Origin of the sequence: Plantibacter sp. MMLR14_011 (genome assembly GCF_001865025.1) — a bacterium.
Taxonomy (GTDB): Bacteria; Actinomycetota; Actinomycetes; order Actinomycetales; family Microbacteriaceae; genus Plantibacter; species Plantibacter flavus_A.
The window spans coordinates 149,336-207,006 of record NZ_MJGW01000002.1 but is presented as its reverse complement, the minus strand read 5'-3'; the positions used below and the strand labels follow the sequence as shown (position 1 = coordinate 207,006).

Genomic DNA, 57,671 nt, shown 5'->3' with positions numbered 1-57,671 from the left:
CGGCCGTCCTCCTCCTCGCGGGGTGTACCTCCGCGGGTTCGGGCTCGGGAGGTGACGGACCGTCCAGCACCCCGGTGAAGGGCGGCACCGTCGACGTCCTCTTGAACGCGGACTTCTCGCACCTCGACCCTGTCCAGGGCTTCGACGGCGGCGTGAACAACTTCTACCGTCTGATCTACCGCACGTTGACGACGCAGTCCACGGGCGAGGGCGCCAAGGGCACCGAGATGGTCCCCGACCTCGCGACCGACCTCGGCACGGTGAGCGACGACGGCCTCCAGTGGACGTTCACGCTCAAGGACGACCTGAAGTTCGAGGACGGCACGCCGATCACGAGCAAGGACGTGAAGTTCGGCGTCGAGCGCTCCTTCGACCCGGCCATCGCCGTCGGATCGCCCTACGCCCGCCTCACGATCGCCGGCACGGACTCGTATGAGGGCCCGTACATCACGGGTGACCTGCCGTCCATCCAGACGCCGGACGACCAGACCATCGTCTTCACGCTCAAGGAGCCGTTCGCCGACTTCGCGAGCGTCGTCGGGCAGAACAGCTTCACACCCTTCCCCGCCGACACCGAGCGGGTGACGACGACGAGCCTCGACAAGATGCCGATCGCCTCCGGCCCCTACAAGGTCGACAGCTACGAGCGCGGTTCGCAGCTGAAGCTCGTCCGCAACGACTCGTGGGACCCGAAGACGGACGACGTCCGCAAGGCCTACCCGGACGGCTTCGACTTCACCTTCGGTCTCGACGCCTCGACCATCGACGAGCGCATGATCGCCGGCCAGGGTGACGACGCGAACGCGATCGCCGGGTCCGTCCAGGCGGCCTCCATCTCCCGCATCCAGACGCCGGCCCTCAAGGCACGCACCATCGCCGGTCTCCAGGGCTGCACCACGTACATGGGTCTGAACACGACCAAGCCGAACATGGACAACCCGCTGGTCCGCCAGGCCATCGCGTACGCCATCGACCGCGAGTCGGTGAAGGACGCCTCGGGCGGGTCGCAGCTCGCGGACGTCGCGACCACCATGCTGCCGCCCACCGTCGCCGGTCACACCGAGTTCGACCTCTACCCGAGCAAGGACAACGCCGGCGACCCGGAGAAGGCCAAGGAACTCCTCGCCGAGGCGGGCCTGCCCGACGGCTTCTCCTTCACGCTCGACATCCGCAGCCAGCCCAAGATGCAGGCGCAGGCCGAGGCGGTGCAGCAGGCGCTCGCGAAGGCCGGCATCACGGTGAACTTCAACCTCATCGACACCTCCACCTACTACGAGGTCATCGGCACGACGTCACAGCAGAACGACGCCGCCATCACCGGCTGGTGCCCGGACTGGGCCTCAGGCTCGACCTTCCTGCCGCCGCTCTTCGACGGTTCGCAGATCTTCCCGAAGGGCAACTCGAACATCGCGCAGCTGAACGACCCCGCCGTCAACGAGCGCATCGCCGAGATCCGCGCGATGACCGACACCGACGAGGCCAACGCCGCCTGGGGCGCGCTCGACGAGCAGATCCAGAAGCTCGTACCGACGGTGCCGCTGCTGTTCGAGAAGACGGTCATGGTCGTCGGAGCCAACGTCGCGGGTGCGTACTCGCACGCCGGGTACTCCGGTGGCATCGACTACGTGTCCGTCGGCCTGTCCTCGGCCGGCAAGTAGTCGGAAAGCCGGTAGCCGCAGATGTCGTCGTCCGTTCCCAGTGAGCTGACCACCGTCGCCGAGGAGGTGGGTGCGCCGGTCGGTGCGCCCACCCCCGCGCGGCGGGTGATCGCCACCCTCCGTTCCAGCCCACCGGTGCTGCTCAGCGTCGCGTTCATCGTGCTCGTCGTGCTGCTCGCGATCCTCGCCCCACTGATCACCGCGATCAGCGGCTGGGGTCCGTACACCTTCGACAAGTCGGCGGTGGACTCCGACCTCGGCGGCGTGCCGATCGGCAACCTCGGCGGGATCTCCGCCGAGCACTGGTTCGGGGTCGAACCCGGGAACGGACGCGACATCTTCGCGCGCATCGCCTTCGGTGCGCAGGTGTCGCTGTCGATCGCCGTCTCGGCGACCATCGTCACCACCGTGCTCGGCGTGGTGCTCGGCATGCTCGCCGGCTTCTACGGCGGGTGGGTCGACCAGGTCGTCTCCCGCGTCATGGACTTCCTCATGGCGTTCCCGTCGCTCATCTTCATGATCGCGCTCCTGTCGGCCCTGCCCGCCGGCAACCGACCGGTCCTGCTCGTCGTGGTGCTGAGCCTCTTCGGCTGGCCGTACACCGCCCGGGTGGTGCGCGGTCAGGCGATGTCGCTGCGGACGAGCGAGTTCGTCGAATCGGCGCGTGCGTCGGGCGCCGGGGGCATCCGCATCGTCTTCCGCGAGATCCTGCCGAACCTGCGCGGCACCATCATCGTCCTGGCCACCCTCGCCGTTCCCGGTTACATCGGCACGGAGGCTGGCCTCTCCTTCCTCGGCGTCGGCGTCACCCCGCCCACGCCGAGCTGGGGCCAGATGATCGCGACCGCGGTCGGCTGGTACGCGGTCGACCCGATGTACTTCCTGATCCCCGGCACCTTCCTGTTCCTCACGGTGCTGTCCTTCACCGTGCTCGGCGACCGCCTGCGCAAGGCCCTCGACTCGGGAGACGCCGCCTCATGACCCTCTACCTCCTGCGCCGCATCGCGTCGGCGATCGGCATCCTGCTGCTCATCAGCCTCTTCACCTACGCCATCTTCTTCCTGCTGTCGCCCGACCCGGCGGTGCAGATCTGCGGCAAGACCTGCACCCCCGACCGCATCGACCAGATCCGGGCGCAGCTCGGGCTCGACCAGCCGTTCTGGCAGCAGTACCTCGAGTTCATCCGGGGGATCGTCATGGGCCGGAGCTACGGGGAGGGTGCCTCGGCGGTCTCCTGCGCGGCGCCGTGCCTCGGCTTCAGCTTCCAGACGAACGAGTCCGTCATGGACATGATCACCGCGCGCTTCCCCGTGACCGCGACGGTCGCGATCGGTGCGGCGGTCCTCTGGCTGCTCGTCGGCGTCAGCGGTGGCCTGCTCAGCGCCGTCAAGCAGGGGACCGGCTGGGACCGTGGGGCGATGATGGTCGCGCTCGCCGGCATCAGCCTGCCGAACTACTTCCTCGCGCTCCTCCTGCAGTACGTCCTCGTGGTGCAACTGCAGATCCTGCCGTTCCCGCAGGCCGTACCGTTCGCCGAGGACCCGGTCCGGTGGTTCCAGAACTACCTCATGCCGTGGATCGTGCTCGCCCTCGGCTACGCGTCGATGTACGCGAGGCTCGTCCGGTCGAACGTCATCGACACCCTCGGTGAGAACTTCATGCGGACCGCCCGGGCGAAGGGCCTGCCCGCGCCGCTCATCCTGCGCCGCCACGCGCTGCGCCCGGCGCTCACCCCCGTCGTCACGCTCTTCGGCATGGACTTCGCGGGCCTCCTCGGTGGCGCCCTCATCACCGAGACGGTGTTCGGACTGAACGGCGTCGGCAAGCTCGCCGCCGACTCGATCGCGAAGAACGACCAGCCGGTCATCATGGGCGTCACCCTCCTGGCCGCGTTCTTCGTGGTCATCGGCAACGTCGTGGTCGACGTCGCGTACACGTTCCTCGACCCGAGAGTGAGAGTGAAGAGCGCATGAGCCCCACCGTCACCAGGACCATCTCCCTGCCCGTCCCCGGGGCGGCGCTGCTCGAGGTCGACGACCTCACGGTCACCTTCCCGACCACCTCCGGTGACGTCGACGTGGTGCGGAAGGCGTCGTTCGCGGTCCAGCACGGCCAGACCCTCGGCATCGTGGGCGAGTCCGGCTCCGGCAAGTCCATGACCTCGCTCGCGATCATGGGACTGCTCCCGAACGGCGGGCGCACGACCGGCAGCGTCCGACTGAGCGGACACGAGCTCGTCGGTCGCAGCGACCGCGAGATGCGCCGCGTGCGCGGCGACCGGATCGCGATGGTCTTCCAGGACCCGCTCTCCTCGCTCAACCCGTACTACACCGTCGGACTGCAGATCGAGGAGGCGTACCGCGCCCATCGCGGCGGTTCCCGGAAGGCCGCCAGGGCCGTCACGATCGAAGCCCTGGAGCGGGTCCGCATCGCCGACGCCGCTCGGCGCGTCGACCACTACCCGCACCAGTTCTCGGGCGGCATGCGGCAGCGCATCATGATCGCGATGGCGCTCTGCCTGGAACCCGACCTGCTCATCGCGGACGAACCGACGACGGCGCTCGACGTCACCGTCCAGGCGCAGATCCTCGACCTCCTCTCCGAACTGCAACGGGAGACCGGCACCGGCATGATCTTCATCACCCACGACCTCGCCGTGGTCAGTCAGGTCGCCGACGACGTGCTCGTCATGCGCGGCGGCGACCCCGTCGAGATGGGCGCCGCCGAGCAGATCTTCTCCCGGCCGCAGGCGCCGTACACCCGCGCACTGCTCGACGCCCTCCCGCGGATCGACGACCCGTTCACCGAGCGCCCGACGGCACCCGCGACGACCGGAGAGGGACGGGCATGAACGACGCACCAGTGCTCCTGCAGGCCACCGGGCTCACGAAGGACTTCACGACCAAGGGTGACGGGGCGTTCCGCGCACGCACCACCCGGTTCCGCGCCGTCGACGACGTCGGGTTCGCCGTCCGCTCGGGCGAGACGCTCGGCATCGTCGGGGAGTCGGGCAGCGGCAAGTCGACGACCGCGCGGATGATCGCGAAGCTCATCGAACCGACCGCCGGCACGATCACCTTCGACGGTGAGGACGTCACCGCCGCGCGTGGGCCGGCGCTCGCCGCGTTCCGGACGAAGGTGCAGGTCGTCTTCCAGGACCCGTTCTCCTCCCTCAACCCGCGGCACACCGTCGAGCGCATCGTGTCGGCGCCGCTCGACTACCAGGGCATCACCCCGAAGCAGGGCAAGCGCGCCCTCGTGCGCGACCTCCTCGACCGCGTCGGCCTGAACCCCGACCACCTCCAGCGATACCCGCGGCAGTTCTCCGGCGGCCAGGCCCAGCGCATCGGGATCGCCCGGGCGCTCGCCGTCTCCCCGAAGCTCGTCATCTGCGACGAGGCGGTGTCGGCGCTCGACGTGTCGGTGCAGGCACGCATCATCGACCTGTTGCGAGACCTGCAGGCCGAGCGCGGCCTGAGCTACCTGTTCATCGCGCACGACCTCGCCGTCGTGCGGCAGATCGCCCACGACGTCGCCGTCATGCACCGGGGCAAGGTGGTCGAGCAGGGTGACCGCGAGGCGATCTTCGACCACCCGCAGGACGAGTACACGAAGACCCTGCTCGCCGCCGTGCCCACGATCGACCCGAGCTGGGAGGCCGCGCGTGCCACCATGCTCGAACAGGAGCGGACGCACGGATCGGCCGCCGGAAGGACAGAGGCATGACCCACCGCACCACCACCTCCCTGCTGCCGGGGATCCACGTGACCGACCACACGGTCGACGTCCCGCTCGACTGGCGACGGCCCGACGACGGCCGCACGATCAGCGTGTTCGCCCGCGAACTCGTCGACCCCCTGCGTCGCGACGAGCAGCTCCCGGTCCTCGTGTTCCTCCAGGGCGGACCGGGCGGCAAAGGCCCGCGTCCGGTGTCCAGGGACGGCTGGGTCGCCGAGGCCCTCCGCACCTTCCGCCTCGTGCTGCTCGACCAACGCGGCACCGGCCGGAGCACCAGGATCGACGGGCGCTCCATCGCGGCCGTCGGTGACGCTGCCGCACAGGCCGAGTACCTGGAACGCTTCCGGGCCGACTCGATCGTCGACGACGCCGAGTACCTGCGCCGCACCGTCTTCGGTGGCCGTCGCTGGTCGACGCTCGGTCAGAGCTACGGCGGGTTCCTCACCCTCACCTACCTCTCGCGAGCCTCGGAGGGACTGGCCGCCTGCTACGTCACGGGCGGTCTTGCGGGCATCCACCCGTCGGCGGCTGAGGTCTACCGCCGCACCTATCCGCGCACGGAGCGCAAGAACCGGGCCTTCGCCGAGCGGTACCCCCAGGACGTCGACACCGTCGCGCGGATCGCCGACCGACTCGCCGCCGAGGAGGTGCTCCTGCCGGACGGCGACCGACTCACCGTGCGGCGCTTCCAGAACCTCGGGATCGACTTCGGGATGAAGCCCGGTTACGAGCGTCTCCACTGGCTGCTCGACGAGGCGTTCGACAGCGGCGACCGCTTGAGCGACACCTTTCTGGCGCAGGTCTGGGGGAGGACGTCCTACGTCGACAACCCCCTCTTCATCGCCCTGCAGGAGAGCATCTACGGTGCCGCCGGCGCGGGGGCGACCGCGTGGGCGGCGCAGGCCGAGCGCGATGCACGGCCGGCGTTCGCCGAGACGGCCAGGCCGCTGCTGTTCACGGGCGAGATGGTCTACCCCTGGATGTTCGAGGAGATCCGCTCGCTCCAACCCTTCCAGGGTGCAGTGGAGCGACTGGCGGCCAAGACCGACTGGGACCCGTTGTACGACCCCGCGGTCCTGGAGGCGAGCACGGTGCCGCTCGCCGCGGCCGTGTACTTCGACGACATGTATGTGGACGCGCAGCTGCAGTTGGAGACGGTCGACGCCGTCGGCGGGGCGACCGCCTGGGTCACGAACGAGTACGAGCACGACGGGATCCAGGACGCCGCCGTGGTGCGCCGCCTGTTCTCGATGGTGGACGAGCGCGGCGGCCGTCGCGCGGATGAGGAGCAGGCATGACCGACACGCAGCAGCAGGCACCCGAGCAGACGGCGGGCCTCGCGCCGGCCACCACGGAGGCACCCGCCACGTCCATGCCGCGCCCGGCGAACCCGGACCCGAAGCTGCCCCGCCTGGCCGAGGTGCCGGCGTTCCGCGAGTTCCTCGGCACCGGCTGGGGCACCCCCGACCGCACGCCGCCGGTCGAGCCCGGGATCCCCGCAGCCGCAGCCGAGCACCGTCGTCGGCTGAGCGAGGCCTTCGTCGGGCGGACACTCGTCGTCGCCGCCGGTCGCGCGCCCGTCCGTGCCAACGACTCGAACTACGACTTCCGCCCCGACAGCGACTTCTTCTGGCTCACCGGCTGCTCCGCCGAGGACGCGGTCCTCATGCTGCGTCCGAGTGGTGCCGGTCACGACGCGACGTTGTACATCCCGGCACCGGCGCACCCGGGCGAGACCGGCTTCTTCGCGGACGCCAACCACGGCGAGCTCTGGGTCGGTTCGGCGCCGGGGCCGGCCGACTGGTCGGCGGTCCTCGACCTCCGGGTCGAGGTGCTCGCCGCGCTGCCCGACGCGCTCCGAGGCGTCGAACGACCGCTCCTCGCGGGGACCCTGACCTCGCGGCATCGCGCGCTCGAGCCGCTGACGGTCGCGCCGGAACTCGGCCGCGTGCTCTCGGAACTGCGCATGATCAAGGACGCGTGGGAGATCGCGGAGCTGCGGCGAGCGGTCGACGCGACCGTCGGTGGGTTCTCCGCCGTGATCCGGGAGCTGCCGACAGCCGTCGCCGGCGGCGGTGAGCGCTGGCTGCAGGGGACCTTCGACCGACACGCCCGCACCACCGGGAACGGCCCCGGCTACTCGACCATCGTCGGGAGCGGCGCGCACGCACCCACGCTCCACTGGGTGCGCTGCGACGGCCCGGTCCGACCCGAGGACGCGATCCTGCTCGACATGGGCGTGGAGACGCGTGCGTTCTACACGGCGGACGTCACCCGGACCTTCCCCGTCTCGGGCACCTTCAGTCCGGAGCAGCGACGGGTCCACGACCTCGTCGAGGCGTCCCACCGCGCCGGGATGGCCGCCGTGCGGCCGGGCCGCGACTTCACCGATTTCCACCACGCGGCCATGGAGGTCATCGCACAGGGACTCCACGACTGGGACCTCCTGCCGGTCTCCGTCGACGAGGCGCTCAGCCCGATGGGGCAACAGCACCGGCGGTACCTCGTGTGCGGCATCGGTCACCACCTCGGCCTCGACGTCCACGACTGCGCGAAGTCCTCCTACGAGGCCTACCAGGGTGGCTCGATGGCCCCCGGTATGGTCCTCACGGTCGAGCCGGGGCTGTACTTCCACGCCTTCGACGAGACGGTTCCACCGGAACTGCGCGGCATCGGCGTCCGGCTCGAGGACGACCTCCTCGTGACGGCCGACGGCGCCGAGGTGTTGTCGGATGCGCTGCCCATCGACGCGTCGGGCATCGAAGCGTGGATGCGCGCCCAGTAACCTGAGCGGACCGTGGTGGGAGACGAAGGATGGGAGTCGCGATGAGCATGTCGGCGATCCGACCGGCCGAGGAACGGCTGAGCCTGCGGGCGCAGGTGGAGCGGGCGGTGTCCGCGGCGATCATCTCGGGCGAGCTCGCGCCGGGGACGATGATCTCGGTACCGACGCTGGCGGTGCAGTTCAACGTCTCGGCGACGCCCGTCCGTGAAGCGATGCTCGATCTCGAGAAGCGCGACTTCGTGGAGGCGGTCCGGAACAAGGGGTTCCGTGTCACGGTCGTCAGCGAGGCCTCGCTCCGCAACACGGCGCAGATCCGCCAGCTCCTCGAGCCGCCCGCGATGGCGGACCTGGCGGAGGTCTTCGACCACGGGTCGCTGCCCGAGCTCCGGCAGCAGGCTGACGACATCGTGGCCGGTGCCCGCGACGGCGACCTGACCCGGTACCTCGAAGCCGACCAGGCGTTCCACCTCGCACTCACCGCGAAACTCGGCAACCCGCTGCTCGTCGAGCTCGTCGCGGACCTCCGCGGACGTACCCGCCTCGTGGGGTTGGCCGCAATGCTCGATTCGCAGCAGCTCGACCGCTCGGCCGTGGAGCACCACGAGCTCCTCGACGCCCTCGAGCGGGGTGACGGGGCCGCCGCTCGCGAGCTCATGCACCGACACATCGGGCACACCACCGGCTGGTGGGCCGGCAAGCCGGAATCCGACGCCGAGTAGCCCCTGGCGTGCGTGCGCGGACCTCGACCAGGATCCGCGATCGCGCACGCTTGCCTGTTCAGTGAATGTGTGACACATTACTGAAAGCCCTTCCCCGCACCGACCGAGAGGACCGCCCATGACCCGCATCGTCATCGTCGGCGCCGGCATCGTCGGTGCGGCCTGCGCGCGGATCCTCGCCCGCCGTGGCGCCGAGGTCGTCGTATTGGACCGTTCGGCGGCCGCCGGCGGTACGAGCGGCTCGGGGGAGGGGAACCTCCTCGTCTCCGACAAGGGGCCCGGCCCCGAACTCGACCTCGCCCGGTACGCTTCACGCCTCTGGCCCGTCGTCACCGCCGAACTCAGTGCCGAACTCGGACCGACCTTCCCGAGCATCGAGTTCGAGCGCAAGGGCGGCATCGTGGTCGCCACCACCGAGGCCGGCGCGCAGCCGCTGCTCGACTTCGCCGCCGCCCAGCGCGCGGCCGGTGTCGACGCCCGGCCCCTCACCGAGGACGAGCTGCTCGCGGCGGAGCCGTCGATCACCCGCTCCTCCACGGCGTCCGTCCACTATCCCGAGGACGCACAGGTCCAGCCCGTCATCGCCACGGAGGCCCTGCTCGCCTCGGCCCGGCGGGCGGGCGCGATCGTGCGCACCGGCGTCACCGTGACGGGCGGCGTCCGGAGCGCGACCGGTCGCCTCACGGGTGTCCGGACCTCCGTGGGCGACGTCTCGGGCGATGCGGTCCTCGTCTGCGCCGGACCGTGGTCGGCCGAGCTCGGCGAGGTGCTCGGGGCACCCGTCCCGGTCCGTCCCCGTCGCGGCATGGTGCTCGTCACCACCCGCATGCCGCACCGCGTGCACCACAAGGTCTACGACGGCGACTACTTCGGGGCCACGCAGTCGAGCGACGCCTCGCTCCAGACCTCGAGCGTCGTCGAGTCGACGGCTGCGGGCACCGTCCTCATCGGATCGAGCCGGCAGCAGATCGGGTTCGACGCGCGCCTCGACGTCGACGTGCTCCGCGAGGTCGCGGCGAAGTCGCTGCGCCTCTTCCCGTTCCTCCGCGACGCCTCGGTCATGCGCAGTTACGGTGGCTTCCGGCCGTACATGCCCGACCATCTCCCGGTCATCGGCCCCGACCACCGCCTGGACGGCCTGTGGCACGCGACGGGCCACGAGGGCGCCGGCATCGGACTGGCCCTCGCGACGGCCGAGCTCATCGCCGCCCGCCTGCTCGGCGGATCGGCCGACCTCGACGACGTCCCGTTCCAACTCGACCGCCCGGGGCTCGCCCCGCACCTGCGCGTCGACCGGCCGGCGGAGGTGGCCTGATGGTCTCGAGACGACTGCCCGCGACGAGCGATCGGATCCTGCCCGGCACGGAGGACGCGCTGCGCATCGACCTCGACGGGACGCCCGTCGACGGACTCCGCGGCCAGACGATCGCCGGTGTCCTGTTGGGTTCCGGCGTCCTCGCCTGGCGCCGCACCAGCGGGGCCGGGAAGCCGCGCGGCGTCTTCTGCGGCATCGGGGTCTGCTTCGACTGCATCGTCACGGTGAACGGCCAGCGGGACGTCCGTGCCTGCCAGCGTCGCGCCGCGGACGGCGACCGCATCGAGACGCAGCACGACGCCCTCCCGGAACCCACGACGGAGAACGACCCGTTCGGGGACCGGACATGAGCGCCCGGCAGCGGGAGGTCGTCGTCGTCGGTGCAGGTCCCGCCGGCCTCCAGGCCGCGCTCGCCGCCCGGGCCCTCGGTGCGTCCGTCACCCTGCTCGACGCCTCGGACGAGCTCGGCGGTCAGTACTGGCGGCACCTGCCGGCCAGCCGGCCGTCTGCGGCCGAGGCCTCGCTGCATCACGGGTTCGAGCGCTTCGTCGCCATGCGCGCGGCGCTCGACGCCGACGACGGCTGCACGGTGATCACCGAGGCGCAGGTGTGGGCGATCGACGTCGACCGCGCCGCCGTCGACCACGGCTCCGACGACGTCTCCGGGGCGACCGGCCTGCGTCTGCACGTCCTGGTCGGACCGCCGGACGGCACCGACCGCACGGCGCTCACCCTCCGGCCGGACGCGCTCGTCCTCGCGACCGGCGCGCACGACCGCACGCTGCCGTTCCCCGGCTGGGACCTCCCCGGCGTCTTCTCGGCCGGTGCCGCCCAGGCCCTCGCGAAGGGCGAGCGCGTCGCCGTTGGTGCGCGGGTGGTCGTGGCCGGCGCCGGACCGTTCCTGCTGCCGGTCGCCGCCTCCTTGACCGCGACCGGATCACGCGTCCTCGGCGTCTACGAGGCCACGACCGTCGGCGGACTCGCCAGGGGCTGGCTCCCCAAGCCCTGGCAGCTGCTCGGCGTGACCGGGAAGGCCGGTGAGCTGCTCGGCTACGTCGGCGGCCACCTCCGTCACCGGATCCCGTACCGCGTCGGCCACGCGGTGGTCGCCGCGCACGGTACGGACCGGGTCGAGCGCGTGACCATCGCCGCCGTCGACGCCGACTGGTCGCCGATACCCGGGACCGAGCGCACGGTCGACGCGGACGCCGTCTGCGTCAGCCACGGGTTCACCCCACGGCTCGAGCTGCCCGTCGCGGTCGGCTGCGCGCTCACCGAAGCCCGGTTCGTCCAGGTCGACGACGAGCAGCGCACGAGCGTCCCGGCCGTCTTCGCGGCGGGGGAGATCACCGGCATCGGGGGCGTCGACGCCGCGCTCGCCGAGGGCGCGATCGCGGGGCACGCTGCCGCCGGCGGACTCCCCGGCGCCTCCGGGATCCGTGCCGCCGTGAGCCGACGCGACACGTTCCTCGCCTTCGCCGACCGGCTCGAACGCGCCCACGGCATCCGCGCCGGCTGGAGCGACTGGCTCGACGACGACACCACCATCTGCCGCTGCGAGGAGGTCGACTACGGCTCGTTGCGCACGACGGCGACCGCCACCTGCGCGACCGGCCTGCGCTCCCTCAAACTCAGCACGCGCGCCGGACTCGGGATCTGCCAGGGGCGCATGTGCGGTCGCACCGTCGAGGAGCTCCTCCACCGCGTCGCAGCCGAATCCGGCGGCAGCGGCCTCATCGACGGCGTCTCGAGCGACCGCCGGCCCATCGCCTCCCCGCTGCGCATAGGCGAACTCGCCGCGCAGGCACCGGGACACCCTCCCCACGAACCGCCGTCGACCCCGACGGCCGAACACCCAGGATGACCGACCGGTCTCCGCGCCACTCCCTCGGAAAGGAACCACCCATGGCCAAGCAGTTCGACCTCGGCGGCGTCATCGTCGCGACCACCCTCGCGTTCAAGGAGGACGCCTCGGCGCCCGCAGGCCTCGCCGTCGACTACGACCGCTTCGCCGAGCACTGCAACTGGCTCATCGAGAACGGTTGCCGCGGCGTCGGCCCGAACGGCTCGCTCGGTGAGTACTCGTCACTGACGGACGCCGAGCGTCGCAAGGTCATCCAGGTCGCGGTCGACACCGTCGGCGACCGCGGCCTCGTCGTCGCCGGGGTGCACGGCGTCGGCTGGCACCAGGCCCAGCAGTGGGCCGAGTACGCGAAGGAGGACGGCGCGGACGGCGTCCTGCTCCTGCCGCCCACCATCTACCGCGCGAACGACGACGAGGTCATCGAACACTACAGCCGCGTGGACGAGGTCGGCCTGCCGATCATGGCCTACAACAACCCCATCGACACCAAGGTCGACCTCACGCCCGACCTGCTCGTCGAACTCGCCAAGCTCGAGCACGTCGTCGCCGTGAAGGAGTTCTCGGCCGACATCCGTCGGGTGCTCGAGATCCAGGACAAGACCGACCTCGACGTCATCGCGGGAGCGGACGACCTCCTCTTCGAGTCCCTCGTCGCCGGTGCGGTCGGCTGGTTCGCCGGCTACCCGAACGCCTTCCCCCGCGAGGCCGTCGAGCTGTACACGCTCGTCACCTCCGGTCGCGTCGACGAGGCCCGCACCCTCTACCGCGAGCTCGTGCCCGTCTTCGGGTGGGACTCGAAGACGGAGTTCGTCCAGGCCATCAAGCTCTCGATCGACATCGCCGGCGAGAGCTACGGTGGTCCGACGCGTCCGCCGCGCGGTCCGCTGAACGCGCTCCAGACGGAGCAGGTCACGACGCAGACGCGTCGCGCGCTCGACTACCTCGCGGCACGCTGAGCCTGGTGGCCGACGCGACACCCCGACCACGACCACCAGTCCTGAGAGGCACACCATGAAGTCCTCCCGCATGATCAGTGCGGTCGATTCGCACACCGAGGGCATGCCGACCCGCGTCGTCACCGGCGGGGTCGGCGTGATCCCCGGCGCGACCATGAACGAGAAGCGCCTCCACTTCATGGAGCATCTCGACGACCTGCGGCTCTTCCTCATGAACGAGCCCCGCGGTCACGCGGCGATGAGCGGGGCGATCCTGCAGCCGTCCACGCGTGCGGACTGCGACTGGGGCGTCGTGTACATCGAGGTGTCCGGCTGCCTGCCGATGTGCGGGCACGGCACCATCGGGGTCGCGACGGTCCTCGTGGAGACCGGCATGGTGGAGGTGGTCGAGCCGGTCACGACGATCCGGCTCGACACCCCCGCCGGACTCGTGATCGCGCGGGTCGACGTCAGCGACGGGCACGCCGACCGCGTGACGATCGAGAACGTCCCGAGCTACGTCGACCGCCTCGACGCCACGATCGAGGTGCCGGGCCTCGGCACCGTGCCGTACAGCCTCGCGTTCGGCGGCAACTTCTACGCGATGGTCGACCTCGACGACGTGGGCCTGCCCTTCGACCGCGACCGTCAGCAGGACATCCTCGACACGGGCCTGCGGATCATGGCGGCGATCAACGAGCAGGCGCCGCCCGTGCACCCCGAGATCGCCGGCCTCGACCACTGCCACCACGTCGAGTTCATCGCGCCGGGATCCGACGCCGTGCTGTCCCGGCACGCGATGGCCATCTTCCCGGGGTGGTTCGACCGCTCGCCCTGCGGCACCGGAACCTCGGCCCGCATGGCCGAGCTCTGGGCCCGCGGTGAGCTGCCACTCGATCAGGACTTCGTCAACGAGTCCTTCATCGGCAGCCGGTTCACCGGCCGGCTGATCGCCGAGACGTCGGTGGCGGGCCGGCCGGCCGTCATCCCGACCATCTCCGGTCGGGCCTGGGTCACCGGTATCGGCTCCTACCTCCTCGACCCCGCCGATCCGTTCCCGACCGGCTTCCAGTTCTGAACCACACCACGATCCCGGAGGATCACATGACGACCACGCCAGCCCCCGACGCCCCCATCGCGGAGACCACCCCCGAGCAGCTCGAGGAGGTCCTCCGGGGAGCCGCCGCGGCTGCACCCGCGTGGGCCGCGACGCCGGCGGACGCCCGTGCGCGTGCGCTCGTCGCCGTCGCCGACGCCCTGCAGGCCCACGCGGACGAGCTCGTCCCGGTCGGCATGGTCGAGACGGGGCTCGCCGAGGCCCGGCTCCGCGGCGAGCTCCTCCGCACCGCCGTGCAGCTGCGGCTCTTCGCGGAGACGATCGTCGACGGCTCCTACCTCGACGTCCGGATCGACGAGGCCGACCCGGACTTCGCACTCGGCGCGCGCCCGGAGCTCCGCCGCGTCCTCGTGCCGCTCGGCCCGGTCGTGAACTTCGCTGCGAGCAACTTCCCGTTCGCCTTCTCCGTCGCCGGTGGTGACACCGCGTCGATCCTCGCGGCCGGATGCCCGGTGATCCTCAAGGTGCACGACGGGCACCCGCGGCTCTCGCTCGCGACGGCGGCCGTCCTCGAGGCCGCGCTCCGGGCGTCCGGGGCTCCTGACGGCGTCTTCCAGACGATCATCGGCCAGGAGGCCGGCGTCGTCGCGCTGCAGGACGAGCGCGTCCGGGCCGGCTCCTTCACGGGCTCCCTCCGGGCGGGTCGGATCCTCGCCGACCTCGCGGCGGCACGCCCCGTCCCGATCCCGTTCTTCGGCGAGCTCGGCAGCGTCAACCCCGTGTTCGTGACGCAGACGGCCCTCGACGAGTCCGCGGCGACCATCGCGACGGGGTTCGTCACGAGCGTCGCGGGGTCGGCCGGTCAGCTCTGTACGAAACCTGGTTTCGTCTACCTGCCGGAGGGTGCGGGGCTCGACGAGTCGATCCGTGAGGCTGCTGCCGCGGTCCCCGAGCACCGACTCCTGAACGACCGCATCACGGCCGGGTACCAGGCGAGGCGCGACACGATCCTCGGAACCGACGGCGTGCGGGTCATCGCCGAGGGTTCGCTCCGGGTCGACGAGGACGGCGAGGGCTGGGCGACCCCCACGATCGTCGCGGTCCCACTCGACGCGCTGCGGGCCGGTCGGGACGCCCTGCTCGACGAGGCCTTCGGTCCGTTGTCGATCCTCGTCGAGGTCCCGGCCGGTACGGCGCTCGCACCGCTCGTGTCGGAGTTCTGCGAGGGCAACCTGACGGCCACCCTGCACGCCGGTGCCGACGAGACGAGCGACGACCTCGTGGAACTCGTCCAGCAGCTCTCGGCGCACGCCGGACGGGTGCTGTTCGGCGGTTGGCCCACCGGCGTCGCGGTCACGCCCGCCATGCAGCACGGCGGACCGTGGCCGGCGACGACGAACGACTCGAGCACCTCGGTGGGGACGGCCGCGATCACCCGTTTCCTGCGGCCGGTCGCGTTCCAGAACATGCCGGACCGGTTCCTGCCCGAGGTGCTGCGATCGTCGGCCACCTGCGTCCCGCGGACGATCGCACCCGCGGGCGATTCGACGCACTGGGGCGAGGCGGCTCAGCGCTGACGCGCGGCCGGCCGGGCCTCCGGACGGCGAGGCGTCAGATGGCGCCCTCGACCGTGGCGCCGACCTCGTCGTCCTCCTCGTCGCCGGGGAGCGGCGGGTCGTAGGCCCAGCTCGGCGCGAGCGCCTTGATCCGCGCACCGCGCCACTGCCATGTCGCCCACAGCGGGTACCAGTAGAGCGGGGCGATCGCGCCGGTGATCACGAGTCGGTCGCGGTACAGGGTCTTCGTCGGATCCTGCTTGTCGCGGGCCACCGCCATCTGGTGGTCCCACCCGGCGAGCTTGCTGAGCGGCCCGCTGACCGGGTCGCCCTGGTCGTGGAGGATGCGGGTGCCGTCACGGCGCTCGATGAACTCGAGGTCGATGATCTGGTCGCCGACCGGGATCGCGCCGGCGGCCTTCACGCGCACGCGGTGCGCTCCCGGCTCCCAGATGGTGGGGAACCCGTCGGCGTCGAGCGCCTCGAGGCCCATGACGGGGCTGTAGAGCTCCCGTAGGACCGCCGGGGAGCGGAGTGCCCGCCAGGCGACGTCGACATCACAGTCCAGGACGAGTTTCAGCATCACGCGCATGCCTCAGTGTCGCATGTGCGGCTCGGCGGCTGCAGGGGGTGCGCCGGTAGGGAAGACTGTGCCTATGGCGATCCGGTACTGGCTGGGCGTGATCCAGCGGGATCACGTCGTCCTCGGCGTCCGGCAGGGCTTCGTGCAGATCAACCACGGGCAGCGCGGCGGTCTCGACCAGATGCGCGAGTCCGACGGCTTCGTGTACTACTCGCCGAGGGTCAGCACCCCGGACGGCGCGCCGCTCAAGGCGTTCACCGCGATCGGGCGGGTCTCCGACGACACCGTGTACCAGGCGGCCGTGCCGCGACCAGACGGAGCCGATTGGCGGCCCTGGCGGCGGAGTGTCGACTGGTACCCGGATGCGGTCGAGGCGCCCATCCGTCCGATGCTCGCGCTCCTCGACTTCACGAGCTTCACCCGGAACTGGGGTGTCCAGCTCCGTCGGGGGTTCCTCGAGCTGAGTCGTCACGACTTCGAGCTCATCCGTACCGAGATGCGTCCGCCCCACCCCGACGACCGTCGCTTCCCCACCGCCTCCCGCTGACCCCCTCCTGTCCTTGCGCCAGCGCGGTGCGCTGACGTCACCGCGGGTCCGGCGCGTGAGCGCGCCCTTCCGGAGGCCCGCGCTCACGTCCGATGGCCCGCGCTCGCGTCAGCGCACCGCGCTGGCCACCACCCCCACGGAGGTCTTCGGACGCAACAGTCGTGGGGCTGGTGGGTGCGCCTGGATACGATGAACGGGTGAGTACCGCAGCCGTCACCCCGCCGCCCGTCCACCCGCCGCTCGCCCAGACCAAGTACCAGGTCAGGTTCGACTGGGGCGTGGCAGGAGCCGGCCGGGTCGAGGCGGCGGACGTCGCGGTCGTCGTGGACGTGCTCCACGCGACGACCTCCGTCGAGCGACGCGTGAGCGGTGGGGAGACCGTAGCCGTCGCCGAACTGGACGACCGCGGGGAGACGGCTCAGATCGCGACCCTGCTCGCCGACGCGGGTGCGACGGTCGTCGCCGGGTGCCTGCGCAACCGGTCGGCGGTAGCGGACTGGATCATCGCGAAGCAGGCCGAGCTCGGTCGGCGCACGAGCATCGTCGTCATCGCGGTCGGCGAACTCGACGACACGGCCGAGACCCGGTTCGCCGTCGAGGACCTCTTCGGGGCGGGCGCCGTGATCGAGGCGCTGGGGCTCCGCGGCATCGACTTCACCTCACCGGAGGCCGCTGCCGCCGCCGCCGCGTACGAGGGCCTGCGCAACGGCGTCGGGCACCTGCTGTCCGCGTCCGCCACCGCCCAGCAGCTCGCGCAGGCGGGTGCCACGCAGCACGTCCAGGCGGCACGCGAGGTCGACGTGTCAAGCGTCGTCCCGGTCCTGGACGGAGCCCTGTTCCGGGCGTAGTCTCGGCGCATGCGCGCACTCCTCGGAACCACCGTCCTCGCCGAAGCCCCCGAGTCGGAGCTCATCAAGATCGAGGGCAACTGGTACTTCCCGCCGTCGAGCCTCAATCGCGAGCGCTTCGTCGAGACCGACACCCAGTACCACTGCCCGTGGAAGGGCGACGCCCAGTACTGGGGCGTCACCGACGGTGGCGAGGTCAAGCCCGATGTGGCCTGGTCGTACCCGACCCCGTATCCGACCGCGTTCGACCGCGTCGGCAAGGACTTCTCCGGCTACGTCGCCTTCGGGAACGAGGTCGAGGTCGTCGGCTGATGGCCGACTGGGGCGACCGCCCGCAGCCGCCTGAGCGCGGTGGCGAGCGCGAGACGATCGAGGGTTTCCTCGATCTGCAGCGCGCGAGCATCGTCTGGAAGGCACGCGGACTCACCGACGAGCTCGCGGCCAAGCGGCTGCTGCCGAGCATCACGACGGTCTCGGGCGTCATCCGACACCTCGCCGATGTCGAGCGCAGCTGGTTCCGCGAGGACATGGACGGGCAGTCGGACGTCCCGGCACGGTGGACCGACGATGACCCCGACGGCGAATGGCGCATCACGGCCGACGACAGTCTGGCCGAGATCATCGCCGACTACGAGGCGGCCTGTGCGGAGTCCCGCGAGGTGGCGTCGCGGTATCAGCTCGACGACGTCTGCCTCGGCAACGACCAGCGGTTCACACTGCGGTGGATCGAGCTCCACATGATCGAGGAGACGGCCCGGCATCTCGGGCACGTCGACGTCCTCCGCGAACAGCTCGACGGCCGCACGGGCGAGTAGCGCCGCGGCCGTCGAGCGAGCCGAGCGTCAGGCGCCCACGAGTGCTGCGCGGTCGCGTCCCCGTGAGACGCGGACGACCACGGTGACGACGGCCACCACGACCGCGACGATCAGCGCCGTGACCCCCGCTTCGGTCGACAGCAGTTCGCCGGTGAATCGACCCACGGCCACCCACGCCAGCCCCCAGCAGAGCGACAGCATGGGGGCGATGCGCCCACGTCCGACGACCGCGAGCAGGATCCCGACCGCCCCGGCGACCGCGAGGACGATGATCGCCCAGACACCGGCGGCCGGGCCGTCCGCGCTCCCGATCCCGGATCCGACGAATGCCGCGGTGATGTTCGCCGCCGTCGCGACGCACACCCACCCGAGGTAGAGCCCCAAGGTGCCGTCCGTGATGATCGTGTCGACCACGCCGGACGGCCTGGTCCGGAGCACGAGCACGAAGATGCGGGCCAGGACACCCAGGAGGGCGACGATCACGAACACGCTGAGGATCAGGAAGCCCGCTTGCACCACGAGGATCCACGCCGCGTTCAGCAACAGGCTCGCCACGACCCAGTAGCCGAGACGACGGTGGCGCTCGCGGGTCGTCTGCGAGGGCAGGAACTGCCAGACCGCGTAGGCGACGAGCCCGAGGTAGATGACGCTCCAGATGGAGAACGCGGGTCCGTCCGGTGCGATCGGCGTCGAGGAGGCGCTCAACGCGCCGTTCGCCGCGTTCTGGACCTGCGTGCCCCCGGCGGCTCCCGACCCGATGTAGGAGCCGATGATCGCGAGGACCGCGCTGACGGCGACGGCGATCTGCCGGACGCGGTCCGCGGTGGTGGGTGAATCGATGCCGGTCATGACGCGTGCCTCCAGAATTGTGCAGCTAGCTGATCAATTCAGCGTACGCCACCGTCGGGCACCTCGCGGGGGCTTGCGCCGACGCCGCGGATCCGCCTGTTCAGAGGAGCTTCCGCAGCGTCCGCAGGTTGCGCGTGGTGACGTGCGGTTTGAACCGGGCCTTCGAGGACTCCTTTGCGAAGGCGGTGTCGGTGCTCGACCCCTTCGGGACCTCCCAGTAGAGGACGCCGTCGCCGGGTGCGACGCGGTCGGGCTGCTCCCCGGCTGCCGCCGAGAACGCGAGCAGTGCGTCGAGCGAGCTCTGTTCGGAGGAGAACATGACGTACGGCTGGACCTCGTCGGCCTCCGTCCAGGGGTAGGCGTCGACGACGTCGGCGAGTGCGTGCTGATGTGTGAGCACGATCCACGCCTCGTAGCCGAAGGCCTCCGCGAGCGCCCGCTCGATTCGCCGTTTCAGCGCGCCGCGTGCATCGTCCGCCGTCTCGCCGGGCTCGTGCTCCGGGTCGTCGAAGACGACATTGCCGCTCGCCAGCACGGTACGGACTCCCGTGAACCCGGCCGATCGGAACACCTCGGCGAGGTCCGCGGAGCGGATCGTGACGCCGCCGACGTTGACCCCGCGCAGGAGTGCGATCCAGCTGTCGGCGGGAACCGCGCCGCCGGTCATGACCCGATGCCCGGCTCGGGCGGGGTGGAGCTGTCGAACGCCGCCGCCCGACGCCGCATGGCCGGCGTGACCTCCCGGTGCACCCAGCTGAGGAGGAAACGTTCGTCCCAGGAACGCGAGCACTTGCCACACGAGGTGGCCCGGCTCGGGCGCCGATGCCGGTAGAGGACGTGGCCCGAGGGGCAGGTGCCGACCCACGGGGCGAGTTCGTCGGCCGTCTGGCCCTCGTGGAGACGCGAGCCCTCGTAGCCGATCTCCTCGGCGACCTTGCGCCACTTGGGTCCGTGCCCGGCGCGCGCCCCGGCGAGGGCGTGCGCGACCTCGTGGAGGAGGATCTGGTGGATCTCGTCGTCGTCGTAGCGTGCCGCGAGATAGCGCGAGACGGTGATGCGCTTCGTCGTGAAGTTGCACAGGCCGGCGCGTCGCTTGGCGTTGTCGAAGCCGAAGGTCCAGACCGTCGGGTCGAGGTGCAGCACGATGAGCGCCTGTGCCCACGCCGTGACCCGACTGAGTTCTGCCATGCCTGGATGGTACTCCCGGCGACCGACACCGGACCGCAGGAGCGGGATGACCCACCGGTGTGGCGGTCGCCCTCAGCGGGCCGCGAGCGGGGCGAGGGGGAGTTCGACGATCCGGTCGTCCTGGGACCCGGGCGAACCGCGGCCGTCGGTGTTGTTCGTGAGGATCCAGGCGGTCCCCGGCGGGCCGGCCACGACGTCGCGGATCCGTCCGAACTCACCGACGAGGTAGGGCACCGCGTCGATCACGCCCACGAGCGCGCTGCTCCCCGCCGGGACGTGCACGCCGTCGGTGATGCCGTACAGGCGCTCGCCGCGGAGCGAGGCCATGAAGATCGTGTCGTCGATGATCGCGAGACCGCTCGGGCTCGCGTCCTCCGTGGCCCACTGCGCGACCGGGTCGATCATGCCCTGGGCTCCGGCGATGCCCTCGGCGACCGGCCAGCCGTAGTTCCCGCCGGGGGTGATCCGGTTGAGCTCGTCCCAGGTGTTCTGGCCGAATTCGCTCGCCCACAGGCCGCCGTCGCGATCCCACGCGATGCCCTGCGGGTTGCGATGGCCGAGGGAGTAGACGGGCGACCCCGGGAACGGGTTGTCGCCCGGTACCGCGCCGTCGGGAGTGAGCCGCAGGATCTTCCCGCCGAGGCTGCTCACGTCCTGGGCCAGGCTCCGGTCACCGGCGTCGCCCGTGGTGGCGTAGAGCATGCCGTCCGGTCCGAACGCGATGCGTCCGCCGTTGTGGTTCCCGGCCCGGGGGATGCCGACGAGGACCTCCTCGACGCCGCCGAGCGCGTACGACCCTGCCGCTCCCGTGAGCGGGAACCGCACGATCCGGTTGTCGGACGACGTCGTCAGGTAGGCGTAGAGCCAGGTTCCCGCGGTCTCCTCTCCCGTCGGCGTGAGGACGGCGAGTCCGAGCAGCCCGCCCTCGCCGCCCGCGGCCACCCCGGGGACCACGCCGACCTGCCGCACCGCGCCGCCGCTGACGACCTCGAGGACGTCGCCCGCGTCGCGCTGGCTCACCAGCGTGCTGCCCGAGGCGAGTCGGACCATCGACCAGGGCGCGTCGAGGCCGCCGACGACCGTGGTGGCCTCACCGGTCGGGGCGACCGGCCCGGTGGGAACCGCGGATGTGGGCGTCGATGCGGACGCACTCGGCGCGGGGGAGGGTGAAAGGGAGGCCGTACCCGGTGATCGTGGCTCCCCGTCGGTGCAGGCCACGAGCGCCAGGGCGGTGGCGGCGAGCAGGGCGGTGAGCGAGGCGGGCGCACGCAGGCCCCGTCGTCGCGGCGTCTGCGTGGTGGCCATGGTCAGCCCTTCGTCTGGAAGATGCCCTGGGCGGGGTTCGGGGAGGGGACGGCGGTCGTGTCCGTGACGACCTGTGCCCCCGCGATGAAGGCGCGCAGCTCGGCGCCAGCCACCGCCTTGGCGGGGTGGGGTCCGGCCGCGAGGAGCCTCGGCAGGAAGTCGAGTGGGAGCGCGGTGTTCGATCCGACGAGGACGACGTTCCCGAAGCGGCGGCCTTTGAGGATCTGCGTCTCCGCGAGGGCGGCGACGTGTGACACGGAGTCGGCGAGCGTCGCGGCCTGTCCGCGGGCGAAGGCGAGTCCGCGGCCGTCGGCGACGTTCACGACGATGACGCCGGTCGGCGACAGCAGCTCGACCGCCGAGGCGTAGAACTCCGTGCTCGTGACGTGGGCCGGCGTGTTGGCGCCGCTGAAGATGTCGACGACGACGAGGTCGACGGTGCCCCGGAGCCCCGGCGGCAGCTTCGCGACGATCTCGCGGGCGTCGCCGTAGCGGACGCGGATCTGGGCGCGCTTCGACCAGGGGAGGTGCTCGCGCACGAGATCGATGAGTTCGCGCTCGAGCTCGACGACCTGCTGCCGCGAGCCCGGCCTCGTCGCCTCGACGTAGCGGGGGAGGGTGAGCGCGCCGGCGCCGAGGTGCACCGCCGTGATCGGCTGACCGGGATCGGCGATCTCGTCGATGATGTGGCCGATGCGCTGGATGTACTCGAAGAAGAGCTCCTCGGGCTGATCGAGGTTGACGTGCGACTGCGGCGTGCCGTCGACCACCAGCTGATAGGTGCCCGGCACGAAGCGGTCGGCCTCGATCCTGGCCAGGTATCCGCTGACGCCGAGTCGTACCTGTGCCTCGTCCATACCCCCACCCTAGACTTTCCCGCAGGAGTGGGAGGCGGAGCGGAAGGGGTGCGGCCGTGGCGCAGGTGGACCTCAACAGCGACCTCGGCGAGGTCTGGCGCGGCGTGCCGACCGCCGATGACGACGCCATGTTCGCCCTCATCACGAGCGCGAACGTCGCCTGCGGCTTCCACGCCGGGGACGACGCGTCCATGCGCGACGCCGTCCGCCGCTCGACGGCCCACGGGGTGTCGTTGGGAGCCCACCCCTCCTACCGGGACGAGGCGGGCTTCGGGCGCCGCGACCAGGACCTACCCGCCGAGGTGCTCGAAGCGGAGGTCCTGGAGCAGCTCCGCGCCCTGCAGCGAGCGGTCGACGAGGTCGGCGAAGCCGACGGGACCGCCGTGGGGCTCGCCTACGTGAAGCCGCACGGCGCCCTCTACAACCGGATCGCGCACGACCGGGTCCAGGCGCGGGCGGTCGTCCGGGCGGTGGTCACGGCCTCCGAGGAGCTCGGGCGACCACTTCCCGTGCTCGGGATGCCCGGCTCCGTGATCGAACGCGAGACCCTCGTCGCCGGGCTCCGCTTCGTCGCTGAAGCCTTCGTCGACCGCGGCTACCGCTCCGACGGTTCGCTCGTCCCGCGTGATACCCCCGGGGCACTGGTCACCGATGAGACCGCCGCCGCCCGCCGCGCCGTCTCCCTCGTCCTCGACCGACGCATCACCAGTGTCGACGGTGCCGACGTCGAACTCGACGCGGTCTCGCTCTGCGTGCACGGCGACACCCCGGGAGCCGTGTCGCTCGCCACGGCGGTCAGGACCGCCCTGCTGGACGCCGGCGTCGCACTGGTCGCGCCGTGGTGAACACGGACACCTCATCGGGACCCGTGCTCCGAGCGATGGGGGAGGAGGCCGTACTCCTCGAACTCGGATCGCTCGAGGACGTGCTGCTCGTGCACCGGGCGCTCGCCGCGTCGCGCCCGGCGGGGCTGGTCGACCTCGTCCCGGCCGCCCGGACCGTGCTCGCCGTGACGGACGCGCGGGGTCCGGCGCTCGCCGCGGTGGGTACCTGGTTGCTCGCGACCGCTGAACGGGCGCTCGCACCCGGCGCGGGAGGCTCGACGGTCGCTGTCGAGGAGGAGCTGGCGCGGCCGGACGTCGTCATCCACGTCCGCTACGACGGACCGGACCTCCGCGAGACCGCGGAGCTGCTCGGCATGGAGGCAGCGGATCTCATCGCCTGGCACACCGCTCGCGCATGGACCGTCGCCTTCAGCGGCTTCGCGCCGGGATTCGCCTACCTCGTCCCGGAACGGGAGGACGAGACGATCGGCCGGCCACTCGAGATCCCGCGATTGAGCGTGCCGCGGACGACCGTCCCCGCGGGTTCGGTGGCGCTCGCCGGGACGTTCAGCGGCGTCTATCCGCGAGCCTCCCCGGGCGGGTGGCGCATCATCGGGACGACCGACGCCGTCCTGTGGGACGATGCAGCGGACCCGCCCGCCCTCCTCGTCCCCGGCGGCCGGGTGCGCTTCGTGCAGGTCGTCGCATGATGGGCGGGACGCTGCTCGTAGAGGCGGCGGGACCGGCGACCACCGTGCAGGACCTGGGTCGACCTGGGGCTGCGGCCCTCGGGGTCAGCCCGTCCGGCGCGCTCGACCGCGGCGCCCTGCGCCTCGCCAACCGTCTCGTCGGCAACCCGGAGGGCCGTGCGGCGCTCGAGGTCGTCCTGGGCCCGTTCGTGGCCGTCGCCGAGGTCGACCTCTGGATCGCCGTGACCGGTGCGTGGGGTCCGATCACCGTCGACGGCAGGCCGTCCGACGGGCACCGCGCCGTCCGCGTCCAGGCCGGCTCCCGGCTCGAACTCGGCGCGGCGACCCACGGGCTCCGGTACGTCCTCGCCGTCCGCGGCGGCTTGGACGGCCCGCAGCTCCTCGGCTCGCGGTCGACGGACACCCTGGCCGGCCTCGGCCCGGCACCGGTCGTCGCCGGCGATCGACTCCCCGTCCTCCCCACCCCGCGCCGCCGCGTCCCTCCGCTCGACATCGCCCCGTGGACGCGGCCCGACGCCGGGGAGCGTCTCGTGCGGATCTCGCCGGGGCCCCGCTGGGACTGGTTCGACGACGCCTCCCTGCGGTGCCTGGTCGAGCAGCCGTGGACCATGACGGCCGACGCCGATCGCATCGGGATGCGCCTCGACGGGCCGCCGCTCGAGCGACTCGATCCCGGTCGTGAGCTGCCGAGCGAGGGCATGGTCGCCGGGGCGGTCCAGGTGCCGCCGAGCGGTCTGCCGACGATCCTGTCGGCCGACCACCCGGTCACCGGCGGGTATCCGGTCGTCGCGGTCGTGCGTGCCGCGGACCGAGACCTCCTGGCGCAACTCCGGCCCGGTCAGCGTCTGCGGTTCAGCACGGGTTGACGGGAACACCGAGGGCGACGCGGCGGTTATACCGGAAAGTCGAAAACTCGTCAAGGAAACAGTAGACACGCCGAAGATTCCGGCATATAGTTGTTCTTTGCGCTCCCAGAATCTCTATGCCTTCATATTGCGGTCGGCTGGTGTGCGGGTCCAACCCGCCACATGTTCTCTTTCTGGTGAGTAACTCCACTGACGACCAGTAACTCGGCCCCCAACAGGCCTCCGGAGGTTATCCCCTTGGCTGCTGCGCGCAACGCAACCACCAACTCACCCAAGAACGGCCGCGGAGCATCCCGCCTCTCGTTCGCGAAGATCACCGACACGCTCACGGTTCCAGACCTCCTGGCTCTGCAGACCGAGAGCTTCGACTGGCTGGTCGGCAACGACGTGTGGAAGGCACGCGTCGCAGAAGCCACCCAGGCCGGCCGACAGGACCTGCCCACGAAGAGCGGCCTCGACGAGATCTTCGAGGAGATCTCGCCCATCGAGGACCTCGGCGAGACGATGCAGCTCTCCTTCGCCAACCCGTACCTCGAGCCCGAGAAGTACTCCATCGACGAGTGCAAGGAGCGCGGCAAGACGTACGCGGCCCCGCTCTACGTCGAGGCCGAGTTCATGAACCACCTCACCGGTGAGATCAAGACGCAGACGGTCTTCATGGGCGACTTCCCGCTCATGACCGAGCGCGGTACCTTCATCATCAACGGCACCGAGCGTGTCGTCGTCTCGCAGCTCGTCCGCAGCCCGGGCGTGTACTTCGAGTCGGCTCAGGAGAAGACCTCCGACAAGGACATCTTCTCCGCTCGCGTCATCCCGAGCCGTGGTGCCTGGCTCGAGTTCGAGATCGACAAGCGCGACCAGGTCGGCGTCCGCATCGACCGCAAGCGCAAGCAGTCCGTCACCGTGTTCCTCAAGGCGCTCGGCATGACGAGCGAGGAGATCCTCGAGGAGTTCAAGGGCTACGAGTCGATCGAGCTCACCCTCGAGAAGGACACGATCCTCACCAAGGAGGACGCGCTCCGCGACATCTACCGCAAGCTCCGTCCGGGCGAGCAGGTCGCAGCCGAGGCCGCGCGTGCGCTCCTCGACAACTTCTACTTCAACTCGAAGCGCTACGACCTCGCGAAGGTCGGCCGGTACAAGATCAACAACAAGCTCGGTCTCGACAAGCCGCTCAGCGACTCCGTCCTGACGACCGACGACATCGTCGCCACGATCAAGTACCTCGTCGCCCTGCACCGCGGAACGGCCACCCTCCCGGGTGTCCGCAACGGCAAGCCCGTCGACCTCCGTCTCGACACGGACGACATCGACAACTTCGGCAACCGTCGCATCCGCGCCGTCGGCGAGCTCATCCAGAACCAGGTCCGCACCGGTCTGTCCCGCATGGAGCGCGTCGTCCGCGAGCGCATGACCACGCAGGACATCGAGGCCATCACGCCGCAGACCCTGATCAACGTGCGCCCCGTCGTCGCCGCGATCAAGGAGTTCTTCGGGACCTCGCAGCTGTCGCAGTTCATGGACCAGAACAACCCGCTCGCGGGTCTGACCCACAAGCGTCGCCTCTCGGCGCTCGGCCCCGGTGGTCTGTCGCGTGAGCGTGCAGGCGTCGAGGTGCGAGACGTCCACCCGTCGCACTACGGCCGCATGTGCCCGATCGAGACCCCGGAAGGCCCGAACATCGGGCTCATCGGTTCGCTCGCATCGTTCGCGCGGATCAACTCGTTCGGTTTCATCGAGACCCCGTACCGTCGCGTCGTCGACGGCCGGGTCACCGAGGACATCGACTACCTGACCGCGATGGAAGAGGACAACTACATCGTCGCGCAGGCCAACGCTCCGCTGAAGAGCGACGGCCACTTCCAGGAGGACCGCGTCCTCGCCCGGAAGAAGGGCGGCGAGGTCGACCTCATCCCGTCCGAGGAGATCGGCTACATGGACGTCTCCCCGCGCCAGATGGTGTCGGTCGCGACCTCCCTCATCCCGTTCCTCGAGCACGACGACGCGAACCGCGCACTCATGGGTGCCAACATGCAGCGTCAGGCCGTCCCGCTCCTCATGTCGGACTCGCCGCTCGTCGGTACCGGTATGGAGGGCTACGCAGCCATCGACGCGGGTGACGTCGTCACCGCCGACAAGGCCGGCGTCGTCCAGGAGGTGTCGGCCGAGTCCGTCACCATCCAGCTCGACGAGGGTGGCACGCAGACCTACTACCTGCGCAAGTTCGACCGCTCCAACCAGGGCACGAGCTACAACAACCGCGTCATCGTCTCCGAGGGTGCACGCATCGAGGCCGGCGAGGTCATCGCCGACGGCCCCGCCACGGAGAACGGCGAGCTCGCGCTCGGCAAGAACCTCCTCGTCGCCTTCATGACGTGGGAGGGTCACAACTTCGAGGACGCGATCATCCTCAGCCAGAACCTGGTGAAGGACGACGTCCTCTCCTCGATCCACATCGAGGAGTACGAGGTCGACGCCCGCGACACCAAGCTCGGCAAGGAGGAGATCACCCGTGATCTCCCGAACGTCAGCCCGGAGCTGCTGAAGGACCTCGACGAGCGCGGCATCATCCGCATCGGTGCCGAGGTCCGCCCCGGCGACATCCTCGTCGGCAAGGTCACGCCGAAGGGTGAGACCGAGCTCTCCGCCGAGGAGCGCCTGCTCCGCGCCATCTTCAACGAGAAGAGCCGCGAAGTCCGCGACACCTCGCTGAAGGTCCCTCACGGTGAAGCCGGCACGATCATCGCCGTCAAGGTGTTCGACGCACAGGACGGCGACGACGAGCTCGGCTCGGGCGTCAACCAGCGTGTGGTCGTCTACATCGCCCAGAAGCGCAAGATCACCGAGGGCGACAAGCTCGCCGGCCGTCACGGCAACAAGGGTGTCATCGCGAAGATCCTGCCCGTCGAGGACATGCCGTTCCTCGAGGACGGCACGCCGGTCGACGTCATCCTCAACCCGCTCGGCATCCCCGGTCGAATGAACTTCGGTCAGGTCCTCGAGATCCACCTGGGGTGGATCGCGAAGCAGGGCTGGAACGTCGAGGGCAAGCCCAGCTGGGCCAAGAAGCTCCCGGCTGCCGCGCACTCGGCCGAGCCGAACACCAAGGTCGCGACCCCGGTGTTCGACGGCGCCTCCGAGGAGGAGATCGCCGGTCTGCTCGACTCGACCAACGTCACCCGCGACGGCGACCGCCTCATCGGTTCCTCCGGAAAGGCCCGTCTGTTCGACGGCCGCTCCGGCGAACCGTTCCCGGCACCGGTCTCGGTCGGCTACATGTACATCCTCAAGCTGCACCACCTCGTGGACGACAAGATCCACGCGCGTTCGACGGGTCCGTACTCGATGATCACGCAGCAGCCGCTCGGTGGTAAGGCTCAGTTCGGTGGACAGCGCTTCGGTGAGATGGAGGTCTGGGCCCTCGAGGCCTATGGAGCCGCGTACGCGCTCCAGGAGCTCCTGACCATCAAGTCCGACGACATCCTCGGCCGCGTCAAGGTGTACGAGGCCATCGTCAAGGGCGAGAACATCCAGGAGCCGGGTATCCCCGAGAGCTTCAAGGTGCTCATCAAGGAGATGCAGTCGCTGTGCTTGAACGTCGAGGTCCTCTCGGCCGACGGCACCGCGGTGAGCCTGCGCGACACCGACGACGACGCGTTCCGCGCCGCCGAGGAGCTCGGGATCAACATTTCCTCCAGGTTCGAGTCGTCGTCCATCGACGAGATCTAAGCCTGACCACTGTAGAGACTGACGAAACCTTTCATAGGAGATACATTGCTCGACGTCACAACTTTTGACGAGCTTCGCATTGGTCTGGCCACCGCAGACGACATCCGTGCCTGGTCGCACGGAGAGGTCAAGAAGCCCGAGACCATCAACTACCGCACCCTCAAGCCCGAGAAGGACGGTCTGTTCGGTGAGCAGATCTTCGGTCCTTCCCGCGACTGGGAGTGCGCCTGCGGCAAGTACAAGCGGGTCCGCTTCAAGGGCATCGTGTGCGAGCGCTGCGGTGTCGAGGTCACGAAGTCGTCGGTGCGCCGTGAGCGCATGGGCCACATCGAACTCGCCGCCCCGGTCACGCACATCTGGTACTTCAAGGGTGTCCCCTCGCGCCTCGGCTACCTGCTGGACATGGCGCCCAAGGACCTCGAGAAGGTCATCTACTTCGCGGCCTACATGGTCATCGATGTGGACGAGGACGCACGTCACCAGGACATGCCCGGCCTTGAGAACGAGCTCCGTCTCGAGATCAAGACCCTCGGCGACCAGCGCGACTCGCGCATCGCAGACCGCCTGAAGAAGCTCGAGGACGACCTCGTCGCCCTCGAGGAGGAAGGCGCCAAGAGCGAGCAGAAGCGCCGCACCAAGGACGCCGCCGAGAAGGAGATGAGCCAGACCCGCAAGTCCTACGACGAGCAGATCGCTCACCTCGAGCGCGTCTGGGAGGACTTCCGCAACCTCAAGGTCGGCGACCTCAAGCCCGAGGACTCCGTGTTCCACGAGCTTCAGGACCGCTTCGGCCTGTACTTCGAGGCCTACATGGGTGCCGAGGCGGTCAAGAAGCGCCTGCTGTCCTTCGACCTCGCGGCCAAGTCCGAGCTGCTCCACCACCAGATCGCGGAGGGCAAGGGTCAGAAGAAGATCCGCGCCATCAAGCGTCTGCGCGTGGTCAACTCGTTCCTCATCACCGGCAACTCGCCGGCGGCGATGGTCCTCGACGTGGTCCCGGTCATCCCGCCGGAGCTCCGCCCGATGGTGCAGCTCGACGGTGGCCGCTTCGCGACCTCCGACCTCAACGACCTCTACCGTCGTGTGATCAACCGCAACAACCGTCTGCGTCGTCTGCTCGACCTCGGGGCTCCCGAGATCATCGTCAACAACGAGAAGCGGATGCTGCAGGAGGCCGTCGACGCACTGTTCGACAACGGTCGTCGTGGTCGCCCCGTCACCGGTACCGGCAACCGTGCCCTGAAGTCCCTCAGCGACATGCTGAAGGGCAAGCAGGGTCGATTCCGCCAGAACCTGCTCGGCAAGCGCGTCGACTACTCGGGCCGTTCGGTCATCATCGTCGGCCCGCAGCTGAAGCTGCACCAGTGTGGTCTGCCCAAGCAGATGGCGCTGGAGCTCTTCAAGCCGTTCGTCATCAAGCGCCTGATCGACCTGAGCCACGCTCAGAACATCAAGGCCGCGAAGCGCATGGTCGAGCGCAGCCGTCCCGAGGTCTGGGACGTGCTGGAGGAGATCATCCGCGAGCGTCCCGTGCTGCTGAACCGTGCGCCAACGCTGCACCGTCTCGGCATCCAGGCGTTCGAGCCTCAGCTCGTCGAGGGCAAGGCCATCCAGCTGCACCCGCTCGTCTGCGCCGCGTTCAACGCGGACTTCGACGGCGACCAGATGGCTGTCCACCTCCCGCTCTCCGTCGAGGCCCAGGCCGAGGCGCGCATCCTGATGCTCGCGTCGAACAACATCCTGAAGCCGTCCGACGGCCGTCCGGTCACCCTGCCCACGCAGGACATGATCATCGGTCTCCACCACCTGACCACCCTCAAGGAGGGTGTCGAGGGTGAGGGCCGTGCCTTCTCGTCCGTCGCCGAGGCCATCCTCGCGAAGGACCAGGGCTCGCTCGACCTCAACGCCAAGGTGCGCATCCGTCTGACCGACGTGACGTTCGCCGAGGGCACGGGTCCTGAGGGCTACGAGGGCTCGGGTGTCGCACTCGTCGAGACGACCCTCGGTCGCGCACTCTTCAACGAGGCGCTGCCGGCGGACTACCCCTACGTGGAAGACGTGGCGGACAAGGGCAAGCTGTCCTCGATCGTCAACGACCTCGCGGAGCGGTACCCGAAGACGGTCGTCGCCGCCACGCTCGACAACATCAAGGACGCCGGTTTCCACTGGGCGACGCGTTCCGGTGTGACCGTTGCGCTCAGCGACGTCCTGACCCCGCCGAACAAGCGCGAGATCGTGCAGGGCTACGAGAAGCAGGCCGCCAAGGTCCAGAGCCAGTTCGACAAGGGTCTGACCACGGATGCCGAGCGTCGTCAGGAGCTCATCAAGATCTGGACGGAGGCCACCGAGAAGGTCGCCGAGGCCATGCGCGCGAACTTCCCGGCGGACAACACCATCAACCGCATGGTGTCGTCGGGTGCTCGTGGTAACTGGCTGCAGATCCGCAACATCGCGGGTATGCGAGGCCTGGTGAACAACCCGAAGGGTGAGATCATCCCTCGCCCGATCATCTCCTCCTACCGTGAGGGCCTGTCGGTCGCGGAGTACTTCATCGCGACCCACGGTGCTCGTAAGGGTCTGGCCGACACGGCGCTCCGTACCGCCGACTCGGGATACCTCACGCGTCGTCTCGTCGACGTCTCGCAGGATGTCATCATCCGCGAAGACGACTGCGGCACGACCAAGGGTCTCGAGCTCGCGATCGCGAACGTCGACAGCTCCGGTGAGCTCGTGCGCGACCCGAACGTGGAGAACTCCGTGTTCGCCCGTTCGCTGGCCGCTGCTGCGGTCAACCCGAAGGGTGAGGTCGTCGCCGAGGCCGGCGAGGACGTCGGTGACGTGCTCATCGACAAGCTCGTCTCCGCGGGTGTCGAGAACATCAAGGTGCGCTCGGTCCTGACCTGCGAGTCGACCGTCGGTGTGTGTGCAGCCTGCTACGGCCGCTCGCTCGCCACGGGCAAGCTCGTCGACATCGGCGAGGCCGTCGGCATCATCGCGGCCCAGTCGATCGGTGAGCCCGGTACCCAGCTGACGATGCGTACCTTCCACACGGGTGGTTCGGCATCGGCGGACGACATCACGCAGGGTCTGCCCCGCGTGCAGGAGCTGTTCGAGGCTCGTACCCCCAAGGGTGCGACCCCGATCGCCGAGGCCGCCGGTCGCATCACGATCGACGAGAACGACAAGGCTCGTAAGGTCATCCTGACGCCCGACAACGGCGACGAGCCGGTCGTCTACCCGGTGCTGAAGCGTGCGGTCCTCCTCGTCGAGGACGGACAGCACGTCGAGCTCGGTCAGAAGATCCACGTCGGTGCGGTCGACCCCAAGGAGGTTCTGCGCGTGCAGGGCGTCCGCGAGGTCCAGAAGCACCTCGTCGGTGGCGTCCAGGGCGTGTACCGCTCGCAGGGTGTCCCGATCCACGACAAGCACATCGAGGTCATCGTGCGCCAGATGCTGCGGAAGGTGACCGTGGTCGACCACGGCGACACCGACCTGCTGCCCGGCGAGCTCGTCGACCGCCTGCGTTACGCCGAGCTCAACCGCTCGGCCGTGTCGGAGGGTCGTCGCACCGCATCGGCTCGCCAGGAGGTCATGGGTATCACCAAGGCGTCCCTCGCGACCGAGTCGTGGCTGTCGGCCGCTTCCTTCCAGGAGACCACGCGTGTCCTCACGCAGGCCGCCATGGAAGGCAAGAGCGACCCGCTGGTCGGCCTCAAGGAGAACGTCATCATCGGTAAGCTCATCCCGGCCGGTACCGGCCTGGCGCGCTACCGCAACGTGACGGTCGAGGCCACCGAGGAGGCGAAGGCGGAGCGTTACCCGAACCGCATCTTCGGTGAGGACGGCGCGTTCAACGAGTCCGACCTGAGCTTCGTCGACTTCGACAGCTTCAGCTCCGACGACTTCACCCCCGGTAACTACAACTAGGGCTGAACGACTCACCCGGAGGGCCCGTCCCGATCGTTTCTCGATCGGGACGGGCCCTCCGTCGTTCGTTCGCCCATTCCTGGGCGAGCGAACGACGATTCGCCCAGGAATGGGCGAGTGAATCGAGTACCGGTGAGTTGTGTGGCGGGTCTCCGCACGACATGCTGGTCCGATGAGTGATCAGCCCGAGCAGCCCACCGGCCAGTTCCAGCCGCTGGAGCCGGACGCGACTCCGGCGCAGCCAGACGTCCGCTACGGTGCTCCGGCACCCAAGCGGAAGCGCAATCCCGTCGTCATCGGTCTGAGCGTGCTCGCCGGTGTGCTGGCGATCGCGCTCGTCGTGGTCATCGGGCTCCTGGTCGTCGGCCCGGGCGGTACCCCTGCCGCCGACTCGACCCGTACACCGAGTGCGACGGCGACCGCCGGCTCCTCTCCTGCTCCGACCGCGACCGACGCCGCGGAGACGCCCGCTGCGCCGGTGCGTCCGACCGAATGCACCCAGCTCTTCCCCGCCGGCTACATCGAGTCGCTGACGGCGGACGGCTTCCTCGAGTTGAATCCCGCCTGGTCGCAGCCGCTGTTGTCCGAGAGTTTCGGGTCGAACGACGAGGCCTTGGTGGCCTTGCTCACCCCGACGGACCGACTCACGTGTGACCTCACGAAGGCGAGCGGTGCCGGTGAGGTCTTCATTCTCACGAACGTGGCCCAGGTGGAGGGGGACGTCCAAGCGGCGGCGGAGGCCAGGATGTCCGAAGCCGGGTTCACCTGTTCCGAGGAGACCGGCGGGACGATGTGCTTCACGGAACGCGCGGACCCCTCAGGGAACACCGTCGGTGAGCGCCATTTCCTGCGTGACGGCACCTGGGTGGCCACCCGCTGGGCGAATGTCGCCATCACGGGGTGGACGCAGACCATCGTCTCGACGCTGTTCCCCGCCTGACAGGTCCTCCCGGTCGCAACTCAGGACGCGCGCGGTGTGTCCCGCCCACGAGGCGGTGAGTCGGGTCGGCGCGCCGGCGCCGCCCTGAGTTGTGAACCGGGCGGGACCAGCTAGGCGATGCTCCAGTAGTACACGGAGGCGCCGGGGTGGATGACGGTGATCGCCTCGTCCACGGTGCGGTAGTCGGTGTCGTCGGTGTGCCCGGCGTAGTACACCTGGGTGCCGGCGTCGGTGGTCTCGACCTTCGACACGATGCCCGTGTGGTCGCGGTCCCCGCTGTTGTCCCAGTCGAACTGCACGATGTCACCGACCTTGACCTGGTCGCGCTGCGTGTCGTCGAGAGCGGTGGCGAGCTCGGGGTGCTCCTCGACGTAGTTCATGAAGAACGTCGAGCTGACCCAGGCCTTCGAGAAGTCGAAGTCGTCACCGGTCCCCTCGGCCCACCAGTCCTCGTCCATCGTCCACCCGCGTTCCAGCAGACTCTGGCTGGCGAAGTTCGCGCAGTCGGTGTCGACCAGGGAGCCGTATTCAGCCAGGTTGTAGTCGTTCCAGTGCGTGAACACGTAGGCCATCTGCGCGTCGACGGGGCTCGTGATGTCGTAGCTGTAGCTCAGCGCGTCACCGTCGACACGGAGCTCGTCCGCGTAGACGGCGATGCCGACGTCGGCGGGGGAGAAGCCGGTGGCTGCCGGCACGGCGACGGTCACCTCGGTGCTCGTCGCCGACAGGATCCGGGCTTCCTCCTCGCCGAACACGACGCGGGTCACGCCGTCCACGTCGACACCGCTCACGGTGAGGGTGCTGCCACCCGCGACGGAACCGGTCGTGGCGGAGATCGAGGTGACCGCCGTGGCGTTGACCGTGGAGGCCGGGACCGTCGACGTCGTCCCGTCCAGAGCCTGCGCGGCCGGTTCGGACCCGGTCGCGTCGGAGTGCTGCAGCGCGATCGGGGTGATCACCGCGGTGGCGAGGAGGAGGGCGGCTCCGGCAGCGGCGCCGGCGACCACGCGTCGCCCGCGCAGGGGGAGGGCGCGGTAGCGCGCGGAGAGCCGGCCGAACGGGGAACGGGCGTCGGCGTGACGGGCCTGGGGGAGGTGCTCGGGCATGGGGCCTTTCCTGAGGATGCGCCGTGGGGGATCGGCGTCGCGGGATCGGCTGTGATCCGACAGATGTCTGTTAGAGCCCCTACTCAACCGTGCGGAGCTGAGGGGACCGTTTCCTCCGGATATGAATCGGACCTGAATCGGGTCGACGGGAGTGAGCGAGTCCCGGCGAGGTTGCCGGGCATCCGCGTCCCGGCTTGCTACCGTGGCGAGCGGAGCGCCGTGAGGGCGCTCCTGAACTGGCTTCCGCCGAAGGAGTACGCGATGAGCACCCAGAACCCCGAGCCCGGATCGCCCACCGACCCGAGCACTCCGGCGGCTGCCCAGACCGCGTCTGGCTCCGCGCGTCCCACGACCGCGGCCGAACAGCCCGCGGCCGAGCGGCCCGTGGCCGAGCGGGACATCCTCTCCGAGGACACCGTGCAGCAGGACACCATCACCACGGCGGACGGCGTCGGGGCGGACCCGGTCGTCGACGACCGCCGGGTCGCAGACCGCGCCGACACGGCCTCGGACGCCGGGGTGCGCGAGACGCGTCCCTACCAGCCGCACACGCCGCAGCGTGCGTACTCGAACATCGACTTCGACGACGACGACACCGCCGGTACCCCGACCTCGACCACCCGGCAGGCCGACACCGGTGCCCACCCGTACCCCGCGGCAGCCTACGAGCCGGTCGCCCGCTCCGGCGCGACCGCGACTGCCACCGCCGCGGAGACCGAGCAGCAGCAGGCCTTCCCGCTGTACGTCCAGGCACCGTCCGAGCCGGAGGTCCGCGGCAACCGCGGCTTCGGCATCCTCATCGGTCTCCTCGGTACCATCATCTTCGCCGGCCTCTACGCGGCCGCTGTCGCGGGCCTTCAGCTGGTGCTGGAAGGCGACGGCACGTTCGTCGAGAACCTCATCCAGATCGCCACCAGCTGGCCGTTCCTCATGGCCGCCGCAGGCTTCTTCCTGGCCTGGGTCGTCACCGCGACCATCGTGAACCGTTCCGGCTGGGTGCACTGGGTGCTCGGCGGCTTCATCATCGGCCTGGTCGTCTTCCTCGCGTGGGTCGGCGGGTTCCTGATCCAGGAGCGCGCGTGGACGCTCAGCATCGACGAGATCCTCGCCGAGGTCACCGGTGTCGCCTTCACCTTCGGGCCGGTCCTCGCCTTCGTCGTCGCCCGTGAGATCCCCGTCTGGCTCGGTGGTTGGATCGCGGCACGCGGACGCAAGGTGCGCGAGGCGAACATCGAGGCCCGCGCCGAGTACGAGCGCGTCCTCGAAGCCGGACCGACGACCGCCCGCTGAGCATGACCGGTGACGCGGACGGAGCACGTGGCCCCTGGTGGGTCGCCCCGTTCGCAGCGGTCACCTACGTGGCGCTCGTCGTCTGCGCCTTCGGGTTCATCAGCCTGCTGGCGGACCTCGACGTCGTGACCGACCGGGACGCCGGCCCGCTGACCGGTCCGCTCATGGTCGTGGTCGCCACGGCCGTGGTCCTCTGGGCGATCATCCGTGAGACGCGCCGCACACCGCTGCGCGTCTCGGTCGGCTCCGCGGTCCTCGCGGGGCTCCTCGCCTGGCTCGCCTACGGCGTGAGCGGCGGCGTGTTCGACGCGATCGCCAGCCGGGACGGAGCGGACGCCGCCGCCTTCGCGGTGACGACGCTGACCGGACCGTTCTCGGTCACCGTGGGTGTGCTCGCGCTCGTCATCGTCCTCGCGGCCGCCGCTGTCGCGACGTCGTCGACCGGGCGGCGCCCGACCCCGCGCTGGCCCTGGGAGCACGACGCGCGGTGAGCCGATGCGACGTCCACCCGGGGCCGCTCGCGAGGTGCACCGCCCGTCCCTCCCCACGAGGGCGACGGCGTAGGCGATAATCGATCCGTTGCCGTCGTCGGCCGACGGCGCTTGGGGAGGAACCACCGATGAGATCACCCGACCTGACCGACACCGGTCTGGATCTCGACCTCGCGGGGACCGCCGACGACGTCGTCGCCCTCGTCCAACGTGCGGTCGCCGCCTCCGGTGAGGATGCTCAGCAGACCAGGCACTACGTCGCGATCGACGGTGGGACGAGCGCGGACATCCGGTTGCGGGTCGTCTCGGTCGACGACCCCGCGCCACTGCTCGCGTTCGCGATCACGACCGCCCCGTCCGCACGCGGTACGGCGGCGGCGACCTTCATCATGCAGCACGGCGTCCAGAAGCGCCGGCGTCAGCGCTCGTTGCTCGGACAGGAGCCGTTCCTGAGCTTCCTGCGCGCGCTCGCCGAGCTGGTCTCGGAGTCCGATCCCGGCGCGTCCGCCACCCTGCGCGTGCACGGCACGCGCACCGAGCTCGCTCCGCGTCCGGCGGAAGCACCGACCAGCGCCGACGCTGGGCCTGCGGCGACACTCGCGAACATGCCCGTCATGGGCGGAGCGGTCTCCGCGGGCTGGTCTCAGACGGTGACCGACGCGTCGACCCCGTCCCCGGCGACGGCTCCCGACGTCGCGATCCCGAGGGATGCCGATCCGGCGACGGCCTCCGACACACCGGCAGCCGAGCCTCCGGCCCCCGAACCCGCCGTTCCCGAGGCACCGGTGATCGGGGTCCCGACTCGCGCTACAGGTGATCCCGAACCACAGTCGACCCCGTCGAGTTCCGCGCCCGTGCCGTCGCCGGTCGTCGTCGAGCCACCGACTCCTGCAGCACCGCTCCGTGAGCCGCAGGCAGCGCCCGCCCAGACGCGCGCTCCGGCCGCGTCGACGTCCTCCGTCCCGCCCGAGCTGCAGATCACCGTTCCCCCGGGTCTGATCGCCGGCGCTCCGATCGCCCCGGAAGCGCCCGACGCGCCCGCCGGTGCCTCAACGCGCGCCACCGAGCAGGCGCCGGTCCATGCCGACCTCGGCGCGACGGTCGTCTCCGCATCGCTGCGAGCGGGGGACTTCGCGCTCGAGCTGCCCGACGGCGAGCGCATCCCGCTCCGCGGGCCGATCCTGCTCGGACGCAACCCTGCGGCGCGGCCGGAACAGCCCGACGCCGAGCTGCGCTCGCTCGTCGACCCGCGCATGTCCGTCTCGAAGACGCACACGGTCGTCGTACCCGGACGACGGTCGCTCCGCGTGACGGACCTGCACTCCACGAACGGCACGACGATCACGGACGCGTCCGGCGCGGTCACCGTCTGCCAGCCGGGCGAGGCCTACGTCGCGGAAGCCGGGTCGACCATCGGGATCGGCGAGTTCCCGATCCGCGTCGTCGTCGGTTGACGGGCCTCCGGGGCATGGGGAGTGCTCCCCATCGTCGTCACCCGCGCTCTCGGTTACGCTGAACGACGTACCCGCTGAGGAGCCATCGGCGGGCGGCGCAGGTCCACTGCGCCGGTGTCACGAAGGGGAATGATGAGCGAGCAACCACTCGTCGTCGACGGGGACCAGATCCTGGCCGTCGCCGCACCACTGACACCCAGCGGGTCCGGCCTGCCTCAGAACGTCCCGCTCGACTTCTCCGGCAGCTGCAGCAGCACGGTGACCGCCGCGGCGGAGAGCTTCGCGATGTACATCTCCGTGCACGTGGCCCTCGCCGGCGGAGCGATGGTCGAGGCCGGTCGCGCGGCGAGCGACATCGTGACCGCCTGGGAGCAGACCGACGCACAGCTGAACCCGGGAGGAGAGGGCTGATGGCCAACTGGACTGCCGACGATCCGGGGCGGATCGACTCTGGCGCGCTCGGCACCACTGCGACGACCATCCAGACGACCGAGACGAGTCTGACCGAGGCACGCACGGTCGCGGTCACCGCTCAGGGTGGCATCTCAGACGCCATCTGGAGCGGCGACGCCGCGACCGCCTGGGTGTCCTCCCTCTCGACCCCCATCGGCAAGATCGACGCGATCACCCCGGCGATGGCCGCGGTGCGCGACGCGATCGCCACGTACACGACCACGGTCGACGACATCAAGACCCGTGCGACGAGCTACACCGAGATGATCTTCCAGGCCAACATCTCCGCCAACCAGACCTATCTCGACCCGATGGGTGGGCCGACGCCCGAGCAGCAGATGCAGCGCGACCAGGTCCACCAGGCGGCGGTCGCCGATCGGCAGAGCGCGCAGCGCCTCCTCGACGCCCTGTCGGAAGAGCGCCAGGCCGCCGACGAGGCGCTCGCGTCGGCGCTGTCTTCACCGGGTGGTGACAACTGGGACCGGCAGCAGGCCGCCCTCGCGGCCATCGGTATCACCTCCGCATCCGACCTCACCCCGTCCGCCGTCGCCCGCGGCATGGCGGAGATGGCGGCCGAACTCGGGAACGGCACGTTCGAGACCGATCTCGCGGCACAGCTGCAGTCGCTGTACGCGCTCTACGGCAACGACCCGTCCGTCATGGCGCAGATGAATCTGGCGCTCGGCGGCGAGGACCTCATCTCGCTCATCAGCCGGATCGACGACGCCGGTGCGAACGGATGGATGACCCCGGCAGCGGCGCTGCTCCTTGCACAGTCCGTCCGCGGTGGTCTGTCCGTCGGATCCCAGCGTTGGACCGACGCGGTCGGCCAGAACTTCGCGCAGGAGCTCTACGACGGTTCCGCGTCCGTTCATGGCACGGAGAGCTGGACGAGCCTCGCGTTCCTGTTCGGCGACGAACAGGACAACCCGATCGGAGAGACGACGACGGTCGGTCTCGCGAACATCGCCGACGAGATGGAGCGCGGTCTGCCCGGCGCGCACGAGGGCATGTACGGACCCGCACAGGGCGTCATGGGCCCCGGCGGCTTCCTCAGCCTCGCCGAGGCGGAGCAGGCCGGCTACGACGTCAACCGCCTGGGCGACTGGACCTCGCGGGTCTTCAGCACGCTGGGTGAGTACCCCGAGGCCGCCATGGACTGGCTGACCTCGACGGAGCAGGACCCGTACCGCGACGCGCCGCTGTATCCGGACGAGCCCTATGAGAGCAATGAGCTCGGCGCGAACCGTCTCGAGTACTGGTTCGGTCGCCGGGACTCTGGACTCGACGGATTCGAAGGCGTCCTCGCCCTGTGGGCTGGAGCCGAGTCGATCCCCGGAGGCCCCGCCGACCCTGCTGGTGCGGACCCGGATGCGTACACGCGTGTCGCCACGCTCTCACACGATGTCATCGAGCGCCTCGTCGGCAACCCCCGTGACGCGGAGGTCGGTGAGTACGTGCCCGGGAACGACGCGTTCGACGGCAATTCCATCTCCGACCTCGGTGCGGTCAAGCTCGTCGAAGCGTTGTCCTATCAGTTCCCCGGTCTGATCGAGCGTCCCATCGCGGGCGAGCCCATCGGGATCGAGGGCGAGGACATGCCGAGCACGAACCCCTCCTCGATGTTCGGCATCGACGGACTCGACGAGTTCGACTACGCGAACCTGTCCAAGGAGGCGCTGGCGAAGGTGTTCGGTGTCGCAGGCCAGAACGACGCCGGAGCCGCAGCCCTCGACACCGTCGTCGCCCACTATCAGGAAACGTTGAGCGCGACCGTGCAGACGGGGCTGTCCGACCCGGGTGAGGCGTCGAAGCGCATCATGGCGCTGCAGGGCCTCCTCGACGGGTCGACGGACGGTGTGGCCCTGGATGCAGCGGCGGATCGCGATGCCGCAGTCGAGAGTGCGCTCGGGCTGGTCGAGACGGGCGTCGGCTTCCTCCCCATCCCCGGACTGGACAAGCTCGTCGGCGTGACCGGCGATGCCGTCATCGATCACCTGGTCAGCAGCGGATCAGGGTACGTGACCGGTCAGCTCGTCGGGGCGGCCAAGGACGTCGGGCTGTCGACGTGGGGCGCGGCCGAACAACAACTCCTCAACCAGCAGGGCGAGCTCGAGATCCCGCGAGAGCGCGCGGCGGCGGTCACGCTCGGTCTGTTCCTCTACGACACGTTGCAGCCGGCCGGCATGCCGGATCCCTCCACCATGGATCCTGAGGAGCAGTTCGCTTGGGCCTCGGATCCCGACACCATGGACGCGTTCGACGAGCTGCTGTCTCATCGGGACATCGAAGAACTGCAGGGCGACTACTCGAATGCTTATGCAGCGTTCAACGCACATGGCCAGCGGTAGTCGTCTTGGCGGTGTCGCCCTGCTCGCGGCGCTCCTCATGTCCTTGACCGCCTGTACGCCTCCGCCACAGCAGCCACAGCCGTATCCCGACGTGCGGTGGGACGGTGGAGCCCCGACCGAATTCGCAGACTCGGAATGGGTGATGGCCGTCCGTGCTTCGCTCGAGGCACAGGCGGTCGCCCGGAATCGCAACGACTTCACGATCAAGCAGCTCGTGGACACGACCGGGCCGGATCTTCGTGATCGACTGTCAGCATCAGCGGTCCGTACCGTGAGCGCCGGCGAGGTGACTCGTCTCCTGCCAGGTCCCTGGCCATTCACCCCGGTGGTCGTCGATGCGGACGGATCCGGGAAGGCGGAGGTCACGGGCTGCCTGGCGACAAAGTGGGCGAACGACGCTGGAACACCGCCACCGTCGTTCGGAGCGGTCGGGATCACCTACCGCCTCGAACAAGCAAGTGGATCGATCCGTGTCATGTCGACCGCCGGCGCCGATCTGGACTGCTCGCAGACCGAGTTGCCGGTCGGGGTGTTCGATCCGGCGCCGACGCCGAGCGGCGTCACCTCGATCGACGACATCGTCAGGGCAGAACCGGACGCTCGCTAGGCTGATCGGGGTCGCGCCGAGCGACCCGCACTTCCAAGGGGATCCTGCATGCGCATCAAGCTGACGTTGACCAGGCCGTCGGGCTCGTCCGCCGACATCGTCGTGACGACGGACGCGGCGGCGAGCATCGCGGAGGTCGCGTCGACCATCGCGCGCGTCGACCCGCAGGGGCCCGACTCCGCGAACGCCGACTTCACGCTGCACGCCCGCCTTCCCGGCTCGACCGAGACCCTGCCGCTCCCGCCGGAGGCCCCGATCGGTGAGGCGTGGGTCGGTTCGGGTGCCGTCATCGAGCTCGCCGACGCGGGCGTCTACTACTCCGCGGCGCGCACCGGTCAGGCGCCGGCCGTCGCGGTGGTGCGGGTCCTCTCCGGCGATGACGCCGGCCGTGAGTTCACCCTGCCGGCCGGCAGCTGGACCATCGGTCGCGAGGCGAGCTGCGACATCGTCCTCGACGACCCGCTCGTCTCGAAGCGGCACGCACGCCTCGAGGTCGGCGGCGAGATCGAACTCGTCGACCTCGGCGCGGCCAACGGCATCGTCGTCGACGGCGGCATCGTGCCCCGACTCAAGGTCATCGAACCCGAGCGCGTGCTCATCGGCGACACCGAGGTCGAGATCGGGTTCGCCGGGACCGTCGGCCGTGCGGGCGTCGTCCCGAAGGCCGGGCCCGTGTACTTCAACCGCTCGCCGCGCGTCGAACAGCGCTACGCGGGGGAGACCTTCCCCGCCCCCGAGCCGCCGACCGAGCGCGAGAACCAGCCGTTCCCGCTCCTCGGCATGCTGACGCCGATGCTCCTCGGTGGCGCGATGTACTTCTTCACGAAGAACCCGCTGTCGCTCATCTTCATCGCCATGACGCCGCTCATGCTCATCGGCAACTACTTCACCGGTCGCGGGCGCAACAAGCGCAAGCTCAAGCAGCAGATCAAGATCTTCGACGAGCGGCTCGAGTCCCTCGGCAAGCAGCTCGCGGCCGAGCGGGAGATCGAGCACGACGTCCGCATGCGCGAGGCACCGTCCACCTCGGAGGCGCTCAAGCACGCGCTCACGCGTGGGCCACTGCTGTGGACCAGGCGCCCCGAGCACTGGTCCTTCCTGAACCTCCGGCTCGGCGTCGGCACGATGCCGTCGAGGAACGAGGTCTCGGCGAAGGCCCGCGACAGTTTCCTGCCGGAGTTCCAGGAACGGCTCGAGAAGCTCAAAGACCAGTACGCGACCGTCGCCGACGTCCCCATCATCGACAACCTCTACGACGCGGGCGCGCTCGGCATCGCCGGTTCACCGCAGACCGCCGGGGGAGCGGTGAACGGCATCCTCGTGCAGCTCACCGCCCTCCACTCGCCGGCCGAGGTCGTCGTCTCGGCGATCGTCTCGCCCGCGTGGTCGAACGCCCTCTCCTGGGTCAAGTGGCTCCCGCACGCGTCGTCGCCGAACAGCCCGCTCGACGTCGGCCACCTCGCCGACAGCGTGTCGAGCGGCAACCTGCTCCTGGCAGCGATCGAGGAACTCGTCCAGACCCGCCTGCAGGCGGCCAGGGCCGGCGACGCCCGACGTGGAGCCATCTCCGAGAAGCAGGCCGCCCAGGAGCGCGGCGCGGAGATCGGGACCAAGAGCTCCAACGACACCGGCACGAAGTCCCCGATCCCCGCGATCGTCCTGCTCATCTCCGACGACGTCGGCGTCGACCGCGCACGCCTCGTCCAGCTCGCCGAGATCGCGGCGGACGCGGGTGTCTTCCCGATCTGGATCGCCGACGACGTCGTCTCGCTGCCGGCCGCCTGCCGCACCTTCCTGCAGGTCCCGGAGGCCGGCGCCGGCGTCGACGCACCGGCGACGGTCGGCATGGTCCGCCTCGGCTACTCCGTCGACGACGCCCGCCCGGAGTTCGTCGACCCCGTGACGGCCCTCGACTACGCCAGGCGCATGGCGTCCGTGATCGACGCCGGTGCCCTCGTCGAGGACTCGAGCGACCTCCCGCGGTCGGTGTCGATGGTGACGCTGCTCGGGCCGGAGCTCACGACCTCGAGCGACGCCGTGGTCGACCGCTGGCGGCAGAACTCGTCCATCCACGACCGCACGCCCGGGCTCCCGCCGAAGCCCCGCCGGGCCGGCCAGCTGCGCGCGACCGTCGGATCGGGCGGTGTCGACGCCATGCACCTCGACCTCCGATCCCAGGGCCCGCACGCCCTCGTCGGCGGGACGACGGGTGCCGGTAAGAGCGAGTTCCTACAGGCCTGGGTGCTCGGGATGGCGGCCGAGTACAGCCCCGACCGCGTCTCGTTCCTCTTCGTCGACTACAAGGGCGGCTCGGCCTTCGCGGACTGCGTGACGCTCCCGCACTGCGTCGGACTCGTCACCGACCTCAGCCCGCACCTCGTCCGGCGGGCGCTCACGAGCCTCCGCGCCGAGTTGCACTTCCGCGAGCACCTGCTCAACCGGAAGAAGGCCAAGGACCTCCTCGAGCTCGAGAAGCGCGGCGACCCGGACTCGCCGCCCGCCCTCGTCCTCGTCATCGACGAGTTCGCGGCGCTCGTCGGCGAGGTCCCGGAATTCGTCGACGGCGTCGTCGACATCGCCCAGCGCGGTCGCTCGCTCGGGATCCACCTCATCATGGCGACCCAGCGGCCCGCCGGTGTCATCAAGGACAACCTGCGCGCCAACACCAACCTCCGCGTCGCGCTGCGCATGGCCGACGAGTCCGACAGCCAGGACGTGGTCGGCGTCAAGGACGCGGCGCACTTCGACCCGGGCGTGCCTGGGCGTGGCATCGCGAAGACCGGCCCCGGCCGCCTGAGCATCTTCCAGTCGGGCTACGCGGGCGGTTGGACGAGCGACGAGCCCAAGCGCTCCGACATCGAGGTCCGTGAGCTCCGGTTCGGCGGCGAGACGCGTTGGGAGGAGCCCCGCGCGGCCGACGCCGAGGAGGAGCGCGACCTCGGCCCCACCGACCAGCAGCGGCTCGTCGCGAGCATCATCGCCGCAGCCGACCGTGCGTCCATCCCGGCACCGCGCCGACCCTGGCTCGACGAGCTCGCGCCTGTCTACGACCTCAGCAAGCTCCGTCAGCGGTCCGACGCCGAACTCCTCATCGGTGTCGCCGACCTCCCGGACTCGCAAGAGCAGCGTCCGGTCTACTTCCGGCCGGACGTCGACGGCCACATCGCCGTGTTCGGCACCGGTGGCTCGGGCAAGAGCACCGTCCTGCGGACCCTCGCGACGGCGGCCGGCATCACGCCGCGTGGCGGTCCGGTCGAGGTGTACGGCCTCGACTTCGGCGCGGGCAGCCTCCGCATGCTCGAGGCCTTGCCGCACGTCGGATCGATCATCCCCGGCGACGACCAGGAGCGCGTCATCCGACTGCTCCGCCGGATCAAGGAGATCGTCGACGAGCGCAGCGTCCGGTACGCCGAGGCGAACGCGTCCTCCATCACCGACTACCGCCGCGTCTCGGGTCGCAACGACGAGCGCCGCATCCTCCTGCTCGTCGACGGCTTCCAGTCCTTCCGGCAGGAGTACGAGACGACGCTCGGCCTGTCCTCCTGGTACACGCTGTTCCAGCAGCTCATCACCGACGGCCGGCAGCTCGGCGTGAACATCGCGTTCTCGGCCGACCGCCCGGGCTCCGTCCCGACGAACATCAGTTCCGGTGTGCAGCGGCGTGTGGTGCTGCGCCTCGCGGACGAGACCGGCTACCAGCTCCTCGGGGTGCCGAAGGACATCCTCGGCCCCGAGTCGCCCGCCGGCCGGGCGATCGTCGACGGCCTCGAGGTCCAGGTCGCGATCCTCGGTGGTTCGCCGGTGCTGTCGGACCAGTCGGTCGCGACGGTCCGGCTCGCGGAGGCCATGTCCCGCGCGGGAGCCACGATCACGGCCCCGCCGATCGGCGCACTGCCGAAGGAGATCGAGGCGCGCGAACTGCCCGAGCGGGTCGGCGACCGCCCCGTACTCGGCATCGGCGACGCCGACCTAGCGCCGATCGGCTTCGACCCGACCGGCGCGTTCCTCGTCGGCGGCCCTCCCGGCAGCGGTCGGACGAACGCCGTCGCATCCCTGGTCGGCGCCATGCGACGCTTCGATCCGGCGACGCGCTTCGTCTACTTCGGCTCCAAGCGCTCGGAACTGCTGCGGGAGCTTCGCTTCGACGAGTCGGCCGTCACCCCCGAGACGATCGCCGAGCAGGCGAAGGCGCTGTCCGCGGCGATCGCGGCCGAGACGGTGACCGGCCGGACGGTCGTCGTCATCGAGACGCTGTCGGACTACCTCAACGGCATCGCCGACCCGCCGCTCGTGGAGCTCATCAAGGCCATCAAGCGCAGCGACCATCTCGTGATCGCCGAGAACGAGGTGTCAGGATGGTCGTCGTCCTGGCCGCTCATGGGTGAGATCAAGAGCGCCAGGCGGGGCATCCTGCTGCAGCCGGAGCAGATGGAGGGCGACCTCGTCCTCCGGACGACCTTCCCCCGGCTCGCACGCAAGGACTTCCCGCAGGGGCGCGGAATGTACGCGAACCGCGGTGCGCTGTCGCGCGTGCAGCTGCCGATCGCGCCCGAGTTCCCCGTCGCCTGAGCGGCGTCGTCCCCGGATGGGGACTGCATGGGGAGTGCTCCCCATGTGCTCCCGCGAGGCGTTGTGGTTACATGATGAAGGCACCGACGGTGCCGGTGACCACAACGAAGGAGCAAGACTCATGGCCAACATCAACGTCAACTACAGCGAGATCAAGCAGGCCGCCGTCAACCTGACGACGGGTAAGGGCGAGGTCGAGACCACGCTCAACCGCCTCCAGACCCTCATCAACAACCTCGTGTCCTCCGGGTTCCAGACCGACACCGCGTCCGGCACCTTCAACGAGACCTACACGGCCTTCACGCAGAGCGCGACGGTCACGATCCAGCACCTCGACAAGCTGTCGGGCTACCTCAACAACGCTGTGACCACGCTCGAGCAGACCGACGCAGCGCTCGCTGCCGGCGCCGGCCAGTAGTCACCACCGTCGGCTTCGCTCTGCGCGCCCTCCCGACCACGTGTCGGTGAGGGCGCGCGGTTTTTCCGGCGAAGGCGACCCACGGCGACAGCGAGGCAGCATCACCCGACGAGGAGCGAGCAGTGTACGGCGACACCCAACAGATCCGCCTCCGCGCGACGGAGCTCCGAACCCTCGCGACCGAGGTCCGTGGCCGTGCCGGAGACCTCCGCTCGGCGGCCGAGCTCGCGTGGACCTCCACCGCAGCGGAGACCTTCATCGAGCAGCTCGGCACCCGGGCGGTCTCGCTCGAGAACTCGGCGACGCAGCTCGACGACGCCGCTGACAAACTCGACGCGCACGCGACCGCCGTCGAACACGTGAAGCAGCTCATCGAGGACGCCGCGCGCTGGGTGGGCGACCGCTGGAACGACGCGGTGAACCTCGTCTCCGGTGCGGTCGAGACCGTGAAGGACGGTGCCGCGAAGGTGTTCGAGTTCTTCGGCCAGGAGGTTCCGGACTTCCTCGTGCACCAGGCCAAGGACATCGTCGCCTCCACGCCATCGCTGCCGACCCCCGGTGACCGCAGCTGGTTGGACCTTGCAGACCTCTACCGCAGCCGAGGATGGACCCTCTGATGCCCATGACCCGTACCCGCCCGGCTCCGGCCGCAGCAGCCTTCCTGCTGACCGCGGACGAACTCCATGTCCTGGAGCACCGCACCCCGCACATCGTGCTGCCACCCGCCTTCCGCACCGAATGGGGTTCGGACGTGTCGCCCGCCGACGTCCGTGAGCGCGAGCAGCGAGCCGTCGCGCGGCTCCGGGAGCGGCGACTCCTCGCCCGCGGCGACGACAGTCTCCCGGACGACCTCACCGCTGACGTGGATCCCGATTTCGCCGCCTTCCTGTCGATGCCGCAGTTCGCGACGGCGGCCGTCGACGCCTCCTGCTGGACCCTCGACCGCACGGCGATCCAGTCCGTCTCCGTGATCGGCGCCCACGCCCTGGCGTTGCTGCGGACGCAGCGGGTCGACCACTCGGACGCGTCCGTCGCCGAGCACGGCACGGCCGCGCGCGACGAGGACGCCGTCGAGATCCGCGCCTTCGACACCGCCGGGCTGGCCCAGCAACTCCTGCGACCCCTCTCCGCACTCCACGACGTCCCCGACACGCGGGGCCGTTCGACCGACGTCGTCGTCCTGCCGCTCGCCGACGCCGAGGCGCTCGTCCTCGCGCTCCGCCAGGACCGACCCGACGTCGTCGGCGCGGTCGTCGAACAGCTCCACAGCCCGCAGGCCGCGGTGCTCCTCGGCGGTGTCGCGCGGCGGATCGACGGCGGCTTCCGGCTCGACGCGCTGTCTCGGAGCGGTGAGCCCCTGAGACGTTGGACGGACACGTGGCTCCGCGGTGCCGACGGCTGGGTCGCCGTGTCGGTCGACACTCCGGACGTCGAAGCGGCGGGTATGGACCCGTCCACCGTCGCCGAGGGGACCCGGGTCTCGCTCCGGGCCGTCCGTCGCGCGGACATCGTCGCCGAGGTGTTGGCGATCGCCGCGACCATCCAGGGAGCCCGGGCATGAGCGGCATCACGGTCTCCGGTGGCGCTGGCGGCGTCGGCGCGAAGCTCGACGACATGCGACTGCAGGCGCAGCAGCTCGCCACGTTGTCGACCGAGCTGATCGGGCGTTCGGGCACGGCCGCTGCGAAGGCGGTCGACGGCGACCTGCTCGAATCCATGATCCTGTCGCCGGTGACGGGGGCGGCTGCGGAAGGCGCCATCGTCCTCGCCTCCGGTTCCCTGCTCCTCGTGGCGACCGAGACCGGCGTCTCCGCCGTCTTCCTCGAGGGCGCCGTCGTCGCCTACGAGACCGCCGACCAGCTGATCGCGGCGGCGACCGTCGCCCTCCACAACGGCGTCGCCTTCGTCATCGGCGTCCTCGCGGTGCCGGTCGGCCTCGTCGCAGCGGCGGGCGTGGCGGTGTTGGGCGGGGCGTGGATGCTCACCGTGGCAGGCGTCAACATCGTGGTCGAGGGTGTCGACTCGCTCGTCGAGGGCGCCCAGCAGACGCTCGACCAGATCGGCGACAACCCCTGGCTGCTGCTGTCGCCGGCCGGCGTCGCGGGACTGTTCACCGCCAACTCGATCGCCGCCTACTCACCGCAGGAAGTCATCGATCGGACCGCCGCGACGTATGCGGACGCACTCGCGAGACTGCAGGAACTCGCTCCGATCGCAGCTCAGGCGGCCAACGAGTGGTTGGGCGACAACGCGTGGATCGAGGACATCCTCACGGACGGCGCCCCAGGCCTGCTGGCCGGCCTCACCTTCCTCCCCGGGTTATTGCCCGGCTTCAACGGACTCATGTCCGGCCTCACCGGCCAGGGTTGGCCGCCGCTCAGCTATGAGCAGGCCATCGCTGCGATCGCCGGCGGTGGCGGGAGGTTCGGCCTCTTCGACGACGGTCGGGGCGGACTCGCGATGGATCCCAACGACCCGTCGGAGCCGCTCGCCGTGCCCCGCGACCGCACCGTCACGGACCTCGGCGACCTCATGCAGGGCTCGGCCGACATCGACAAGGGCGACCAGGAGCTCAGCAACATCCGCGTGATCCGCTCGGCCGGTCCACCGCAGAGTTGGATTGTGCAGATCCCGAGCACGCAGGTCTGGGATCCGCACGGCGGTGCGATCTCGAACGACCTCACCTCCGACATTGCGGCGATGCAGGGTGAGCAGACGGCGCTCGCCCAGGCCGTGAAGGACGCTATGGCCGCCGCCGAGATACCGTCGACGGATCCGGTGATGCTCGAGGGCTTCAGCCTCGGCGGGATCACGGCCGGTTCGATGGCCTCGGATCCCGACCTCGGCTACAACGTGACGCACGTCGTCACCGCTGGGTCACCGATCGCGCGGTTCCCCATCCCCGACGACGTGCAGGTCCTCTCGTTGGAGTTCAACGAGGACCCGGTCGCTCGTCTCGACGGGCGCGGCAATCCGGACTCAGGCAACTGGACGACGGTCCATGGCGACGCCCCGAGACTGGGCGGTCTGAACCCCGACAAGCAAGATCCCGGGATCGCTGGTGCCCACAACGCGCAGCGGTACGAGATGATGGCTGACCAGGCGACGTCGTCCGGAGACCCGAGCGTCGACTCCTACCTCGACTCGGCGGGCGGCTTCTTCCGTGGTGATCAACAGGTGACCGACTACAGTCCTACGCGGAGATGATCGAGCGCGGCCCGAGCCCGGGTCGCCCGTCCGCAGCCCGTTCCCGACCGTGAGGCCTTCCATGCGCATCAGCACCATCGTCCGATCCGGCGCTGTGTCGGTCGTCCTGTTGGGGATCCTCACCGCCTGCGGGACCGCAGGGCCGACGGCGCAACGCACCCCGGCCCGCAGCCCGGACCGGACACTGGCCGCCGTCGAGCAAGCGGTCGCCGAGATCCCCGGGGCCGGCTTCCGGGCCGCCCGCGCCTGGGACGGCACGACGGCGTACGTCACCGCGACGCTCTCGGCGACCGACGCCTTCACCGGCGACCCCGGTGCCCTCGTCGACTACTCCCTCGCGCAGCTCGCTTCCCAGGACGAGGTCGACCGCGGGCGTTTCGTGCGATTCGCCTTCGACGCCCCCGGGCAGACCGTCGAGTCGACGATCGCCATCCTCGCGACGCTGGACATCGCCTCCGAGCAGTACGCCGGTGGCGATTCCGTGGAGCTCTCGAGCTCCGACCTCGACGCGCGGTACGGAAGCTGGCCGGGCGAGGTGCCGACCCTCCCCGCGGCGTTGGGTGGTGCGGGATGACGACGATCGAGACCGCGCGGTCCACGCACACCCTGCGCAGCGAGGGGCGGACCGACACCGGCCTGGTCCGACGCCTGAACGAGGACGCGTTCTATGCCGGCGCGCCCGCCTTCGTCGTCGCGGACGGCATGGGCGGGCACGAACGCGGCGAGGTCGCGAGCCGGGAGGTCGCGGCGGCGCTCGAACGCGGCATCCCGATCGGCATCCCGACGACGACCGAGGCGGTCGTGACCACGATCGTCGCCGCCAACGCGGTCATCCGCAGCATCCCCACGCCGAACGGGGTCATCGGCACGACCGTCGCGGGTCTCGCGCTCGTGGCCCTGTCGCCGCAGACCGACCTCCACTGGATGGTGTTCAACGTGGGGGACTCCCGGGTGTACACCTGGGCCGACGGCGCACTCCGTCGGATCACCGTCGACCACTCGGCCGTGCAGGAACTCGTCGACGCCGGCTCCATCACGGAGGCGGAGGCGCGCGAACACCCCGATCGCAACATCGTGACGAAGGCGATCGGCGTCGAGGCCGGCATCGACCCGGACGTCTGGCTCCTTCCCGTCGCCGGGCGGCAGCGGTTCCTGCTCTGCTCCGACGGGCTCACCGGCGAGCTGTCCGACGAGCGGATCGCCGAGGTCCTGTCGCAGGGCTTCGAGGGAGCGGCAGACCGCCTCGTGGAGCTCGCGCTGGCCGCCGGTGGGCGGGACAACGTGACCGCACTGGTCGTCGACGTCGTGTCGACCTCGCTGATGTCCAGCGGCCCCGGCTACGATGACGCGGGTGGTCTCGGGTATCTTGAAGAGACGATGCCGCGAGGCTAGAGGAGTGGCCGTGTACTCGTACGAAATGGAACCGGCCGAGGTCCGCCGTTGGCTCGCTGTGGCGGGGCCCGGCAGACTGGTGCTGGTCGACGCCCAGGGTGACGACACCGCTGCTGCCGCATTCGCCGCAGACCTCCCGGGCGACGCGTCGCTGTCGTTGATCGTCGACCGCCTCGCGGCCGGCGGTCTCTCGAACACGCCCGCGTTCGCAGCGGCCGTCTGGGACGGATCGGGAGCGACGGTGATCGTGCGCGGGCTCGCCGCGGCCGTCGTGACGAGCGCCGCCGGGACCGAGACGGTCCTGGGCGCCCGCGCCACCACCTGGGTCGAGGAACACCACGCGGACGCGGTGAGCGTCACGCTCCGGAGCGACCAGCCGAACCCGTCCGGCGTGCGACTCCCGCTCGGGTCGGGAGCCGTCTGGACGACGTCCATCACGGCGACCCTCGACGAGGAGTCCACGGCTTCCGTCGCCGCTCCGACCAGCGACGAGCGCCGGTCGACCGAATCGTCCACCGATGCGCCGACGGCGGCGGAGCAGCTCGCGGCCCCGCCCGTCCCGGCTCCCGCCGAGCCCGCTGCGTCCGCGGCGACCTCGGACGACGCGGACGACGGGACGGACGGCGACGAGGCGACCCCGGTGGCGCACATCGAGCCGGCGCAGTCGCTCCACGTCGTGCCGTCCGTCTCCGACACCCAGTTCTTCCACGACGAGGACGACCCGGACGAGACCCCCTCCACCCCGGAGGAGCCCGTCGACGAGGGCTATGACTTCCTGTTCGGCCAGACCGTGCTCCGACCGGTCGGTGCGGCGGCGGTCGACGAGGCCGGCGACGCGGAACGCGCGGCGGCCGAGGAGTCGGCGCACCAGCAGGCGGCAGCCACCGCGGTCGCCGCGCCGGAACCCGCGGCAGTCGGACCATCGGACCTCGGCGACCACGACGGCCACACGATCCTCGCCGAGGACCTCGCCGCGCTGCGTGCGCGTCGAGCGGCCGAGACTCCGCCTGCCCGGTCGTCCACGCCGTCGGCGACCCCGCTCACGTATCTCGAACTCCCCGGCGGCACTCGCCAATCGCTCGCCTCGCCCGTCGTCCTCGGCCGGGCGCCGAGCGTCTCGCAGGTCCCGGCGTCCGTCGTCCCGACACTCGTCACGCTCACCGGCGACGACATCTCGCGGAGCCACGTGCGCGTCGCGGTCGAGGGCGGCACGGTCGTCGTCACCGACCTCCACTCGCGGAACGGCACGCAGGTCGTCCTGCCCGGTCAGGCACCGCAGTCCCTCCGACCAGGGGAGCCGACACCGGTGATCGTCGGGACCGTCATCGACCTCGGCGGCGGCGTCGCGCTGCGCGTCCGAGAGGGCTGACGTGCGCCGTTCACCCTCGCAACCGCCGGCCATCCCCGGGCTGCGGTTCGAACGACAGCTCGGAGCGGGTGGGTTCTCCGACGTCTTCCTGTACGAGCAGCAGTTGCCGAGGCGTCAGGTCGCCGTCAAGGTGCTCCTCGCCGAGCACCTCAGCGAGCAGACCCGTGAGGCCTTCGTCGCCGAGGCGAACCTCATGGCGCAGCTCTCCGCGCACCCCTACATCGTGACGATCTACACGGCGGACGTCGCCCCGGACGGACGACCATACCTCGCGATGGAGTACTGCGCGGGGCCGAGCCTCGCCGAGCAGGCGAAGCTGCGGCGGTTCGCCGTCGCCGATGCGCTGCGCACCGGCGTCCGCCTGGCCAGTGCGGTGGCGACCGCCCACGCGGCCGGCATCCTCCACCGCGACATCAAACCGGCCAACGTGCTCACCAACGCGTACGGCTGGCCGGCGCTGACCGACTTCGGCATCTCGCAGGCCGTCGAACTCGAGGTTCCGACGAACGCCGGCCCCGGGCGCCCTGGCGACGTCGGTTCCACCGGTGCCTCGGGCACGCAGACGGTCGGTCTCTCCATCCCCTGGTCGCCGCCCGAGATGTTCGAGGACGAGCCGCATCCGGACGTGCGGTCCGACGTGTTCTCCCTGGCAGCGACGGTCTACACGCTCCTCGCCGGACGGACGCCGTTCGAGATCCCCGGGCAGTCGAACGGAGCGGCCGACCTCATCAGCCGGATCGAGCGCGGGACCGTCACGCCGCTCGGGCGCGACGACGCACCGGCTTCCCTCGTCGCGACGCTGCAGAAGGGCCTCGCGAAGGACCGCGCCAACCGTTTCGAGAGCGCCGTCGACTTCGCGCGGGCGTTGCAGCGCGTCGAGATGGAGCTGGCGTACGCGCCGACACCCATCGACATCCCGAACCTCGTGCAGCCGCAGTCGCAGACCCCCCGACCGGACACGTCCAGCAGTGCGTCGGACGAGACGCGGGTCCGACAGGTCCCGACGGTCGAGGCCCAGCCACGTCCCGGCGTGCCGAGTGTGCAGCCGTCGATCGGCGACGAGACGGTGGTCCGCTCGGCGGGACCGCTCGTGCAGCCGATCCAACCGTCGGCGCCGATCACCGTCGGAGCGGCCTCGGCGCCTTCCGAGACGATCCGCCGCGACCGCCTCGAGACCGCCGCCGCAGGTCCGACGGAGGACCCCGATGCCGGTACGGACGGACGAGGCGGACGTCGCCGACTGACCCGCCTCCTCGTCGTGGGCGGCATCGCGGTGCTCGCGGTCGGTGGGATCGCCGCCGGGATCATCTGGCAGGGCGCGGCCGCCGACCCGAAGCCGACCGCCGCCGCGACCGGGGCGCCGATCCAACTGAGCGACGTCCCCTCGCCGAAGCCGTTCGGGGTGAACATCAGCGAGGACGGCAGCGTCGTCACGTTCATCTGGGACAACCCGGATCCGCAGGACGGCGACTCGTACATCTACCAGGTGACGAGCAGCGGCAAGAACTCGCCGAAGGTACCGACCTCGACGTACGCGGTCGATCTAAAGCCGAGTGCTCCGGGCGCGCAATTGTGCATCGAGGTGGTGATCGTCCGGGGCGGCGTCACCTCGCCCGATCCACTCGAGATGTGCTCGCAGCAGTAACGGGACGGACGCACGGGGAGCGACACGATGACAGATATCAGGGGGACTGGGCGATGAGCATGGACGAGGCGACGGACACGACGACGACGAAGACGGCGGTGCGCGTCGAGTTCTGCGGCGAGGAGTACGCCGTGGACGCACGCAAGCCGTTCCTGATCGGGCGCGAGGGCGACCTCGTCGTCGACGAGAACCCCTTCCTGCACCGCACCTTCCTCAGTGTCACCTTCGACGCCGGGCTCTGGTGGCTCACGAACATCGGGAACACCCTCTCCGCGACGGTGACGGACACGACCGGCAACGTGCAGGCGTGGCTCGCGCCCGGCGCGCGGCTCCCGATCGTGTTCCCCGAGCTGCAGGTGCTGTTCAGTGCGGGGACGACGACCTACGACTTCACGATCACCTCGGATCTCGAGTACTTCAGTCCGTCGCAGCTCTCGACGACCACCGCCGGGACCACGACCGTCGGTCCGATCCACCTGACGAGCAGCCAGCGCCTCCTCATCGTCGCCCTGGCCGAGGACGTCCTGCGTCAGGCGTCGCCCGGCCGCGGTGAGATCCCGGCGTCTGCGGCCGCCGCCGCACGCCTTGGATGGAGCCAGACCACCTTCAACCGCAAGCTCGACAACGTCTGCGACAAGCTCGACAAGTTCGGGGTGCAGGGGCTGCGCGGCGGACCAGGCAAGCTCGCGACCGGACGTCGCGCACGACTGGTCGAGTACGCCGTCTCGACCAGGCTCGTCGACGCCAGCGACCTGCCGCTCCTCGACCATGCCGACCAGGCGGGCGTCGACGGGGGACGACCAGCCTGAGGTTGACCCCCGCAACCGTTTTCCAGACGGCACTTGTTTGTTAGAGTGACTCCGCGTTTGCAGCGCGGTGCGTGGACCGTGCCTTGACCGAACATCACCTGGGGGATCGTGAGCAACTGGAGCGCCTGGCTGCGCAAGCGCAAGACCGCGGCCTCCATCACGGCACTGTCGGTCCTCGTCGCCGTACCGGTGACCGCTGCGCTCATCCACCAGGGCTTCCCCGTCACCGAGGTCGACCTCGAGTCCCGCGACGTCTGGGTCACCAACGGTGAATCCCTGCTCGCCGGGCGCCTCAACGACCAGATCTCCGAACTCGACGGAGCGGTCTCGACGGCCTCCAACAACGCCGACGTGCTGCAGGACGGCGACGACGTCTTCCTCCAGGACAAGGCGCTCTCCTCGCTCGAGCGCATCGACCCGGCGTTCACGAGTCTCATCCAGCGCGTCTCGCTGCCGACCGGCGCGACGGTGCACTACGGCGGCGACCGACTCTCGGTCGTGGCGGGGGAGACCGGCAAGCTCTGGTCCGTCGACGCCGCTGGGGAACTCCGGTTCGACCCCACGGAAACGAAACCGATCGTCTCCATCGGCAAGGCCGGTCAGGCGGTCGTCACCTCGACGGGCACCATCCTCGCGGTGGCACCGGCGAAGGGGATCCTCTACCGCATCCTGCCCGACGGCACGAAGACCGAGTCGAAGCTCCCGAAGCTCGACGAGTACCAGCTCAGTGCGGCCGGTGAGCAGGCGGTCATCCTCGACCTGAAGTCCGGCGACCTCGTGAAGCAGGACGGCTCCATCGTCGAGCTGCCCGGCAAGCCCTTGAAGATCCAGGAGCCGTCGGCCTCCGACGACGCTGCCGTCATCGCGACCGGCGACTCCCTCGTGCGCATCCCGCTCGGTGGCGGCGACCCGGAGGTGCTCGACGCGGACGTCGTCACCGAGGCGACGAGTGCGGCCGAGGTCACGGCCCCGGTCAACCTCGACGGCTGCATGCACGGTGCGTGGGCCTCCTCCAGCCGGTATGCCGCAGAGTGCGCCGACAAGAAGCCGGTCATCGCCGACATCAACCCGGAGACCGTCGGGCAGCAGCTCGTCTTCCGGGTGAACCGCTCGGTGATCGCGCTCAACAACGTCCAGACCGGCAACTCCTGGCTCGTGCAGGCGAACATGCGCCTCGTCGACAACTGGGACGAGGTGACGCCTCCGCAGGAGGAGGACGGCGAGGACGGCGACGAGAAGGCGTCAGAGCAGTCCTTCGAGGACACCCTCGCCGAACGGACCGAGGAGAACCGGCCGCCGATCGCCCGCGACGACGCGTTCGGCGTCCGCCCGGGCCGCGCGACGGTCCTGCCGCTGCTCGACAACGACTCCGACGCGGACGGCGACGTCCTGACCATTCAGAACTTCGGCGACATCGGTCCCGAGACCGGCAAGCTGGAGTACATCGACGGCAAGCGGGCATTGCAGTTCACGCCCGCAGAGGGCTTCGTGGCCGGGACGACGTCGTTCCGGTACTCGGTCAACGATGGACGGCCGGGTGGCGTGGCCGAGGCGAACGTGAGCATCGCCATCAAACCGCCCGAGGTCAACGAGCCGCCCACGTCCCATCGCGAGGCCGCCGTGTCGGTCGAGGCCGGGCAGACGGTCACCTACAACGTGCTCGCCGACTGGCGCGATCCCGACGGTGACGACATCTTCCTCCAGTCGGCCTCGCCGGCGTCCGGCGACCTCGTCCGCTTCACCCCGGACGGCTTCGTGACGTTCACGCACGCCTCGCCCGAGATGGGCCCGCGCGACGTCAAATTCGTCGTGTCCGACGGCGTCACCTCGGCGGAGGGGACGCTCAAGGTCGACGTGCAACCCGCCGGCGCCCTCAGCCCCATCGGTACACCGGACTTCGTCTCGACCTTCGTCGGCGAGTCCGCACAGGTCCTGCCACTCGCGAACGACCAGTCACCGAGCGGTGCGCCCCTCGGTCTCATCGGTGTCGAAGCCCTGCAGGGCGGACTCGTGTCGTCGCCGAGTCTCGAGAAGCAGTCGGTCACCGTCTCGTCGAACGAGCCGGGCACCTACTACCTGAAGTACACGCTCGGTGCCGGCATCGCCTCGAGCATCGGGCTCATCCGCGTCGACGTGCTGGAGAAGCCCACCGACGTGCAGCCACCGGTCGCCGTGAAGGACGAGGGCTACCTGCGACCGAACGAGACGATCACGATCCCGGTCCTCGCGAACGACGAGTCGCCGGGCGGTCAGGTGTTGGCGCTCCAGTCCGTCGACGTGCCGGACGAGTCCGCCTCCCTCTCCGTCGAGGTCCTCGACAGTGCCGTGGTGCGCGTCTCCTCCTCGGCACCGCTCGAGGGACAACTGCAGTTCACCTACACGGTCTCCGACGGGACCTCCTCGGCGACGGCGGCGGTCACCATCGTCCCCGTGCCGCCGTTGCCCAAGCACCAGGCTCCCGTGGCCAGCGACGACGCGGTCGTCGTGCGCGCCGGCGACATCGCCAACGTCGCGGTACTCGAGAACGACTACCACCCCGACGCGGCCGTGATGCTGGTCGACCGCGAGCTGGTCGACGTGCCGACCGCCGGCCTGGCCTTCGTCGACGACGACGAGGTGCGGTTCCAGGCGCCGACCGAGCCCGGCACCTACACCGCCACGTATCGCGTGTACGACACCTTCGGCGAGGCCGACACGGCCACGGTGACCTTCAACGTGGTCGGCGAGGACAAGAAGAACAACCAACCGCCCGTCCCGCAGCTGCTCACCTCCCGGGTGTTCGCCGGTGCGACGGTCCGCGTGGACGTCCCGCTCGACGGTCTGGATCCGAACGGCGACTCGGTGGTCCTCGACGACATCGCCTCCGCGCCCCTCCTCGGTCGCGTCATCGAGCAG

The 57,671-nt window shown here is 70.2% G+C and carries 47 protein-coding genes and 1 pseudogene (2 of these 48 running past the window's edge); 41 read left to right on the top strand and 7 right to left on the bottom strand.

Going from position 1 to position 57,671, the window contains the following annotated elements:
• The 14 genes from BIU99_RS03820 to BIU99_RS03755 all read left to right on the top strand — a co-directional run.
• A protein-coding gene (locus BIU99_RS03820; RefSeq protein WP_071259608.1) for an ABC transporter substrate-binding protein crosses the window boundary here: on the top strand, positions 1-1,658 show its 3' portion. 37 nt of this gene lie to the left of the window's left edge; 1,658 of the gene's 1,695 nt are visible here — the last part of the coding sequence; its start codon lies off the left edge, out of view; it ends in the stop codon at positions 1,656-1,658.
• Positions 1,659-1,703: 45 nt separating this feature from the next.
• Positions 1,704-2,639 (top strand): ABC transporter permease, encoded by a 936-nt coding sequence (locus tag BIU99_RS03815; protein ID WP_064294392.1) that lies wholly within the window; start codon positions 1,704-1,706, stop codon positions 2,637-2,639.
• Entirely contained in the window at positions 2,636-3,631 is a 996-nt protein-coding gene (locus tag BIU99_RS03810) for an ABC transporter permease (RefSeq protein ID WP_064294283.1), read from the top strand. The genes BIU99_RS03815 and BIU99_RS03810 overlap by 4 nt, the downstream gene beginning before the upstream one ends.
• A complete protein-coding gene (locus BIU99_RS03805; RefSeq protein ID WP_071259606.1) occupies positions 3,628-4,509 on the top strand; it encodes an ABC transporter ATP-binding protein in 882 nt (293 codons plus the stop codon). Before BIU99_RS03810 ends, BIU99_RS03805 begins: the two co-directional genes overlap by 4 nt.
• Positions 4,506-5,384: an ABC transporter ATP-binding protein gene (locus BIU99_RS03800; protein ID WP_071259604.1), complete on the top strand. Its 879-nt coding sequence runs from the start codon at positions 4,506-4,508 to the stop codon at positions 5,382-5,384. Before BIU99_RS03805 ends, BIU99_RS03800 begins: the two co-directional genes overlap by 4 nt.
• Positions 5,381-6,694, top strand: a complete 1,314-nt coding sequence (locus BIU99_RS03795; protein ID WP_071259602.1) for an alpha/beta fold hydrolase — start codon at positions 5,381-5,383, stop codon at positions 6,692-6,694. Before BIU99_RS03800 ends, BIU99_RS03795 begins: the two co-directional genes overlap by 4 nt.
• Positions 6,691-8,181 (top strand): aminopeptidase P family protein, encoded by a 1,491-nt coding sequence (locus BIU99_RS03790; RefSeq protein WP_371263747.1) that lies wholly within the window; start codon positions 6,691-6,693, stop codon positions 8,179-8,181. Before BIU99_RS03795 ends, BIU99_RS03790 begins: the two co-directional genes overlap by 4 nt.
• 41 nt (positions 8,182-8,222) lie before the next feature.
• Entirely contained in the window at positions 8,223-8,900 is a 678-nt protein-coding gene (locus BIU99_RS03785; RefSeq protein ID WP_071259600.1) for a GntR family transcriptional regulator, read from the top strand.
• 118 nt (positions 8,901-9,018) lie between these two features.
• The gene (locus BIU99_RS03780) at positions 9,019-10,215 is read left to right on the top strand and encodes an FAD-binding oxidoreductase (protein WP_071259598.1); all 1,197 of its coding nucleotides are present in this window, start codon (positions 9,019-9,021) and stop codon (positions 10,213-10,215) included.
• Entirely contained in the window at positions 10,215-10,565 is a 351-nt protein-coding gene (locus BIU99_RS03775) for a (2Fe-2S)-binding protein (protein ID WP_071259596.1), read from the top strand. The genes BIU99_RS03780 and BIU99_RS03775 overlap by 1 nt, the downstream gene beginning before the upstream one ends.
• Positions 10,562-12,079 (top strand): NAD(P)/FAD-dependent oxidoreductase, encoded by a 1,518-nt coding sequence (locus BIU99_RS03770; protein ID WP_071259594.1) that lies wholly within the window; start codon positions 10,562-10,564, stop codon positions 12,077-12,079. The genes BIU99_RS03775 and BIU99_RS03770 overlap by 4 nt, the downstream gene beginning before the upstream one ends.
• 41 nt (positions 12,080-12,120) lie before the next feature.
• A complete protein-coding gene (locus tag BIU99_RS03765; RefSeq protein ID WP_064294275.1) occupies positions 12,121-13,035 on the top strand; it encodes a dihydrodipicolinate synthase family protein in 915 nt (304 codons plus the stop codon).
• Positions 13,036-13,090: 55 nt separating this feature from the next.
• Positions 13,091-14,092: a proline racemase family protein gene (locus tag BIU99_RS03760; protein WP_064294274.1), complete on the top strand. Its 1,002-nt coding sequence runs from the start codon at positions 13,091-13,093 to the stop codon at positions 14,090-14,092.
• 26 nt (positions 14,093-14,118) lie between these two features.
• Entirely contained in the window at positions 14,119-15,648 is a 1,530-nt protein-coding gene (locus BIU99_RS03755; RefSeq protein WP_071259592.1) for an aldehyde dehydrogenase (NADP(+)), read from the top strand.
• Between the two features lie 34 nt (positions 15,649-15,682).
• Here BIU99_RS03755 and BIU99_RS03750 read toward each other — a convergent pair whose 3' ends face one another.
• Positions 15,683-16,210 carry a hypothetical protein gene (locus BIU99_RS03750; RefSeq protein WP_231884282.1) on the bottom strand — a complete coding sequence of 176 codons (528 nt, stop codon included), beginning with the start codon at positions 16,208-16,210 and terminating at the stop codon, positions 15,683-15,685.
• Between the two features lie 73 nt (positions 16,211-16,283).
• Here BIU99_RS03750 and BIU99_RS03745 point away from each other — a divergent pair, with 73 nt between their 5' ends.
• The 4 genes from BIU99_RS03745 (at position 16,284) to BIU99_RS03730 (ending at position 18,420) form a co-directional block, all read left to right on the top strand.
• Positions 16,284-16,757, top strand: coding sequence for an EVE domain-containing protein (locus BIU99_RS03745; protein WP_071259589.1), 474 nt, complete (start codon positions 16,284-16,286; stop codon positions 16,755-16,757).
• Between the two features lie 197 nt (positions 16,758-16,954).
• Positions 16,955-17,605 (top strand): 2-phosphosulfolactate phosphatase, encoded by a 651-nt coding sequence (locus tag BIU99_RS03740; protein WP_071259586.1) that lies wholly within the window; start codon positions 16,955-16,957, stop codon positions 17,603-17,605.
• Positions 17,606-17,614: 9 nt separating this feature from the next.
• On the top strand, positions 17,615-17,917 hold the full coding sequence (locus BIU99_RS03735; RefSeq protein WP_071259583.1) for a DUF427 domain-containing protein: 303 nt from the start codon (positions 17,615-17,617) through the stop codon (positions 17,915-17,917).
• The gene (locus BIU99_RS03730) at positions 17,917-18,420 is read left to right on the top strand and encodes a DinB family protein (protein WP_071259581.1); all 504 of its coding nucleotides are present in this window, start codon (positions 17,917-17,919) and stop codon (positions 18,418-18,420) included. The genes BIU99_RS03735 and BIU99_RS03730 overlap by 1 nt, the downstream gene beginning before the upstream one ends.
• Positions 18,421-18,447: 27 nt before the next feature.
• Here BIU99_RS03730 and BIU99_RS03725 read toward each other — a convergent pair whose 3' ends face one another.
• From BIU99_RS03725 to BIU99_RS03705, 5 genes are all read right to left on the bottom strand, one after another.
• Positions 18,448-19,269, bottom strand: a complete 822-nt coding sequence (locus BIU99_RS03725; RefSeq protein WP_071259578.1) for a TspO/MBR family protein — start codon at positions 19,267-19,269, stop codon at positions 18,448-18,450.
• A 100-nt stretch (positions 19,270-19,369) separates the two neighbouring features.
• Entirely contained in the window at positions 19,370-19,936 is a 567-nt protein-coding gene (locus BIU99_RS03720; RefSeq protein ID WP_071259575.1) for a DUF1697 domain-containing protein, read from the bottom strand.
• Complete coding sequence (locus BIU99_RS03715) at positions 19,933-20,457, bottom strand: SprT-like domain-containing protein (protein ID WP_071259572.1); 525 nt, start codon at positions 20,455-20,457, stop codon at positions 19,933-19,935. The genes BIU99_RS03720 and BIU99_RS03715 overlap by 4 nt, the downstream gene beginning before the upstream one ends.
• Before the next feature lie 72 nt (positions 20,458-20,529).
• Positions 20,530-21,762, bottom strand: a complete 1,233-nt coding sequence (locus tag BIU99_RS03710; RefSeq protein WP_071259569.1) for a sorbosone dehydrogenase family protein — start codon at positions 21,760-21,762, stop codon at positions 20,530-20,532.
• Positions 21,763-21,764: 2 nt separating this feature from the next.
• On the bottom strand, positions 21,765-22,619 hold the full coding sequence (locus BIU99_RS03705) for a spermidine synthase (protein WP_071259566.1): 855 nt from the start codon (positions 22,617-22,619) through the stop codon (positions 21,765-21,767).
• Between the two features lie 56 nt (positions 22,620-22,675).
• Here BIU99_RS03705 and BIU99_RS03700 point away from each other — a divergent pair, with 56 nt between their 5' ends.
• From BIU99_RS03700 to BIU99_RS03675, 6 genes are all read left to right on the top strand, one after another.
• Positions 22,676-23,464, top strand: coding sequence for a LamB/YcsF family protein (locus tag BIU99_RS03700; protein ID WP_071259563.1), 789 nt, complete (start codon positions 22,676-22,678; stop codon positions 23,462-23,464).
• A complete protein-coding gene (locus BIU99_RS20230; RefSeq protein ID WP_254773560.1) occupies positions 23,458-24,153 on the top strand; it encodes an allophanate hydrolase subunit 1 in 696 nt (231 codons plus the stop codon). Before BIU99_RS03700 ends, BIU99_RS20230 begins: the two co-directional genes overlap by 7 nt.
• The gene (locus BIU99_RS20225) at positions 24,150-25,019 is read left to right on the top strand and encodes a biotin-dependent carboxyltransferase family protein (RefSeq protein ID WP_071259560.1); all 870 of its coding nucleotides are present in this window, start codon (positions 24,150-24,152) and stop codon (positions 25,017-25,019) included. The genes BIU99_RS20230 and BIU99_RS20225 overlap by 4 nt, the downstream gene beginning before the upstream one ends.
• Before the next feature lie 237 nt (positions 25,020-25,256).
• Entirely contained in the window at positions 25,257-28,748 is a 3,492-nt protein-coding gene (gene rpoB, locus BIU99_RS03685; protein WP_064296731.1) for a DNA-directed RNA polymerase subunit beta, read from the top strand.
• A 45-nt stretch (positions 28,749-28,793) separates the two neighbouring features.
• Entirely contained in the window at positions 28,794-32,675 is a 3,882-nt protein-coding gene (locus tag BIU99_RS03680) for a DNA-directed RNA polymerase subunit beta' (protein WP_071259557.1), read from the top strand.
• 172 nt (positions 32,676-32,847) lie between these two features.
• On the top strand, positions 32,848-33,615 hold the full coding sequence (locus BIU99_RS03675; protein ID WP_064296729.1) for a hypothetical protein: 768 nt from the start codon (positions 32,848-32,850) through the stop codon (positions 33,613-33,615).
• Positions 33,616-33,725: 110 nt separating this feature from the next.
• Here BIU99_RS03675 and BIU99_RS03670 read toward each other — a convergent pair whose 3' ends face one another.
• Positions 33,726-34,721, bottom strand: coding sequence for an amidase domain-containing protein (locus tag BIU99_RS03670; RefSeq protein ID WP_071259555.1), 996 nt, complete (start codon positions 34,719-34,721; stop codon positions 33,726-33,728).
• Between the two features lie 261 nt (positions 34,722-34,982).
• Here BIU99_RS03670 and BIU99_RS03665 point away from each other — a divergent pair, with 261 nt between their 5' ends.
• From BIU99_RS03665 to BIU99_RS03585, 17 genes and pseudogenes are all read left to right on the top strand, one after another.
• On the top strand, positions 34,983-36,011 hold the full coding sequence (locus BIU99_RS03665; protein WP_064296727.1) for a hypothetical protein: 1,029 nt from the start codon (positions 34,983-34,985) through the stop codon (positions 36,009-36,011).
• A 2-nt stretch (positions 36,012-36,013) separates the two neighbouring features.
• On the top strand, positions 36,014-36,502 hold the full coding sequence (locus tag BIU99_RS03660) for a DUF6121 family protein (protein WP_071259552.1): 489 nt from the start codon (positions 36,014-36,016) through the stop codon (positions 36,500-36,502).
• A 128-nt stretch (positions 36,503-36,630) separates the two neighbouring features.
• Complete coding sequence (locus BIU99_RS03655) at positions 36,631-37,956, top strand: hypothetical protein (RefSeq protein ID WP_071259549.1); 1,326 nt, start codon at positions 36,631-36,633, stop codon at positions 37,954-37,956.
• Positions 37,957-38,088: 132 nt separating this feature from the next.
• On the top strand, positions 38,089-38,367 hold the full coding sequence (locus BIU99_RS03650; protein ID WP_139205334.1) for a hypothetical protein: 279 nt from the start codon (positions 38,089-38,091) through the stop codon (positions 38,365-38,367).
• Complete coding sequence (locus BIU99_RS03645) at positions 38,367-40,760, top strand: hypothetical protein (protein WP_071259546.1); 2,394 nt, start codon at positions 38,367-38,369, stop codon at positions 40,758-40,760. The genes BIU99_RS03650 and BIU99_RS03645 overlap by 1 nt, the downstream gene beginning before the upstream one ends.
• Complete coding sequence (locus BIU99_RS03640; protein ID WP_175484348.1) at positions 40,747-41,367, top strand: hypothetical protein; 621 nt, start codon at positions 40,747-40,749, stop codon at positions 41,365-41,367. Before BIU99_RS03645 ends, BIU99_RS03640 begins: the two co-directional genes overlap by 14 nt.
• 48 nt (positions 41,368-41,415) lie before the next feature.
• Positions 41,416-45,936 (top strand): FtsK/SpoIIIE domain-containing protein, encoded by a 4,521-nt coding sequence (locus BIU99_RS03635; RefSeq protein ID WP_064296721.1) that lies wholly within the window; start codon positions 41,416-41,418, stop codon positions 45,934-45,936.
• Positions 45,937-46,057: 121 nt separating this feature from the next.
• Complete coding sequence (locus BIU99_RS03630) at positions 46,058-46,354, top strand: WXG100 family type VII secretion target (RefSeq protein WP_056008215.1); 297 nt, start codon at positions 46,058-46,060, stop codon at positions 46,352-46,354.
• A 119-nt stretch (positions 46,355-46,473) separates the two neighbouring features.
• A pseudogene (locus BIU99_RS03625) lies at positions 46,474-46,971 on the top strand (hypothetical protein); the annotation flags it as partial.
• A complete protein-coding gene (locus BIU99_RS03620; protein WP_071259537.1) occupies positions 46,971-47,915 on the top strand; it encodes a hypothetical protein in 945 nt (314 codons plus the stop codon). The pseudogene BIU99_RS03625 and the gene BIU99_RS03620, both read left to right, overlap by 1 nt.
• Positions 47,912-49,561 carry a hypothetical protein gene (locus BIU99_RS03615; protein WP_071259534.1) on the top strand — a complete coding sequence of 550 codons (1,650 nt, stop codon included), beginning with the start codon at positions 47,912-47,914 and terminating at the stop codon, positions 49,559-49,561. Before BIU99_RS03620 ends, BIU99_RS03615 begins: the two co-directional genes overlap by 4 nt.
• A gap of 61 nt (positions 49,562-49,622) precedes the next feature.
• Entirely contained in the window at positions 49,623-50,135 is a 513-nt protein-coding gene (locus BIU99_RS03610) for a hypothetical protein (RefSeq protein WP_071259531.1), read from the top strand.
• Positions 50,132-50,953, top strand: coding sequence for a PP2C family serine/threonine-protein phosphatase (locus tag BIU99_RS03605; protein ID WP_071259528.1), 822 nt, complete (start codon positions 50,132-50,134; stop codon positions 50,951-50,953). Before BIU99_RS03610 ends, BIU99_RS03605 begins: the two co-directional genes overlap by 4 nt.
• A 10-nt stretch (positions 50,954-50,963) precedes the next feature.
• On the top strand, positions 50,964-52,322 hold the full coding sequence (locus BIU99_RS03600) for an FHA domain-containing protein (RefSeq protein ID WP_175484347.1): 1,359 nt from the start codon (positions 50,964-50,966) through the stop codon (positions 52,320-52,322).
• Between the two features lies 1 nt (position 52,323).
• Entirely contained in the window at positions 52,324-53,967 is a 1,644-nt protein-coding gene (locus BIU99_RS03595; RefSeq protein WP_071259523.1) for a serine/threonine-protein kinase, read from the top strand.
• A gap of 53 nt (positions 53,968-54,020) precedes the next feature.
• On the top strand, positions 54,021-54,776 hold the full coding sequence (locus BIU99_RS03590; RefSeq protein WP_231884419.1) for a hypothetical protein: 756 nt from the start codon (positions 54,021-54,023) through the stop codon (positions 54,774-54,776).
• Positions 54,777-54,884: 108 nt separating this feature from the next.
• Positions 54,885-57,671 carry the 5' portion of an Ig-like domain-containing protein gene (locus BIU99_RS03585; RefSeq protein WP_071259521.1) on the top strand. The gene runs 2,472 nt beyond the window's last position, so only the first 2,787 of its 5,259 coding nucleotides appear in the window; the start codon lies at positions 54,885-54,887; the stop codon falls past the right edge of the window.

What these genes read in the sequence shown, in the direction of transcription:
- BIU99_RS03810 (WP_064294283.1), top strand. Translation starts at nt 2,636, where the DNA reads ATGACCCTCTACCTCCTGCGCCGCATCGCGTCGGCGATCGGCATCCTG.
- BIU99_RS03805 (WP_071259606.1), top strand. Translation starts at nt 3,628, where the DNA reads ATGAGCCCCACCGTCACCAGGACCATCTCCCTGCCCGTCCCCGGGGCG.
- BIU99_RS03800 (WP_071259604.1), top strand. Translation starts at nt 4,506, where the DNA reads ATGAACGACGCACCAGTGCTCCTGCAGGCCACCGGGCTCACGAAGGAC.
- BIU99_RS03795 (WP_071259602.1), top strand. Translation starts at nt 5,381, where the DNA reads ATGACCCACCGCACCACCACCTCCCTGCTGCCGGGGATCCACGTGACC.
- BIU99_RS03790 (WP_371263747.1), top strand. Translation starts at nt 6,691, where the DNA reads ATGACCGACACGCAGCAGCAGGCACCCGAGCAGACGGCGGGCCTCGCG.
- BIU99_RS03785 (WP_071259600.1), top strand. Translation starts at nt 8,223, where the DNA reads ATGAGCATGTCGGCGATCCGACCGGCCGAGGAACGGCTGAGCCTGCGG.
- BIU99_RS03780 (WP_071259598.1), top strand. Translation starts at nt 9,019, where the DNA reads ATGACCCGCATCGTCATCGTCGGCGCCGGCATCGTCGGTGCGGCCTGC.
- BIU99_RS03775 (WP_071259596.1), top strand. Translation starts at nt 10,215, where the DNA reads ATGGTCTCGAGACGACTGCCCGCGACGAGCGATCGGATCCTGCCCGGC.
- BIU99_RS03770 (WP_071259594.1), top strand. Translation starts at nt 10,562, where the DNA reads ATGAGCGCCCGGCAGCGGGAGGTCGTCGTCGTCGGTGCAGGTCCCGCC.
- BIU99_RS03765 (WP_064294275.1), top strand. Translation starts at nt 12,121, where the DNA reads ATGGCCAAGCAGTTCGACCTCGGCGGCGTCATCGTCGCGACCACCCTC.
- BIU99_RS03760 (WP_064294274.1), top strand. Translation starts at nt 13,091, where the DNA reads ATGAAGTCCTCCCGCATGATCAGTGCGGTCGATTCGCACACCGAGGGC.
- BIU99_RS03755 (WP_071259592.1), top strand. Translation starts at nt 14,119, where the DNA reads ATGACGACCACGCCAGCCCCCGACGCCCCCATCGCGGAGACCACCCCC.
- BIU99_RS03750 (WP_231884282.1), bottom strand. Translation starts at nt 16,210, where the DNA reads ATGCTGAAACTCGTCCTGGACTGTGATGTCGACGTCGCCTGGCGGGCA.
- BIU99_RS03745 (WP_071259589.1), top strand. Translation starts at nt 16,284, where the DNA reads ATGGCGATCCGGTACTGGCTGGGCGTGATCCAGCGGGATCACGTCGTC.
- BIU99_RS03735 (WP_071259583.1), top strand. Translation starts at nt 17,615, where the DNA reads ATGCGCGCACTCCTCGGAACCACCGTCCTCGCCGAAGCCCCCGAGTCG.
- BIU99_RS03730 (WP_071259581.1), top strand. Translation starts at nt 17,917, where the DNA reads ATGGCCGACTGGGGCGACCGCCCGCAGCCGCCTGAGCGCGGTGGCGAG.
- BIU99_RS03725 (WP_071259578.1), bottom strand. Translation starts at nt 19,269, where the DNA reads ATGACCGGCATCGATTCACCCACCACCGCGGACCGCGTCCGGCAGATC.
- BIU99_RS03720 (WP_071259575.1), bottom strand. Translation starts at nt 19,936, where the DNA reads ATGACCGGCGGCGCGGTTCCCGCCGACAGCTGGATCGCACTCCTGCGC.
- BIU99_RS03715 (WP_071259572.1), bottom strand. Translation starts at nt 20,457, where the DNA reads ATGGCAGAACTCAGTCGGGTCACGGCGTGGGCACAGGCGCTCATCGTG.
- BIU99_RS03710 (WP_071259569.1), bottom strand. Translation starts at nt 21,762, where the DNA reads ATGGCCACCACGCAGACGCCGCGACGACGGGGCCTGCGTGCGCCCGCC.
- BIU99_RS03705 (WP_071259566.1), bottom strand. Translation starts at nt 22,619, where the DNA reads ATGGACGAGGCACAGGTACGACTCGGCGTCAGCGGATACCTGGCCAGG.
- BIU99_RS20225 (WP_071259560.1), top strand. Translation starts at nt 24,150, where the DNA reads ATGATGGGCGGGACGCTGCTCGTAGAGGCGGCGGGACCGGCGACCACC.
- BIU99_RS03675 (WP_064296729.1), top strand. Translation starts at nt 32,848, where the DNA reads ATGAGTGATCAGCCCGAGCAGCCCACCGGCCAGTTCCAGCCGCTGGAG.
- BIU99_RS03670 (WP_071259555.1), bottom strand. Translation starts at nt 34,721, where the DNA reads ATGCCCGAGCACCTCCCCCAGGCCCGTCACGCCGACGCCCGTTCCCCG.
- BIU99_RS03665 (WP_064296727.1), top strand. Translation starts at nt 34,983, where the DNA reads ATGAGCACCCAGAACCCCGAGCCCGGATCGCCCACCGACCCGAGCACT.
- BIU99_RS03660 (WP_071259552.1), top strand. Translation starts at nt 36,014, where the DNA reads ATGACCGGTGACGCGGACGGAGCACGTGGCCCCTGGTGGGTCGCCCCG.
- BIU99_RS03655 (WP_071259549.1), top strand. Translation starts at nt 36,631, where the DNA reads ATGAGATCACCCGACCTGACCGACACCGGTCTGGATCTCGACCTCGCG.
- BIU99_RS03650 (WP_139205334.1), top strand. Translation starts at nt 38,089, where the DNA reads ATGAGCGAGCAACCACTCGTCGTCGACGGGGACCAGATCCTGGCCGTC.
- BIU99_RS03645 (WP_071259546.1), top strand. Translation starts at nt 38,367, where the DNA reads ATGGCCAACTGGACTGCCGACGATCCGGGGCGGATCGACTCTGGCGCG.
- BIU99_RS03640 (WP_175484348.1), top strand. Translation starts at nt 40,747, where the DNA reads ATGGCCAGCGGTAGTCGTCTTGGCGGTGTCGCCCTGCTCGCGGCGCTC.
- BIU99_RS03635 (WP_064296721.1), top strand. Translation starts at nt 41,416, where the DNA reads ATGCGCATCAAGCTGACGTTGACCAGGCCGTCGGGCTCGTCCGCCGAC.
- BIU99_RS03630 (WP_056008215.1), top strand. Translation starts at nt 46,058, where the DNA reads ATGGCCAACATCAACGTCAACTACAGCGAGATCAAGCAGGCCGCCGTC.
- BIU99_RS03620 (WP_071259537.1), top strand. Translation starts at nt 46,971, where the DNA reads ATGCCCATGACCCGTACCCGCCCGGCTCCGGCCGCAGCAGCCTTCCTG.
- BIU99_RS03615 (WP_071259534.1), top strand. Translation starts at nt 47,912, where the DNA reads ATGAGCGGCATCACGGTCTCCGGTGGCGCTGGCGGCGTCGGCGCGAAG.
- BIU99_RS03610 (WP_071259531.1), top strand. Translation starts at nt 49,623, where the DNA reads ATGCGCATCAGCACCATCGTCCGATCCGGCGCTGTGTCGGTCGTCCTG.
- BIU99_RS03605 (WP_071259528.1), top strand. Translation starts at nt 50,132, where the DNA reads ATGACGACGATCGAGACCGCGCGGTCCACGCACACCCTGCGCAGCGAG.
- BIU99_RS03590 (WP_231884419.1), top strand. Translation starts at nt 54,021, where the DNA reads ATGAGCATGGACGAGGCGACGGACACGACGACGACGAAGACGGCGGTG.